Raw genomic sequence first — 41528 nt, 5'->3', positions numbered from 1 at the left:
TTCATTCGTTTTTGTATTCCGTAGAATACGATTTTTGCCTCATCGTTCAGTTTTCAAAGTTCGTCGTGTCGTTTTCAGCGACTTTAATATCTTAACAAGTTATCAACCCGATTGTCAACAACTTTTTTGATATTTATTTTTGTGTGTCACGACCATTCGCGGCACAAGAAGTAATATACCATGGCTTTTCGAATCGTACAAGCATTTTATTAGAAAAACATTTAAAAACTTTTATTTACCCGTTTTTTGACTCGTTTATCCCTACATTGACTTCAAAAAGAACGCTCCGTTTCTTCTATAGCTTATAGAAGAAACGGAGCTCTACTCATTAATTTTGTTGGTGACGCATCGTTGGGAAGAGTAATACATCACGAATCGATGGCGCATTCGTCAACAACATGACGAGACGATCGATCCCGATGCCAAGACCACCCGTTGGCGGCATACCGTACTCGAGTGCTTCAATGAAGTCTGTATCCATTTCATGTGCTTCGTCGTTTCCTGCTTCTTTTTCGACGAGTTGTGCTTCGAAACGTTCACGTTGATCGATTGGATCGTTCAATTCCGTGAAGGCATTCGCATGTTCACGACGGACGATGAATAATTCAAAGCGATCCGTAAAGCGTGGATCCTCTGGATTTTTCTTCGCAAGTGGCGATACTTCAACAGGATGACCATAGACGAATGTTGGTTGAACGAGTGTCTCTTCTACTTTTTGTTCGAAGAACTCATTCAAGATATGTCCCGTCGTCATGTGCGACTGGACTTCAACACCGTGTTCATGCGCTAGTTCGAGAGCACGTTCGTTTGAAATCTGTTCAAAGAAGTCGACACCTGTCGCTTCTTTAACGAGATCGACCATGTGTGCTCGTTTCCAACCGACAGATAGGTCGATGACGTCTTCTCCGTAAGTGACTTGTGTCGTACCGAGTACTTCTTGTGCGACGTGAGCGATCAGGTTCTCTGTTAAGTTCATGATGTCTTTATAATCCGCATACGCTTCATAGAGTTCGATCATCGTAAACTCTGGGTTATGGCGTGTTGAGATTCCTTCATTACGGAACACACGACCGATTTCGTAGACTTTCTCAAGTCCACCGACGATCAAACGTTTCAAATGGAGCTCGATCGCAATCCGCATGTAAAGCGTCATGTCGAGTGCATTATGATGCGTGATGAACGGACGAGCCGATGCTCCACCCGCAATCGTATGCAACATTGGTGTTTCGACTTCCAAGTATCCGAGGTTATCGAGATATTGACGAATTCCACGAATGACTTTACTCCGCGCGATGAATGTCTCACGTGATTCTTGGTTCGTAATGAGGTCGAGGTAACGCTGACGGTAGCGTTGTTCGATATCTTTTAATCCGTGATATTTATCCGGAAGCGGACGTAACGATTTTGTTAATAACGTAAATGCTGTAACGTGAACAGACAGTTCACCAACATTCGTTTTGAACACATATCCTTGAATTCCAACGATGTCACCTAAGTCACATGTCTTATAAATCTCGTACGCCTCTTCACCGACATCATCTTTACGGACATACAACTGAATTTGACCTTGTACATCCTGAACATTCGTAAAGCCAACCTTCCCTTTACGACGTGTCGTCATGACACGACCCGCGATCGCAACTTCCGGTTTTAGTTCAGCCAACTCTTCTTTTGTATGTTCACCAAATGATGCACGAATGCTCGCAGTATCCGTCGAACGTTCAAAACGTGCGCCGAATGGATCGAGACCTTGTTCACGCATGGCGTTCATCTTACCGAGACGCACCTGCATTTGATCGTTCATTTCCATATCCTGACTCACTGTCTTCACTCCTTTTAATAATGGTTCACGACGATTCTCTCGAATAAAAAGCTGTCGGAATGACCGACAGCCCTTTTAGAAAACCGATACGCTCATCTTCAATGCAACTAGCGTACCACAAAACGACGCTGTCCGACTATACTTTACCTGTTAGGCATATGCTACGTCTTCTTCGAGTGTCTGCAAGTACTGCTGTAACAGTTCGACGAGTCCTGCGTGTGTGTCGATATTGAATAACGCATTGCGAACGCGACCGTTCCCCTTCATTCCTTTCAAATACCAGGCGACATGTGTCCGCATTTCGCGTACGGCGAGTTCTTCTCCCTTTAGCGCGACTAGTCGTGTGGCGTGTAAGAGACAGATATCAATCTTCTCACGCGCCGTCGGTTCTGCCGGAAGCGTTCCTGATTCGAGATACTGGATCGTCTGATACAACATCCACGGGTTCCCGAGAGCTGCCCGTCCGATCATGACACCGTCGACGCCGATCTCATCAATCATCCGTTTTGCATCTTGCGGCGTCTGAACATCTCCATTTCCGATGATTGGGATGTTGACCGCTTTTTTCGCTTCGCCAATGATGTTCCAGTCTGCGACCCCTTCATACTTTTGCGAACGTGTCCGCCCGTGGATGGCAACGGCTTTCGCACCACCCGCTTCTGCCGCTTTGACATTATCGACACAATAGATGTGATGACTGTCCCAGCCGGTCCGCATCTTAACAGTAACGGGTTTATCGATCGCTTGCGTCACCGCATGGACCATCTCATATACCTTATCCGGATCAAGCAACCATTTCGCTCCAGCATCACTTTTCGTGACTTTCGGGACGGGACAGCCCATGTTGATGTCAATGATGTCGGCATTCGTGTTCGCTTCGACATATCGTGCCGCTTGAACGAGTGTCTCTTTTGAACCGCCATAGATTTGAAGACTGAGCGGTTTTTCCCGCTCATCCACGTACAGCATCTGAAGCGTCCGTTCGTTTTCGTACAAGATCCCTTTATCGCTGACCATCTCCGCACAGACGAGTCCTGCACCAAACTCCTTTGCGATTAACCGAAACGCCGGATTACAGACGCCTGCCATCGGTGCCAAGATGACTTGATTCTTCAGTTTGACATCACCAATGTTAAATTCCATTATTGTTCCTCCGCTTCTAAAAGCCCACCTAACCGTCGTACACCGTTTCGTTCTGTCTCTGGTAACTGCTGATACAACTGCTCGACACTTTGCTCAAGACCGGGTATGACGCATGTTGCTGCGAGTTCACGTAATGGTGCGAGGACGAATGCCCGCTCTTGCATCCGCGGATGCGGAACGGTTAATCCTTCGAGGTCAATGCGTTCTTCCTCATATAGCAAAATATCTAAGTCAAGCGTTCGTGGTCCATTTTTGAACAAACGCTCGCGTCCTTCTAGCTGTTCAATTTCCTGCAGTCGCCCAAGTAAGACAGATGCCTCATCCGTCGTTTGAATCGCGACGACCATATTATAGAATAAATCCTGCTCGAGATACCCGACAGGTACCGTCTCATAAATGGAAGAGGTCTTTACGTCATGAACGGACGGTAATGCTCTCAGGCGAGCAATCGCTGCTCTTAAGTGAGCCGCTTTATCGCCGATGTTCGAGCCGAGTGCAATGTAAGCTTCCTTCATGCATAGTCCTCCCGAAGGCGATTGATCTCGACCGCCACATGTTCATAATGACCGGCAATCGGCGGATCCGGTTTGATGACCTTGATCGACGCTTCTTGAATTCGTTCGTCTAACGCAAATACTGCTTTTGCAATACGGTCCGCCAAGGCTTCGACGAGTTGGAGCGGTTCTCCTTCGACGACACGTTTCGCCGCTTCATACAATTCGGCGTAATTGACACTTTTCGTCAAATCATCCGTCCGACCGGCTTCTGCCAATGCAAGTCCGATCGATAAGTCGACATTGAAGCGTTGACCGAGTTTCGTCTCTTCTGCGAATACACCGTGGTACCCATAAAAACGCATTCCTGTTACATGAATTCGATCCACCGTTATTCCCCCTTCGTCGCAGCCAACATGATGTCCATCATCTGCGCTGCCCGTTTGACTTCTTTGACGTCATGCACACGCATCCAGTCACATCCTTGTTGAATTCCGTAACACACCGTCGCAATCGTTCCTTCGAGTCGTTCTTCTGTCGGTAATCCGAGCGCAAGTCCGATCATCGATTTACGGGACGTTCCGAGTAAAACCGGATACCCGAAGTCCGTTACGATCGATAGATGACGCATCAGGTACAAGTTCTCTTCATGCGTCTTCATGAATCCAATCCCAGGGTCGAGCCAAATATGCTCTTCCGCTACGCCTGCCTGTTTTGCTAACCGAATCGATTCCTCAAGGTCAGCCCGGACTTCTGCCAGCATATCTGTCCCATGCGCCGTCTCCCGGTTATGCATCAAAATGATGGGTACTTTATACTGCGCAGCAACGTTGACCATCGAACGGTCGCCCCACTTCGAGCCCCAAACATCGTTGATGATATCTGCTCCTGCTTCAATAGCAGCCTCTGCGACGACCGGTTTGTACGTATCGATCGACACGAGGACGTTCAGCTCTCGTTTGATGCGCTTGATGATCGGTAAAACACGGGTGAGTTCTTCTTCGACTGATACGAATGCTGCACCCGGTCGTGTCGATTCTCCACCGACATCGATCGCATCTGCTCCATCCGCGACGAGCTGACGCGCTTGCCGCATCGCTTGCTCGACATTGACATATTGTCCACCGTCCGAAAAGGAGTCCGGTGTCACGTTCAAGATACCCATGATGTAGGTCATCGTTGTTCTCTCCTTGTCGTCACCTGTTCGACGGATTGATCGAACAGCGTCATGATTTGTGCATATCCTGTTCCGTTGATTCCAGGGAAAGGGCGTCCGTCAAGTGACGAAATGGCGACCGCTTCCTGAACGGAATTCGTATAGATGATCTCATCTGCTTCTTCAAGTTGCGGTAAATACGCCAGGCGTTCTTCGACCGGTACATGTTGCATGAGGAACTGACGGGTAATCCCGTTCAGTGCACCGGTTTCAAGCGGTGACGTATACCATGTACTTCCGTAACGCCAAAAGATGTTTGACGTAATGCCCTCACAGACATGACCTTCCTTCGTCAAAAACAACCCTTCTGCTTCCGGATTGAACAATTGGCGTTTCGCCACTAGATTGTTCATGTAATGATGTGACTTCAAGCGGTAAGTCGTCTCCGGTGTACTGCGCGGTAAACGAATCGTCTCGAGTGCACGTTCCGCCCGTTTTCGCGGAGCGATTGGTTTCGCATAGATCAACACGGTCGGCGTGTCGTAAGGATCGATTGATAAACCGATCTCACGTGGACCGGCAGAGACGTTCAACCGAATGTATAAATCGTTCGCCCCATATGCTGCATATAAATCTTGGATCGCTTGCCGTAAGGCTTCCCGATCATATGCTAGCTGGATTCCGAGTGCGACACAACTCATCCGTAAGCGTTCAATATGATCATCGAACAAAAACGGATGTCCGTTATAGGTCCGAAACGTCTCGAATACACCCATCCCGTAGACGAATCCGTGATCGAGCGGGGAGATGCGTACTTCTTCTTCTCGTTTAATGGTTCCGTCATGCCAGAGATACATAATGCGTCAACTCCAAGAAATTTTTTAACATCTGCTTCCCGTCTCGCGTCAAAATCGCTTCCGGATGGAACTGGACACCGAGAATCGGCAACGTCCGGTGACGGAGTGCCATGATCTCTCCACCGGCTTCCGCCGTCACTTCGAGCACTTCCGGGAATGTCTCGCGTTCAACGACGAGCGAGTGATAACGTGTCACCGGCGTCGCTTGTGGGATTCGTTCAAAGATGCCTTGTCCGTCATGCGTCAGTGGCGAGACTTTTCCGTGCATCAATTCCTTCGCGCGGACGACTTTACCACCGAATACTTGTCCAATCGCTTGATGACCTAAGCAGACCCCTAGTATCGGCACCTTCCCAGCAAAATAAGCAATCGCTTCTAGACTGATCCCCGCTTCATTCGGTGTACAGGGGCCCGGTGAGATGACCAGATGATCCGGTTGCAACGCTTCGATTTCCGCAAGCGTGATCGCGTCGTTGCGAAATACCCGGATGTCTTGCCCAAGTTCGCCGAAATACTGGACTAAGTTGTACGTAAAGGAATCATAGTTATCAATCAATACAATCATTGCGTTCCCTCCGCTGTTTCTTTTGTCACCCATAACGCTTTGGCTTTACTGAGTGACTCTTCGTATTCACGTGCTGCGTCCGAATCTGTGACGACTCCAGCACCTGCTTGGACATATGCCATCCCGTCTTTTGCGACGAGTGTCCGGATCAAGATGTTGAAAATGACATCATCCGCCCAACTGATGAAGCCAAGCGACCCAGTATAGATACCGCGCCGGACCGGTTCCAGTTCTTCAATGATTTCCATCGTCCGGATTTTTGGTGCGCCAGTGATCGTACCACCTGGGAACATCGCAGCGAGCACCTGACTCCCAGAGTGTTCCGGAGTTACTTCCCCTCTGACGTTTGAGACGATGTGTTGTACGTGCGAGTATTTCTCGATCACCATCAGCTCATCGACATGAACCGTACCATAACGACTGACGCGTCCTAAATCATTCCGCTCTAAATCAACAAGCATCACATGCTCTGCCCGTTCTTTTTCATTATCGAGTAAGGTTTTCGCAAGTCGTAAATCCTCCGCTTCATCCTTCCCGCGCGGCCGTGTTCCGGCAATCGGACGTGTCGCTAACGCATCACCGATTTTTTCGACGAGCAACTCGGGTGAGGCGGACACGAGTGTTAAATCTTCATCCGCAAAGTAACCCATGTATGGAGAAGGATTGACTTGTCGTAATACATCATACAAATGTTCCGCTGTCGTCCCAAGCAGTTCCTGTTGACGGACGGACAAATTAACTTGGAAAACGTCACCGTCCTCAATATAGGATTTAATCCGGTGTGCCGCTGTCATGAACGCCTCCTGTCCGAAGGCTCGTTCCCGCTCACCGGATGAACCGGTCGCTGTAAACTGAGGTGCGGTCGTCTCGATGCACCAGCGCGCGACTTCTTCTTCAAGGATCCGCTCCGCTTCCTCTGCCGTGTCTCGCGTCACGGCAATGAACAACTGCTTCGTCTCCTCATCAAACACGGCGACTTCATCGTACCAGTAAAATGACAGATCGGGTGTTTGCAAATCATCCATCGCTCGCTCCGGTAACTTTTCTAAATAACGGACGGCATCATAACTGACGTAACCGGCAAATCCACCAAAGAACGGTGGCATTCCATCCGGTCGGATCGATTCACGTTCGACGCGGAGCTGTTCGAGTACATCAAATGGATTCGCCGTCGACGTCTCGACTTTTCCCTCTGTCTCGATCGTCGTCATTCCGTCCTTTGTCCGGACGTATCCGACAGGACGAGTCGCCGCCATCGTATACCGGCCGATTCGACCGCTTTCGAGCCAGACGTGTCCCGTTGTGCCATTCGTCTGTTCAACATATCGATTGTAGAATTGTTCTTTCGTCCATGGTACTGCTTTGTATTTCGTCTGTCGCATACGCGTCCCCCACTTCACACTATTCTGCTCTCATTATACGCAAAAAAGTACACGGAAGCCGAATGACTTCCGTGTACGTCCAGTTGATTACTTCGATTGGTCTGCTTCTTCCTCGATTTGATACAGCGGTGTACTTAAGTACCGCTCCCCATTCGAAGGAATGATTGCGAGAACGTTTTTCCCTTTGCCGAGACGTTTCGCTGTCTTGAGCGCCGCTGCAATCGCAGCACCTGACGAGATACCACCTAAGACACCATTCGTCTTCGCTGCTCGGCGTGCGTGATCGAATGCTTCTTCCGTCGTGATTTGCTCAACACCATCATAAATCTCTGTATCGAGAATCGACGGCACGAACCCAGCACCGATTCCTTGCAGTTTGTGTGGTCCCGGTTTACCACCTGATAAGACCGGTGAATCCGTTGGTTCGACGGCAATGATTTCAATACCTTGGAAAGCATCGCGTAACACTTTACCAGCACCGGTGATCGTTCCGCCCGTTCCAATTCCCGCGATGAACGCATCGAGTTGCATGCCTTCGAACGCTTCGACGATTTCAGGACCTGTCGTTTTTTCATGGACGACTGGATTAGCACCGTTATTGAATTGTTGCGGCATGAAGTAACCGTGTTCTTCCGCTTCCGCTGTCGCGCGAGCGATCGCACCCTTCATCCCTTCAGGACCCGGAGTCAGAATCAATTCCGCACCATAGGCGCGAAGCAACGTCCGGCGCTCCATGCTCATCGTTTCCGGCATGACGAGGATGGCACGGTATCCTTTCGCCGAAGCGACCATCGCGAGTCCGATCCCTGTGTTTCCACTCGTCGGCTCGATGATTGTGTCTCCTTCTTTGAGTTGACCCGCTTCTTCTGCGGCCTCAATCATAGATAGCGCGATCCGGTCTTTTACGCTTGATCCAGGGTTCATGTACTCCAATTTTAGATACACATCTGCATCCTCAGGACCCGTTAGATGATGTAACTTGACGATCGGGGTGCGACCGACTAAATCTAATACTGAATTCGCAATACGCATGACCATTCCTCCTCATTAGTGAACCGCTTGAATTCCAAGTAATCCGATAAACTAATTATCAGCGGACTGGATGAAATCTGTCAATCAAAGCGTTTGACTTCCGGCTTTTTTCCATCCTTCGTCTGGCGTTCGACCGCTTCTTGAATCAAACGATCAATCGTCTGTTTTTCCTGTTCCGTTCGCATCGTCTGATAGACCATCGCGCGCGTGATTTTCTCATCACCGACTTCGGCGACGACATCCTCGAGCGGACCACCGATGCTGTCTTGAACGATTTTAGGAGAATCGACCTTTGGGAGCTCACCCATGAAGGCGTAAGCACCGGTCATGAAATTCGTCAACATTAAGATGAAGATCAACATCCACAAGTACTTAGGTTGTACATTCCCCATATTCGATCCCTCTTATGCTCTTTCGAGTGATTTTTCGCGAAGTTCCTCTAATTCTGGAACATCATAGTGATAATGCTCTGAACAGAAGTGACAAACAGCTTCCGCACCACCATCTTCATCAATCATCGCTTGAATCTCATCTGGTCCAAGGGCAATGATCGCTGTCGCTAATTTGTCACGGTCACACGTACATTCGAATGATACTGGAATCGTATCAAGATGTTCGTAGTCACCGAGAACGAGTTCTAACATTTCTTCTGGTGTTTTTTCCTCACCGACGAGAATCGAGATCGGTTTAAGGGCTCCAACACGTTTTTCGAGTGCTGCAATCGTCTCTTCCGATGCACCTGGCATCAATTGAACGATCAAGCCACCTGCTGCGATGACTGATTCGTCTTCTGGATAAACGAGAACGCCAGCCCCAACGACCGATGGGCTTTGTTCCGATACAGCGAAGTAATACGTGAAGTCTTCGCTGATCTCACCTGTTTGAATCGGCGATTGACCACCGACGAAGTCACGCAACCCGAGGTCTTTGATGACAGAGATGTTTCCGCGACCGACCGCTTCACCGACTTTTAGTTTCGTCAGACCATCTGCATTGACATACGTATCCATCTCGACGCGGGGACGACTCACATATCCACGTACGACACCTTTTGCATCGGCATCGACGATGATTTTCCCAATCGGTCCATCGCCTTCGACTTTTAATGTGACACGTGTATCGCCTTTTTGCATCGTACCCATCATTGCACCGATCGTCAGTGTCCGACCGAGCGCTGCTGTGACGACAGGTGTCGTCTGGTGGCGAAGTTGTGCTTCATAGACCGTCTTCGTCGAACGGATTGCAAACGCACGGACTTCTCCATTGAAGCCTAACGCCCGTACTAAATAGTCATCTTTTAATTGTGCTAATAATTCTTCACGTTTCATCTTGATTCCCTCACTTATTTCGTTCGTAGATAATCCGTAATCCATCTAACGTCAAGAATGGATCGACGATCTCAATCATCGTGGATTCCTCGCTGATTAATCGGGCTAAGCCGCCGGTCGCAATGACCTTCGCTTCTCCCATTTCTTCTTTCATCCGGTGAACGAGTCCGTCCACCTGTGCCACATATCCGAAATAGGTCCCCGACTGCATCGCATGGATCGTATTCCGTCCGATGGCTGACTGCGGTTTCGCGATTTCGATTCGTGGCAATTTTGCTGCCTTATTATAGAGTGCCTCGGTTGCAACCATCACACCGGGTGAGATGATGCCGCCGTAATACCGTTTTTGTGCATCGATGTAACAATACGTCGTCGCTGTTCCGAAATCGACGATGATCATCGGTCCCTCGTATTTCGCCGTCGCCGCTACTGCGTTGACGATTCGATCGGCTCCCACTTCCCGTGGATTATCGACTTTTAAATCCAGTCCTGTCTTAATTCCTGGTCCAATCAAGAACGGACGGCGTTTAAAGTAACGCACACACATATTTTCTAGCGGAAACACGACGGGGGGTACGACAGATGATAACACGATTCCCTCGATTTCTTCCACGTTTAGCTCTGCGTCACGGAACAACGCTTTGACGAGCATACCGTATTCGTCCGTCGTCCGTGTTCGGTCTGTCGCAATCCGCCAATGCTCAATCAACTCTTGTCCTTGATAGACACCTAAGACGATATTCGTATTTCCGACATCGATGACTAAAATCATTTGCTTATTTCCCCGCTTCTTCTCAATTTTCATGCTTCGATTGTATTCCGTTGTTTTACGATCGGAACTATATACGTTGTGATTATACCATGCTCGTATAGTCACACCTACCGATGTGTATTCGCTAGGTCTGCCACAAAAAAGAACGGATTCGATATCAATCGAATCCGTTCCATCCGTTTACACTTGATCATCGCGACGCGGCGTATCTGGTGTATCCGTATCTACATTTTTCCCTTCGTCAACGACTGAACCCATTTGCGTTGGAGACTCTGTCGGTTGATCAACAGTTGCATCTGTCGATTCCGGTGCTTTCTCTTCTGCTTTTGGAGTCGTTGCTTCTGGTTCATGTTTTTTGTATTCGCCCGTCTCTAGGAGATGGTGAATTTGTTTTTGATCGAGTGTTTCGACTTCAAGCAATGTCGTTGCAATCAAGTCGAGCTGATCGCGCTTCTCAGTCAGGATATCTTTCGCTTTTTGGTAACAGCGGTTGATGATCGCTTGGATTTCCGTATCGATCTCGTGTGCGATTGCATCCGAGTAGTTCTGTTCGTTTTGGAAATCACGGCCGAGGAAGACGTTACCGCTTTGACCTGATCCGAATTGAAGCGGTCCGAGTTTTTCACTCATCCCGAACTCCATGACCATTTTCCGTGCAAGACCTGTCGCACGCTGGAAGTCATTGCTTGCCCCAGTCGAGACTTCTCCGAAGACGATGTCCTCTGCGACGCGACCACCGAGCAATCCAGTAATCTTATCTTCGAGTTCCGGCTTCGTCATGAAGTAACGATCTTCTTTTGGCAACATGACGACATATCCGCCCGCGTTTCCGCGAGGAACGATCGTTACCTTGTGTACTTCATCCGCATCGTCGAGCGTGACACCGATGATCGTATGTCCAGCTTCGTGCCATGCGACGATCTTTTTCTCTTTCGGCGAGATGATCCGGCTCTTCTTCGCTGGTCCAGCGATGACGCGGTCAATCGCTTCTTCGAGGTCAACGATCGAGACTTTATCACGGTCTGCCCGAGCGGCAACAAGTGCTGCTTCGTTTAGAAGGTTTTCAAGATCCGCACCTGAGAATCCAGGTGTTCGTTGTGCGATCGCTTTTAAATCAACCGTTGAATCGAGCGGTTTGTTCCGTGCGTGAACTTTCAAGACTGCTTCACGACCGATGACATCTGGACGGTCAACCGTGATTTGACGGTCAAAACGACCTGGACGGAGTAAGGCTGGGTCAAGAATATCAGCACGGTTCGTTGCTGCGATCATGATGATGCCTTCGTTTTCACTGAATCCATCCATCTCGACGAGAAGTTGGTTCAATGTCTGCTCACGCTCATCGTGTCCACCACCGAGACCTGCGCCCCGTTGACGACCGACAGCATCGATTTCATCGATGAAGATGATACATGGTGCATTTTTCTTCGCGTTTTCGAACAAGTCACGGACACGTGATGCCCCGACACCGACGAACATCTCAACGAAGTCAGAACCTGAAATCGAGAAGAATGGTACGCCAGCTTCACCAGCTGCGGCACGCGCGAGCAACGTCTTACCTGTACCTGGAGGACCTACGAGGAGGACCCCTTTCGGAATACGGGCACCGAGTTTCGCGAATTTACGCGGATCTTTCAAGAATTCAACGACTTCGACGAGTTCTTGTTTCTCTTCGTCTGCGCCGGCTACATCATCAAACGTAATCTTTTTCTTCTCTGTGTCATAGAGGCGTGCCTTCGATTTCCCGAAGTTCATGACGCGACCGCCACCACCGCCACCTTGTGCTTGATTAATCAAGAAGAAGAAGAGGATGAAGATGATGATGAATGGAACGATCGTCGTCAGTAACGCGATCCAACCACCATTCGTTTCTGCTGCCTTAAAGTCCAATTTGACTCCTTGGCTTTTCAATTGCGTATAAAGATCCGTTAGTTCCGTATCAACAGCCGGTACGACCGTCTCATACGTTGAATCTTTTTCACGCAAATCTCCTGTCACATTATACGTCTGCCCTTCATATTGGAAGGTAGCCGTCTTGATTTCACCTTTTTCAACAGACTCGACAAACTGTGTGTAATTGATTTCTTTGCTTTTGTTCACTGGACTCTGCAAGTATTGCAGAAACAAGATCAAAGCTAGAAAAATGACCCCAAACACGAGGGTATTCTTCACTGCTCGGTTCATCTTATGCCTCCTCTCCGCATCCATCTCGTTTTTCTAGTGGATGAATACGAATCCTGGCGCGACAGGGCGCGCTTTGTAATTGGTTTCATCTTATCATGGGACAGACGAGATTAAAAATAATTAGCCACCGTAGACTGCAGGTTTCAAGACACCTACGTATGGAAGGTTACGATACTTCTCTTCGTAATCCAGACCATAACCGACAACGAATTCGTGTGGAATGACGAAGCCGCTGTAATCTGCGTGCAAGTCATTCTTCCGTCCTGTTGGTTTGTCGAGCAACGTCACGATCTTAACGGACTTCGCTTTCCGGTACTTGAAGAGATCGACAAGGTAACCAAGCGTCAATCCGCTGTCGATGATATCTTCGACAATCAAGATGTCGCGTCCTTCTACCGATGTGTTCAAATCTTTTTCAATCTTGACTTCACCTGTTGATGTTGTCCCACCGTGATACGTTGAAACGTCCATGAAGTCCATTTCAAGATGCATATCCATCTTTTTCACAAGATCAGACATGAACGGCATTGCGCCTTTTAAGACGCACACAAGCAACGGAAAACGATCGTGATAATCCGCTGTCAATTCGCCGGCGAGTTCGCCCACTTTATTTTGGATCTCTTCTTCTGAAATCAGTACTTTTTCCATATCGTTCATCAAGGTCATGCTAGGTATTCCTCCTCCATAATAAACACTACATTACCATTCTATCATTAAATAAGATTTTGCGAGGAGTTCAAATGACCCGAATATTGCAATTCGATGTCCAATGACGGCTAAAATCACTCCATTTGCATCGACGACGACCGGAACCTGTTCCCGAAGATAACGCGGAACCTTAGCATCAATCAGAATTCGACTGACTTTTTTCGAACCCACAGCAAGCTGAATCCGATCTCCTGGACGTGGCGGACGTACCGTCAATGGGAACGCAATCGCGTCCAGCGGGATACCTTGATTTCCGATTAAGAAGCGAACCATTTGTTCACCATAATGATACGTTCCCAAATTCTCCCCTACTTGAAACGATAAATCGTCATTCATTGACCGTATCACACGATCCTGCATCAAAAAGCCATATGCACGTCGCATCCTCCAGTTTCCATAATACACTTCGTCTGAGCCCTTATCCACCCGAAGCCATGTAACAAAGTGACGAATCACATCCGAAGAAAACATTTCTCCCGTTAATGCCGGCAAAACAAGCCGCTGTAAATCCGTCGGTAATTCTAAAATACGTGCGACCGGAATTCCGTTCGCTTCCTTACACCGTTCGAGATAGGTCGCGACGAATGCCGCCTGTTCACGGATGATTTGCTGTCGCGCATGTGCTGCCGCTGCCGTTGCCTGTTCAAACTCAGGACGCATGTCTCGGAGTGATGGAACAATCGTATGCCGGATTTGATTACGCAAATAAGTAGTTTCTGCATTTGACGCATCTTCTCGCCATGGAACTTCATGTTGCAACGCATACTCGCGTAATGTTTGCTTCGATTCATGTAGCAACGGTCGATGCAACCAACCGTTACCAAACGGACGAACGACGGGAATACCATCAACCTGCGCTTCTCCACGAATGAGCTGAATGAGTAGCGTCTCAATTTGATCGTCTTGATGATGGGCGAGAATCAGACGCGAGCGCCCGGTCTCTTCCATGATTCGTTCAAAAAACGCATATCTCTCTTCGCGACAAGCTGCTTGAGAGCTCGTACGTCCTGTCCATTCTAAACGCGTCATGAAAAAAGATATCTTTCGGGCCGTTGCCCACTCCTTAATAAAGCACGCTTCTTCGTCGGACGCCTCTCGTAATCCATGATGCACATGCGCAATCGCGATATCGTAGCCCTCTTTGTACAACCGATCGACGAGTACCATCGAATCACAACCTCCCGAAACACCTACTAAAAGTGGTTCGAACGGCACACCTTCCATAACGATTTCCCCCTTTCCGTTAAAACCTAAAAAAAGCTATCTCTATATAATAGAGATAGCTTTTGAGAATGACCCGTACGGGATTCGAACCCGTGTTACCGCCGTGAAAGGGCGGTGTCTTAACCGCTTGACCAACGGGCCAAAAAAATATGGTAGCGGCGGAGGGAGTCGAACCCACGACCTCACGGGTATGAACCGTACGCTCTAGCCAGCTGAGCTACACCGCCATATTTTTAACTCGTGCGTCTTAAGCACATTTTCTATAATACGGGCAGGTCAAATGAAAGTCAACGCTTTTTCTAAAAATAATTTCAAAAAAATAAGAGATGGAATGAACGGCGTCATTCCATCTCTATTCTTATAAAGAACAGGTCAGCAAGTTATTGACGTTTTGCGCCGCGTCCGCCACGTTTTGAATCCGTTTGACGTTTCAATGTAGCAAGACGATCTTCACTATCTTTCAGGAAACTAGACATCAGCGTATCGAACGATTGTTCTTTGCGCGGTGGTGGTGTACCACGGCCGCCTTTGTTGAAGCCTCCACGGTTACCGCCTCCACGTGGTCCTTTGTTATCGAACGAACGTGGTCCACGATCTTGTCCTGCTGGACGTGGTCCACGGTCGAACTGACGTGCAGGACGAGGACGTTCGCCTTCTGGACGATCGACGGCTTTTTTGATGGAAAGACCGATCTTACCATCGTTTTCAACACTTAAGACTTTGACGGTGATTTCTTGACCAACCGTCAACACATCATTGATGTCTTTAACGTAAGAATCTGCCACTTCACTGATGTGAACAAGACCAGTTTTCCCTGTTGGTAACTCAACGAACGCTCCGAAATTCGTGATGCCTGTTACTTTCCCTTGCACTTTGCTGCCTACTTCAATCGACATAAATTGTATTGCTCCTTTTTAGTTGATTCGTTTCTTATTATACGAGTGATTCATTCTTTTTTCAATCAATCGGCAACCTTCAATTAGTCTTCCGGTGAAAAGTAGAAGATCGTTTCCCCTTTTTTCGAATAGAGCAACTCGCTTCGAGCTAAGTTCGCTACATACTCTTTATCATTGAGACGATTGATTTCTTCCTTCAGACGGGCGGTCTCTTTTTTTGCTTTCGTCTGCTCTTGTTCGGCGACTTGAAACGACTGCTTTTGTTCAGCGATCAATTGCCGTTTCTCCATGTATGACCACCCCATGAGGGAAAAGATGAGTAAAAAGACGGTCAGACACAGGAAAAAGCGATTTTTGAGACGTCGACGGTTTTCGATGGCATTCTGACTCAACTGCTTTTTACGGTCATTGAGCGGCTTGATCTTTGGCGCAGGACGCCCTGATTCGAGCGGTGTTGGCATATCATCCCTCCTCTTTCTGAGTGGTCACCCCTGACACTCTTTAGTATACTTCCTTTTTCCGGTAAATTACATTGATTCTTCGGAATTCACCTTTTCTTCACGGATGATCTCATACATATCAGATGCTTCTTCTTTTTTGGCATGTTCTTTAATGCTCGAAATCGCAACCGTGACGATCTTGTTTCCGAACCGAATCGTCATCTCATCACCTGCTGCTACCGTGCTACTTGCTTTCGCCACATTACCATTGATTGTAATCCGACCTTGATCGGCTACTTCTTTCGCAAGCGTCCGTCGTTTGATCAGACGCGATACTTTTAAAAATTTATCAAGTCTCATGACTGTTCCTCCTGCTTCGCTTGATGCCAGAGTGAATCTTGCTCTTCAAGCGTCATCTCAACGAGCGGTCGATCCGCTAGCTGTTCCATTCGCGTAAAGCGACGGATGAATTTATCGTTCGTCTGTTGTAGCCCCTCTTCTGCCGAGAGACCAAGGTATTTCCCAACGAGTGTTATCGAAAACAGAACGTCTCCGAATTCACCTAGTCGTTCTTCTGGTGCGGCTTCCTTCAATTCACGTAACTCTTCGATTACTTTTTCAAGTGCACCCTCGACGTCACTCCATTCAAAACCGACTTTCGCCACTTTCTTTTGAATGTCTTCTGCGCGCATCAAGGCAGGTGCCCCTTTAGTTACGCCATCGAGCAAGGAAGTCCGCTCCGGTTTCTCTTGTGCTTTGATGTCTTGCCAGTTCGAAACGACGTCTGCCGAAGAATCGACAATCGTTTCTCCGAACACATGTGGATGGCGACGAATCATCTTATCACTGACGCTTCCGATGACATCTCGAATGTCGAAATACCCTTCATCTAGACCAATTTGTGCATGGAGCATGACCTGTAAAAGGACGTCTCCTAGCTCTTCTATCATTAAGTTATCGTCCTGAAGGTCGATTGCTTCCAGTAATTCATAAGATTCTTCGATTAAATGACGTTTTAAGGACTCATGTGTCTGCTCTTGATCCCATGGGCAACCGCCTTCACCACGTAACCGTGCGACAATCTCTTTTAATGTCGCGAAGTCACGGTTCAGCGTCTGCTCATCCGTAACAGGTGGCACGTAGACTGTCGTCAAGTTACTGAGCGTCGTCACATGATCGAGTTCATACAACGGCACGCTTTGGACAGTTTGTTTGCTTGTACCCGCTGCTGTGACCAGAGTGACGAGATGTTCGTCCGGATAACGTTCCATCAGCTGAACCTTTAAATCACCGGCGACGAGCGCATCATAGACTTGTCCAATCAGCAAATGTTGACGGATCTGCGCTTCATCGACGGTAAACGCCGTCGCATCAAGCAACTGAAATCCTTCAATCGGATCCACGCCAAGCGCCGCGAACATCGGATCAAGAAAACTTTGTCCGCCTACAACGTCGACCGCGTCCGTCCGCTCTAATAACTGCTGGACGGTACTCTCAGCGACCAGTGGATGACCTGGGACGGCATAGATGATGTCCGTCGTCTTTGAGAGGCGAAGCAATTCCTCAACGATTTCTGTGTATACGTCTTCAAACCGACTATGTCGTTCGTAAACCGAGTCAAATGATGTAAAGTTCATTCCCTCTGCCGCGAGTTCTGAAACGACTGGATGATCCATTGTCCGTAAATAGACAGGCTGTGTCGTGTTTTTTAATAATCGATAGATGCCAAACGGCAATTGTTCGAGTTCGCCGACGCCAAGGCCGACGATCGTGATTCGGTGTGTCATATACTCCTCCTACGTTGGTACATCTGATATAACTTATCTCCTAAAGGCAATAGCGCCCACTCTTGTGCTGTTAATGCACGAACGCGTAATGCCATACTGCCATAAATGATGGCACCACCGACGACAAGGACGCCGACTTCGAGTGCCGCACCGATTCGTGTCTCAAGCTCAAACAGCCGGAAGAACGTTTCGATCAGGTACAGAAACACACTCATGGCGAGCACAGGTAAGACCAGTCGTCGGTAGAACGCGTTTCCTGCCGATACGCGACCGAATTTCCGGTTCAATAAAATCCATTGTGCTGTCGCCATGACGGCAAAACCGCCAAATGTCGCCATACCCGCCCCGATCATACCATATCGGGGAATGAAATAGAGATTCAGAACGAGCTTCGCCCCTAATCCGACAAGAACACCAACGAGCGCATATTTTTCAGCATCGACCGACTGGAGACAAGAGATGATCATCATCGCAATCGAAGCGGCAAATGCCGTCGCCGCGAGCCAAATCAACCCTGCTGTTCCCTGGTCATCTTGATACAACGCAATATTGAGCGGACGCATCACACCCATTAGTCCGATTGTCGCTGCAGCGGCAATCAATAGACCGGAACGGAGTAATGTCTCGAGTTGTTGACGCATCATCTGCGGATCATGCTTTCGATATGCGGTTGATAAGGATGGAACACTCGCAAGACTCATCGATGTCGCAAAGAGAATCGCGAATTGCAGTAACGGATACCCACGGTCGAGCACCCCTTTTTCAATTTTCGTCTCCGTCGTATTGCCAAGTAGATTGACGAACGTCAATCCATCGATCAATTGCATCAGTAACAAGGCAAGTGAGGCGATACTGACCGCCACCCCGCTTGTCACGAGCACTTTCCCGACCCGACGTACGTGAATACCTGAAAACACAGGACGACCGATCTTCCCTTTCGCAAAACGTAACAGGACGAATAACGAAACGATGCTGCCACCGATCGCTGTCAGATGGGCACTGGCACCAATCCAGTAAGGGTCCGCCTGCATCGAGACGCCGATATAGGTCACGAGCAACAAGAGTCCGACACGGACGGCATTTTCAGAGACTTGGGATACAGCCGTCGGTCGCATCTCGAGATCTGCTTGAAACATGCCTCTAAGAACGGCAATCACAGGTAGTAAATAAAACGTACACGTGACGGCTCGCAACGGAACAACGAGTTTATCGTCTCCAAACCAACCCGCCAGTGTCGGGGCAATCCACCATCCGAACAGACCAAAGAAGACCGTCATCGCAAGTAAGACGTACAAAATCGACCATAAAACTTCTCGTTTTTCATCTGGATGATGGAGCGTCAACTTCGCCACGATGACGGGCAGCGCATAAATACCTAGCGCTGCCGCTATCGCGAATAAGGGATAGACCGTCTGATAGACGTACAGTCCGAAGTCACCTGCAAGGTTCTGATACGGAATCCGGTAAAAGAAGCTGAGCAGTTTCGAGATATAACTAGAGATCGCAAGCAGTGCTGCGCCTTGCGCAATCGTTCGTCTATTCATCGTGCGACGAGCCGACGATCAAGCTCTGCTAGCAACTGTTCTGCTTGCATCGTCATCTGTTGCGTCGACTGCTTGTTGCGGTTGAGCGTCAAGACGAGTTTCTGTTCTTGTTGCCCCATCCCTAGACCACGTCCAAGCGGAACGGTCCATTTGACGAAATCCGCCACATCCAACTGCTGTGTTGATTGAAGTGACAAGACGATCTCGATTTTCGGATCGGTTTGTTTGACGCGCTCGACACGCGCTCGTTCAGCAAAAATCCGCATCCGCGTCAGTTGGATCAAACGAGCAACCTCATCCGGGAACTCACCGAATCGTTCGAGCATCTCTGTTTCAAGTTGTTCGAGACTATCGACGGTATCGACATATTTCAAACGTTTATAAAATTCGATTTTCAGCTCGGAGTCCGTCATGTAGTGCGATGGAATATACGCATCAAGACTGAACGTGAACTCAGGTACGAATTTCTGGACGCGTTTTTTGCCCTTCATCCGTTCTTTCCGTTCTTCAACCGCTTCTGCCAGCATCTGCGAATAAAGATCGAAACCAACAGAGTCGATGAAGCCCGATTGTTGGGAACCGAGTAAGTTCCCGGCGCCACGAATCGATAAGTCACGCATCGCAATTTTAAAGCCGCTACCGAGCTCCGTGAATTCCTTGATCGCTTGCAGTCGACTTTCTGCGACTTCCGTCAATCGTTTTTGCGGACGGTACGTAAAGTACGAATAGGCGACGCGACTTGATCGACCGACACGACCGCGCAATTGATACAGTTGGGATAGTCCCATTTGATCCGCGTCATGAACGATCAACGTATTGACGTTCGGAATATCGATTCCTGTCTCGATGATCGTCGTACTGACAAGAACATCTGCATCCCCTTCGAAGAACGCGATCAACTGACTTTCGAGTTCGGTTTCCGTCATCCGACCGTGCGCCGTGACGATCCTCGCTTCCGGTACGAGCGCGCGAATCTCTTCTGCCTTTCGCTCGATGCCTTCGACCCGGTTATACAAGAAGAACGCTTGTCCACCCCGGCCGAGTTCTCGTTCGAGCGCTTCTCGCATGACGATTCCGTCGTATTCCATGACGTATGTCTGAACCGGATACCGGTTTTCCGGCGGTGTCTCAAGGACCGAGAGATCACGGATCCCGATCATCGACATGTGCAATGTCCGCGGAATCGGTGTCGCTGTCAACGTCAAGACGTCAACGTTCGTCTTCAACTGTTTCAGACGTTCTTTGTGTTTTACACCGAATCGTTGCTCTTCATCAATGATCAATAATCCGATATCAGCAAACTGGACGTCTTTCGACAGCACACGGTGTGTCCCGACGACGACATCGATCGTTCCCTCTTTTAGACCTTGTTTCGTCGCCTTTAATTCTGCTGGCGAACGGAACCGGCTCATGACCGACACACGAATCGGCCATTCACTGAATCGCTCAAGCATCGTTTCGTAGTGTTGTTGTGCAAGGACAGTTGTTGGTACGAGTAACGCGACTTGTTTTCCAGACATGACCGCTTTGAACGCTGCTCGAATCGCAACTTCCGTTTTCCCGTATCCAACGTCGCCACATAATAGACGATCCATCGGACGCGGACGTTCCATATCCTTCTTGATCTCGGCAATCGATCGTAATTGATCGACCGTTTCCTCATACGGGAACGAAGCCTCGAATGCTTGCATGTTATCGTCGTCCTCTGGGAACGCAAAACCGACGGCAGCCTCGCGAGCCGCATAGAGCTTGATTAACTCATCAGCAATATCCTCGACCGATTTCTGGACTTTCGCTTTGACCTTTTTCCATTCCGTCCCGCCGAGTTTATAGATCTTCGGCTCTTTCCCTTCAGCCCCGACATACTTTTGAATCAAGTCGATCTGATCGACAGGAACATACAACGAGTCCTCTCCCGCGTAAACGAGATGGAGATAGTCCTGATGATTACCGGCTACATCAATCGTCTTGATGCCGTGGTACCGACCAATCCCATGATGAATATGAACGACGTAATCGCCTGTCTTCAATTCTTGGTAGCTCTTAATCCGTTCAGCGTTCGTCAGCTTCGTCGTTTGCTTCCGGCGACGCGCTGGTTGCTTGAAGACTTCTTCTTCCGTGATGACGACGAGACGCGCATTCGTCATCTCGAATCCACCATGAATTCCCCCAATCAGGATTGCTGGTTGACCACGAGTGATGCCTTCTTTCGTTACGATCGAGGCTTCGACCCCATAATCGGATAACGTCTGACGCATCCGCTCGGCACGTTCTCGGTTACTCGCTAAGAAAACCATCCACATGTCAGCGCGACGATATCGCTCGACTTCTTGCTTCAGGCGTTCCATCTGACCATGGAACGGTGCAATCGGTTTGATGCTGAAATGGATTGCCGCACTTTCCGGTACCCCGCTCCGACGAGTCGGTAGGAGCGAGAGATACAACAATGGTTGTCCTTCAAAGACATGTGCCATCGGAACGGACAGGACGTAATCACTGACGCTTTGTCCGCGTTCAATGAGAGACGCCATCCATTCTGCTTCCTCTGCATCCTGGACTTCCGCCGCTTCTTCGACCCGTGCGACTTCATCGACGATCAAGACGCTTCCCGTCACGTCTTGACGTAACGTCGACGTGTAGAGGATCGGTGCATACTTCGCGAACTGTTTCGGACGATCGCCGTTTTCTAGCAACTCGACGTCATAAGCAATTCCCTCTTCAAGTGCCGCGAGGACTTCCGTACTTTGGACGCGCTCTTTCGTCGCCTCATAAAGACGACGGACTTTTTCACCCGCGTCCTTCAACTGATCCTTCGTCGCGAAATGTTCCGCCGCTGGCATCAAACATGCTTCTGCGACGACACCGAGTGAGCGTTGTGTCTCCGCATCGAATGTATAGATCGAGTCGACTTCCTCGTCGAATAGATCCAGCCGGTATGGACGTTCGACCGTGAGCGGATAAATATCGATGATACTTCCGCGAACAGCAAACTCACCAGGTGTCGTCACGGTCGCTGTCCGTTCGTACCCCGCATCGACTAAATCTTGGACGAAGTCCGGAATCGATAAGATGTCGCCCGGCTTCACTTGTTTGACGTGTGACAGGAACGTCTGTGCATCCGGAACATATCGGCGTAAACCGACGAGCGGAATGATCAAAATTCCGTCGTCCGTCGTCAGTAAACGATGACGGGTCTCGATCCGCGTCGCCCGCAGTTCTGGACTTGCGCCATAAGAAAGTTCTGCTGCTAACGTCTCATCGACCGGATAGAGCATGACGTCTTCTTCCGGTACAAGTTCAATCAAATCATCGTACAGTTTTTGTGCTTGGAACATATTATGTGTCACGAGTACGAATCGACGTTTCGTCTCCTGATAAATCCCGGCGACGAACAATGCTTTCCCACTGTTCATCAGACCGGTGATCAACTGAGCGTTAACACCGTCCCGGAAGCGTTCCCGAACCGTCTTGATTTCAGGAATCGCTAGTAAGAGTTCTTGTAATTGTTTCATCTTCTTCCTCCTAAAACACGACAGCAAAAACGCTTTGGAACCCCAAAGCGTTGCGTTCAGTTATACCGATTCATCAAAGCGAGAAACGGTGTGTCTATGAAGTCTGTCGCTACATCGACAGACGCATTGAGTACGTGTTGCAAACTTCCTTGTTCTGCCTTCGAAAAATTCATTAATACCCAGTCAATGACTTGGATGGGTGTCGGTGGTCGACCGACGCCGAGCTTAAGACGCTTGATCTCCTGCGTACCGAGGTGCTGGATCAACGACTTGACGCCGTTATGACCGCCTGCACTGCCTTTTGAACGCAACCGTAGTTTCTCAAGCGGCAAGTCCAGATCGTCATAGATGACGAGCACATCTTCGACCGCAATTTTATAGAAATCAAGTAACGGTCGCACCGCTTCACCTGATAAGTTCATATACGTCAATGGCTTGACGAGCACGACACGTTCTCCGTTTATCATTCCCGTTCCGAAGAGGGCTTTAAACTTCGATTCTGAAAGCTTGATCCCGTGCTTCTCCGCTAAGGCATCAATCGCAAGAAAACCGATGTTGTGGCGCGTATTCGCATACTTCGCTCCAGGATTCCCTAATCCGACGATACATTTCATATCGATTCCTCATTTCTATTTAAAAAAGTAAACGAACAAGGGTCCGATTTCAATAAACCGGACCACGTCGTTCGTATGCATCAAGCAATCAGCTGAAGAGCGGGCTGATTGATTTCTGTTCGTGTACACGGATGATTGCTTCTGCAAGCAAGCGTGCTACAGAGATTTGTTTGATTTTGCTTGCACATTCGCGTTGTGTCAAGTCGATCGTGTTCAAGACGACGAGTTCTTCGATCGCTGAGTTCTCGATCCGTTCCATTGCTGGACCCGAAAGAACAGGGTGTGTACAACATGCATAGACTTGTTTCGCTCCGTTTTCGATCAAAGCGTTCGCTGCAAGTGTGATCGTACCCGCTGTATCGATGATGTCATCGATGATGATGGCAATCTTGCCATCGACTTGACCGACGATGTTCATGACTTCTGCGACGTTCGGTTTCGGACGGCGTTTGTCGATGATCGCGATCGGTGCTTTTAATTGTTCTGCTAATTTACGTGCCCGTGTGACACCGCCATGGTCTGGAGAAACGATGACGAGTTCGTTTGGATCGATGTTCTTTTTCTCGAAGTATGAAGCGAGAAGCGGTACACCCATCAATTGATCTACTGGAATATCGAAGAACCCTTGGATTTGTGCTGCATGGAGATCCATCGTCACGACGCGTGTCGCCCCTGCTACTTCAAGCAAGTTCGCAACGAGTTTCGCCGTGATTGGCTCACGTGAACGTGCTTTGCGGTCTTGACGCGCATAACCGTAATACGGAATGACGACGTTGATTGTCCGTGCAGACGCCCGTTTCAGTGCATCGATCATGATGAGAAGTTCCATCAGGTTTTCGTTGACTGGTTGGCTTGTCGATTGAATGATGTAAATATCATCCCCTCGGACACTTTCTTCGATGTTCATCGAAATTTCGCCATCACTGAAGTGTTTGACTGAACTTTCGCTGACTGGGATTCCGATGACTTTAGCGATTTCCTCTGCCAGTGGTTTGTTCGAGTTGAGTGCGAAAATACGAATTTCATGTTCTAAGACAGTAGACATGTGTAGGTGGCCTCCATTTGTTTGGGTTTAGACGAGTAGAGCGACAAGTAATGAATTAACGATAATCGGGTTTCGTCGTTTGACGTTCCCGTGCGATCGCGAGACCGTTTTCCGGCACATCATCCGTGACGGTTGATCCGGCAGCAACAAGGGCGTTCTTTCCGACCGTGACCGGTGCGATCAAGTTGACGTTACAGCCGATGAAGGCATCGTCCTCAATGATCGTCTGGAATTTATTTTTTCCATCGTAGTTGACCGTGATCGATCCACAACCGAGATTGACGTTCTCTCCGATCGTCGCATCTCCGACATAGCTCAGGTGGGCTGATTTGCTACCTTCACCGAATGTTGATTTCTTGATCTCAACGAAGTTTCCGACGCGTGTGTTCGCCCCGAGAACTGCTTGTTGACGTAAATGCGCGAATGGACCGACTTGCGCTGCTGGACCAATTTTGCTGTCCGTGACGACGGATTGACGAACAATGGCACCATCTGCCACTTCACTGTTACGGATATCCGAGTTCGGACCAATCGTACATTCTGAACCAATGACCGTCTGACCGAGTAATTGCGTTCCCGGATAAAGAACAGTATCTGAACCAATCGTGACATCCGGTCCGATATACGTCGAAGACGGATCAACGAACGTGACACCTTGACGCATCCAGTACTCGTTCGTCCGCTTGCGCATCGATGTTTCCGCTTGCGCAAGTGCGACGCGATCGTTGACACCAATTGTCTCTTCGAACGTAGGTGCCGCATACGCTGCGATTGTTTCGCCTGCTGCCTTTGCAATCTCAATCACGTCTGGTAAGTAATACTCACCTTGCGCGTTATCGTTCTTGACCTGCTTCAGCGTCGCGAACAACATCTCATTATCAAAGACATACGTACCAGTATTGATTTCACGAATCGCGAGTTCTTCTGCATTCGCATCCTTATGCTCGACGATTTTCGAGACGTTTCCGTCTTCACTGCGTACGATTCGTCCGTAACCAGTCGGATCGTCAGCGAGTGCCGTCAAGACAGTCACTTTTGCGTTCGTCTCCGTATGATGTTGTAACAATGAAGCTAATGTCTCGCTCGTCAAGAGCGGTGTATCGCCGCAGACGACGAGTGTCGCTCCCTGTTCGTTCCCAAGTACGGGTTCTGCCATTTGAACAGCATGTCCTGTGCCAAGCTGCTCACTTTGAAGTGCGTATTCCACCGATGTGCCAAGCACTTCTTTGACGGATTCCGCACCGTGACCGACGATGACGACCTGTCGCTTGACGCCGAGCGTCGCTAATTGATCGACGACGTGCTGTACCATAGGTTTCCCAGCGACTGGGTGAAGTACTTTGTAAAGCTTCGATTTCATCCGAGTTCCTTTACCCGCTGCTAGAATTACCGCGAAATGATTCATCCTTGTCGCTCCTCCACGTAAATTAGTGTTGATTTCGTTCTGAAATAGTACACTCGTTCCAACTATAACGAAAACGGCACCGTTATTCAATGATGGGACGAAGCGGAATCGAGGAAAAAACGAGAAAAAAGACAGCTTTTCCCAAGAAGAGAAAAGCTGTCTTTTTCCTTATACTTGATCTGTCGTTTGAACAGAAGCGACTTCGTAACCGATGCCTTCTTCTTGTTCCTCACGTGCCGCATAAGCTTCGAGTACTGAATCTTCGACCTTTTTTCGCATTAATGCATTGATTGGATGAGCGACATCCCGGAAGATACCTTCTTGCGTTCGTTTGCTTGGCATGGCGACGAAGAGACCACTATTCCCTTCGATGACACGCAAATCATGTACCACGAATTCGTGGTCGAGCGTAATAGAGGCAAGTGCTTTCATTCGACCCTCTGCCACGACGCGACGAATTTTAACGTCCGTAACGTTCATTTTGTCCGCACCCCTTTAACCGTTGTCACAACTCTTCGTTGTCTACTTCTACTTACGGCTTAAAACAAATAAAGGTTTAGTCTTTCCCAATCTTTTTACGCATAATTTCCAAAAGTTTGATAATTACAGTATAGTTACAATCCATGCGGCTGTCAATTTCAGGTAGTCTCGGCTTCCGAGAAATAGTGATCGACGTTTCCACGCTTGACTTGGATTTGACCGAGATCGACGTCGACGTCCGCTAATTTCATTAAGCTGACGTATTCGTTGACCATCTTCTTCTCAGCACCCTCTGCCTCGATCAAGACCCCAACACCTGCAACCTTTGCTTCGAACTCGCTCAAGAGACTCATCATTCCACGAATCGTTCCGCCAGCTTTCATGAAGTCATCGATCAATAAGACGTTCGCTCCACGTGGCAAGCTCCGACGCGCAAGTGCCATCGTCCGGATCGCTTTTGAAGACCCTGAAACATAGTTGATGCTGACCGTAGATCCTTCCGTGACACGACTATCTGAACGCACGATGACGAACGGCACACCCAGTTGCTCAGCGACCGCATAAGCAAGCGGAATCCCTTTCGTCGCGATCGTCATGACGACATCAACTTTCTTTTGGCTAAAGACAGATGCAAACACTTGCCCCATTTGTTTGACCATCTTCGGATCCCCGAGTAAGTCCGTCAAATAGAGATATCCCCCCGGTAACAGTCGATCTGGACGTGCGACACGTTCACATAGATCATCGATGAACGGTAACGCCTTCTTACTGCTCCACGTCGGGATGAACATGACGCCACCCGCAGCACCTGGTACCGTGACGAGACGACCCGTTCCCTCATGTTCTAACATCTCGCTGACGATATCTAAATCTTCACTGATCGACGATTTCGCCGATTTGTAGCGTTCTGCAAAAATCGTCAATGAGACGAGATGATGGGGATGGTCAAGCAAGTACCGCGTCATGTCGACCAATCGACCACTTCTCCGAATTTTCATTTGTTTTGTTCCACCTCTCCGTAATTCCGAATATTCAATAGTGAATATATCATTTTCATACGGATATTATCAATGGTTTTCGCCTAAAAGACGAACGACGTAGACTTCGTTACAAAAGCCACGTAATCCATTATAGAGACGTTGTGCCCGATTCTCGTGTTCCGTCAACGCAAAGACTGTCGGACCACTTCCGCTCATCAAGACGCCTTCTGCGCCACAACTCGCCATGAATTCCTTGATCTGCTCGACTTCCGGGTGCATCGGCAACGTGACCGATTCGAGAACGTTCCCGAGTGACTGGCAAATGCCTTGGAAATCTTGCGCCTTCACCGCATCGATCATCGCTTCGACGTTCGGACGTTTTGCCGTGTTCAAGTCGAGGGCACCATAGACGTCAGCCGTCGAGACACCAATCGTCGGTTTGGCAAGAACGACCCAGCATGGTGGTGGTGAGACAAGTTTTTCTAGCTTCTCTCCGCGACCTGTTGCAATCGCTGTTCCACCCATGACACAAAACGGAACATCAGATCCAACCGCTGCGCCAACTTCCGCCAACTCTTCAAGCGTCAAGTCGAGTTGCCATAACTCATTCAAACCGCGTAACGTCGCTGCCGCGTCACTGGAACCACCAGCAAGTCCCGCTGCGACCGGGATGTGTTTCTCTAAAAAGATTTCGACCCCCGTCTTGACGTCGTATTTTTCTTTTAAGATCGCTGCTGCTTTATACGCAAGATTACGTTCGTCGTTTGGAACGTAAGCATGCTGGGCATTCATGCGAATTTCTCCTGACGGCAGCTCCGTCAATTCTAGACGGTCTGCCAAATCGACTGTCGTCATCACCATATGTACATCGTGATAGCCGTCCGGGCGCTTTGCCGTCGCATCCAGGACTAGGTTGATCTTGGCCGGAGCCTTTACAATAATCGTCATCGTGCCGTTCCTCCTCTAGTTCGTTTCCTGTAGGAATTGTATCAACCTTTCCACAAAAAAAGAAGCGAACATTTTGTCCGCTTCGGAAGGTAAGTTTACGAATTCGCAAATTCGATTTGTACGGAGTCTGTTAGCACGTCGGCGTAGCTATAAGAAACTCGCTCGACATTGTGGCGCTCTGCGTCTAGCTTGACTACAAACACCGAAGGATACGTCTCAACGAGCGTTCCGATTCGGGTTACGACCTTTTTACGACCGCCGCTTGCTTTTAGCGTCAGTCTTTCACCAACATGTGTTTCGAAAACATGTCTGATTTCGTTCAACGTCTTTGGCATACGCTTCACCTCACTAATATTTATTATAGCATATTAAATAAATATTAGAAAGGGGAAATATTATATCTGTTCTAATCGTATCCGTCAACGTTTTTTAATTGGCAAAAGTGCATCCGCTAACTGTGCGAATTCCTGCAGGCTGAGCGTTTCTCCGCGACGACGTGGTTCGATTCCAGCTTCCAACAATGCCGCTTCGACCGCCGCCTTTTCCGTCTTCCCGAAGTGTGTCGTCAAGTTGTTCAAAATCGTTTTCCGGCGTTGTGCAAAACTTGCTCGGACGATTTCGAAGAATAATGCCTCATCCTGTGTCTGTACCGCCGGCTCTTTTCGAATGTTCAAACGGATGACTGCTGAATCGACATTTGGTGCCGGAATGAAGACTTGTTTTGGAACCGTGAAGCAGACTTCAGCTTCCGCATAATACTGAATTGCGATCGATAGAGAACCGTATGCTTTCGTGCCCGGTTTTGCACCGATTCGTTCAGCGACTTCCTTTTGAATCATCATGACGAGCGTCCGAAACGGTGCTTTCGCTTCGAGAATCCGCATGATGATCGGTGTCGTGACGTAATACGGGAGGTTCGCGACGACGGCAATGTCAGTGATGCCTTCTTGCGTGAACTCTTCTGCGACGATCGTCGAAAGATCAAGTTCAAGAGCATCGCCGTGAATGACCTTCGTATGAGGATACGGTGAAAGTGTATCGTCAAGAATCGGTAGCAACCGCTGATCGATTTCAAGAGCGACGACTTTTTTCGCCTGTTTCGCCGATTGTTCCGTCAATGAGCCGATTCCTGGTCCGATCTCGAGTACGCCGCTCTCAGGCGTTAATCCAGCTGCCCCGACGATGTTTCCTAATACGTTTAAATCGATTAAAAAGTTTTGTCCCAACGATTTTTTAAACGAAAAGCCATGTTTCGCTAAAATTTCTTTCGTCCGATGCAATGTAGCAATGTCTTTCAAACTTCTTCCTCCTCTAATTGTTTCAATGCCGCTTCCCATTCCGCCCGCGTGATTCGGATCGATGCGACGCGTTTGACGAGTTGTTTTGCATTCGGTTCACCAATCGCAAGAATCTGACCGAGACGACGACGGCGGATCGAGGCTGCTGGTCCACCAATCAAATCAGCTGCCAGAATCATCTCACGTGTCACTTCAGCAACCGGTGCTTCTTCCGTCTCATAGACAGCAGCGAGCGCTTCTTCGATTGCGGCAGGTGAGGCATGCTCCACACCGATTTTGCCTCGCTTGTCTTTTGCTTGAGCACGCGGAAGATAAGCATGTTTACAGCCTGGTACGCGTTCATTGATTCGAGCACGGATACGATCTCCTGGAAAATCAGGATCCGTGAAAATGATGACACCGCGCCGTTCCAGCGCCTTCTCGATGCGTTGCATCGTTTGTTCGTTGACGGCTGAGCCGTTCGTTTCAATTGTATCGACATCAAAGACTTCTTGTAATCGTGTCGTATCATCCCGTCCTTCGACGACGATGACTTCTTTTAAGCGTTTCCGCATGATCTCTCCACCTTCTTCAAACACTCTCGTAATTGTACCTGTTTCCACGAAAAAAACAAGGAAGCGTCACGTGTCCGCTTCCGTTGCACTAGGAATGACCCAGACTTGCAGTTGTTTTCGACCGAACGTCTTCGCTTTTTGTTCTCCGTCGACCAAGACATCAATCTTATTGCCTTTGATGGCGCCACCGGTATCGAGGGCGATCGCAAGCCCCACTCCTTCGACGTAGACCTTCGTACCAAGCGGAATGACCTTCGGATCAACCGCGATAATCGGCATCCCTTGATAGGTGATCGTATCCGTCACGTCATACCCGGTCGCGGTCAAGGCACGACCGTTATACAAACGACTGCCGTTTGAAGCTGGATCGTTCGTATACGCCGTCGCTTCGACCATCAAGCTCTTCGCACTTGCAAAATCAAGATCCGTATCGGCCTTCGGTGTTTCAGCTAACGGATTCGTCGCCTGTTCTTCGTTGAAGACAGGCGCTTCGACGGGTGTCTCGACCGGTTTGGTTCCGACTTTGACGACTTGTTTGACGGGTGTCTGCGTCACTTGATCACCAATCAGTTTTTTCTCTTTGCTCAAACCGTTAGTAAGCGTCAATTGATACTTTTTCGTTCGGACACCTGGACGACCAGATGCCGTCACGAGTTGTTCGCCTTCCGGTAAAGTTGGGTCCTCGACTTCTTCGATCTCAAACGGGACGAGCTGTTCCTGCGTCAACGTTGCACGACGTGTCGTGTTGACCGTAATCAACGTCCCTTCCGTCACGCGAGTGTCGGGATCTGGAGCGACCCGATCTTCTTTTTGCAAGCGAATCCCTTCTCGCGCTAACAATTCCCGGACCGACGTCTCATATGTGTAGAGTTGTCGGGCTTTTCCACCGACGACAAGATCAACAGGAAAAGCTTCTCGGTATCGCACCGTCATGCCACTCTTCAGAACAGCGTCAGAGGACGGATAGATATCATCCGTCTCCGCTTTTTTGATACCACGTTCTGCCAGCAAATCCTTCACTTGGCGCGCCTGCGTCCGAACACGACGGGATTCACCATAGCCCATGATCAGTGTGATCTCTTTCGCACGCTGAATGACGATCAACCGTTTTTCTGGTAAATCAGCACTGAGCGCTGGTTCGATGATGTCATTCGTTCGCGTCGTGATGCCTGCTTCTTTAAGTACGCCATAAACGGAATCGGCTGTCGTTTCAATTTGCTGCTCTTGTCCATCAATCAAGACGGTCACGGTTTGTGGATGATCCATCATTCCATAGATGAGTGCAGCAACAAGTAAGAGGCTGAATCCAATCGTAGTAAACGTCAACGAACGCATCATGGCAAGCGGAAGACCCGTTTGGCATTTTCGGTCGTTGCTGCTTCGACGTCGGCATACATCATGCCACGGAGCTGCGCAATCTCTTCAGCGACGAACCGGACATAAGCGGGTTCGTTGCGTTTCCCGCGGTGTGGCGTCGGTGTCAGATACGGACAATCCGTCTCGACGAGTAGACGATCGAGCGGGACTTCCTGCGCAACACGCTTCGGCATCTTCGCATTCTTGAACGTGACGGGACCTCCGAGTGAAATATAGAAGTTCATCGCCAGGCAGCGTGGTAATAATTCCGCACTCATGCTGTAGCTATGCAGAATCCCACCGACTTCTTTCGCATCTTCTTCTTCAAGAATCCGTAATGTATCTTCTGTCGCTTCCCGATTATGGATGACGATCGGCTTCTTTTTCTGCTTCGCAAGCCGGATTTGTTTACGAAAAGCTTCCTGCTGCACATCTTTCGGTGACGTATCCCAGTGATAGTCGAGCCCAATTTCTCCAAGCGCAACGACTTTTTCGTGATCCATCAACCGTTCGACCTTTTGGTACGCCTCCTCATCAAAATCAATCGAGTCGACGGGATGCCACCCGATGACCGCATAAAGATCATCGTACGCTTCGACGAGTTCCATCGCACGATCAATCGTCTTATGATCAAATCCGACGACGATCATCGGTGAGACACCGTTCGCGCGTGCCCGCTCAATCGTCTCGTGGACGTCGTCCGCGAATTGGTCTGCATTTAAGTGAGTGTGTGTATCGATTAACATAGCTGTTCGACTCCTTCTTTAAAAAAATGCCTGTGACATGGAGTCCACAGGCATCGGTTTTATTTTACGCTTGCGCCGTTCGCCATCGTTGACGGAACCGTCGCCAGTTCAAGTTTTCCTGCTTTTTCAGCAGCAAGGACCATTCCTTGTGAGAGTTCGCCACGTAACGTGACCGGTTTTAAGTTCGCCACGACGATGACTTTTCGTCCGACTAAATCTTCCGGCTCATACCACTGAGCGATACCAGAGACGATTTGGCGTGTTTCTTTGCCCATATCGACTTGTAACTTCAATAGTTTTTTCGCCTTTTTGATCTTTTCAGCCGTCACGACTTCACCGACACGGAGTTCGATTTGGTCAAAGACATCGATTGTCGTTTCTGGACGAATATCTTCGTCTTCTTCAACTTCCTCTTCCTCAACACGTGCTGCAGAAGCTTGGCGCATCATGTCGACGATTGCTTCGACTTCTTCTTTGACGTCGAGACGTGGGAAGATTGGTGTCGCTGTACCGACTTTCGTTCCTGGTGCGATGTCTGCGAATTTCTCGAGCGCTGCCCAGTCCATCGCTTGTCCAGAGAGACCCAGTTGCGCGAAGATCTCTTTTGGTGAACGCGTCATGAACGGTTGCAACATGATCGCCACGTGACGCAAGACGCCAACGAGATGCACCATGACAGAACCGAGTTCCGCCGTTTTGGATTCGTCTTTTGCAAGCACCCACGGTTGTGTCTCATCGATGTATTTATTGGCACGGCTGATCAATTGCCAAATGTTCGACAGTACGACAGAGAATTCCATGTGTTCCATCGATGCTTCGACTTTCGTGACCGTTTCTTTTGCAAGATCCGACAGTGTCGCATCAAACGGTGTCACGTTACCTGTATAGGCTGGGATCTCACCATCAAAGTATTTCGTGACCATCGCGATCGTCCGGTTGAGTAAGTTCCCGAGATCGTTCGCCAAATCATAGTTCATCCGCTCAACGAATGCTTCAGGTGTGAACATACCGTCCGAACCGAATGGCACTTCCCGTAAGAGGTAGTAACGAAGGGCGTCGAGACCGTAGCGATCCGTCAACGGAATCGGATCGACGACGTTTCCTTTTGATTTCGACATTTTTCCGTCTTTCATCAACAACCAACCATGTGCGAAGACTTTCTTCGGTAATGGGAGGTCAAGCGCCATCAAGAGTGCCGGCCAAATGATCGTGTGGAAACGAACGATTTCTTTTCCGACGAGATGGACATCTGCTGGCCAGTACTTATCGAAGTTACCGTGATCGTCCGTACCATAACCAAGTGACGAGATGTAGTTCGTCAACGCATCGATCCAGACGTAGACGACGTGTTTTGGATTCGACGGGACTTGTACACCCCAGTTGAATGTCGTCCGTGAGACCGCTAAGTCTTGAAGACCTGGTTTAATGAAGTTATTGATCATTTCGTGTTTACGTGATTCTGGCAAGATGAATGACGGATTCGCTTCAAAGTACTCAAGCAGACGGTCCGCGTACTTACTGATCCGGAAGAAGTAACATTCTTCGCGAACGAGTTCGACCGGGTGTCCACTGTCAGGGCTCTTCCCGTCGACGAGTTGTGATTCCGTATAGTACGTCTCATCCGGAATCGAATACCAACCTTCGTATTCACCTAAATAGATATCGCCTGATTCAAGAAGTGTCTCGAACACTTTTTCGACGACTTTCTTGTGACGTGGTTCCGTCGTCCGGATATAATCATCGTACGAGATGTCGAGACGATCCCATAAGACTTTAATCTGTTCGACGACACCGTCGACGAATGCCTGTTCCGAAATCCCTGCTTCTGCTGCTTTTTCCTGGATCTTTTGACCGTGCTCATCGCTACCTGTCAAATACCGGACGTCGAATCCTTGAAGTCTTTTGTACCGTGCCATCGCATCTCCAGCCACCGTCGTGTACGCGTGACCGATATGTAGTTTTGCACTTGGATAATAAATCGGGGTCGTGATATAAAATGTCTTTGCCATGTTATTCCTCCGTTCTCTGATTTCCATCTTCATTATAGGCTATTATACGCTGTTACGGGACTGATGTCGAAATTCACTTTTTGTCGAATCGAAACATTTTTTGACATCAGACATCAAATTACAAAAAAACACACTCTATAGTTTCATTTCCTTTAAAAAGGGAAAATATATTAATAAATCGTTTCAAATATGGGTTTTTTGAGAAATAAATGACATTTTGATTTCAAGCTATTCAGATTGGTTGACTACTTTTGGAAAGTCTAGTATTCTACATTCTATAGAAACGATGTCGAATTTTGACGATTTTTCAAAAGAAAAAGAGATCCATGACATCAAAGGAGGAACAACAAAATGAAATCAACAGGTATTGTACGTAAAGTAGACGAGCTCGGTCGTGTCGTAATTCCAATCGAATTACGCCGTACACTTCAAATCGCAGAAAAGGATGCCCTCGAGATCTATGTCGACAACGAACAGATCATCCTTAAAAAATATAAACCAAACATGACTTGCCAAGTGACAGGTGAAGTATCAGAAGATAACTTCAAATTGGCTGATGGTAAATTGATTCTTTCACCAGATGGCGCACAACGCGTTCTCGTTGAATTAAAAGATTTCCTCGATCGTCATTACGCAAGCAACGAATAAACAAAAAAGGAAGCTCCTTAACGGGGCTTCTTTTTTTAATCTGCTTCGTGAAACGCAAGGTATAGTTCCTGACGATCCAGTCCCCGTTCCTTGGCGACACGCTTCAATGCCGCGTTCGGCTTTTCGCCTTCTTCGATATACCGACGGATTTGCTCGAGCGGATCACTGTCTTGGATGACCGCTTCCGGTCGTTCTTCGTTTGATCCTTCAACGAGGACGACAAACTCGCCCCGAACGTCTTCTGCTGCCCAAGCACGTAATTCACTCACGCTCCCCCGAATGTATTCCTCATACCGTTTCGTTAGTTCCCGGGCTAACGTCACCTGACGATCACCGAGTACTTCCTCGATCCCTTGCAACATCTCTTTCAAACGATGTGGTGCTTCATAAAAGACGAGCGTTCCGGTTTCGTATTTCAATTGCTCCAACGCTTCGCGACGTTCTTTTTTCTTCCGTGGCAAAAAGCCGTAATATAAAAAGCGTTCCGTCGATAATCCGGACGCGACAAGAGCGGTCAACGCAGCGTTCGCACCCGGAAGAACGATGACAGGGATGTCTGCTGCAATCGCTTGGCGGATCAAGTCGCTTCCCGGGTCCGAGATGCCAGGCATACCGGCGTCGGAGACGAGGGCAATTTGTTTTCCTGCCTCTAAATCAGCGAGGAGTCGTTCGCCGCTTGTTTGTTTATTGTGTTCATGGTAACTGACAAGCTTCGACTCAATCGAAAAGTGTCGAAACAGTTTCATCGTCTGCCGCGTATCTTCTGCTGCGACGATATCGGATTCCTGTAAAATCCGTACGGCCCGATACGTCATGTCTTCTAAATTGCCGATTGGTGTCGGGACGATATAGAGACCGGCTCCTTGCTGTTGATAGCTACTCGTCGCTTTCATGAGGTTCCTCCTTGAATCAACCGTTCTTTTTGTGAACGGGTTAATTGTTTAATCGCATATTCCCGCTTCATTGCCTCTGACTTCGTCGCGAAAACTTCCTGATGAACGAGGACGACCGGCAGACGGGCACGTGTATACTTCGCACCCTTACCTGCGTTATGTGTCGTAATGCGTTGTGTGACGTCTACGGCGTAACCCGTATAATACGTATCATCTTGGCACCGAACGATATAGACTGCATGCTCAGACATCGAACAGTTCTTTCATCTGAGCCGCATACGAGTTGTCCGCTTCATAGACGATGAATGGGGGAAGCACCTTTAGTCCAGGTTTTGCATCCTTGATCCCCTCGATCAAGAGCATGTTTGCTTCCTTCTCTGCTTTCGGATAAATCAGCTGCATCCGTTTCGGTTCCAAGCGATACGTCCGCATCAAGGTGACGATATCGAGCAGTCGTTCCGGTCGATGAACGAACGCTGCTTTTCCGCCTTGTTTCAACAAATCAGATGCACCTCGAATACAGTCTTCAAGGGTACAGAGGACTTCGTGCCTTGCAATCGTATAATGTTCACTTTGGTTTTGGTTCGATGTCTCATTTGCTAAAAAATATGGCGGATTGCAGGTGACAGCATCATAGATGCCGTATCCAAGACGCGCTCCCGCCTCTTTGACGTCCCCTTCAATCATCTCAATCCGGTCGTTCAGTTCATTCAAGGTGACGCTCCGTCGTGCCATCTCCGCTAGTCGTGGCTGGATTTCAAGACCCGTGATCTGCCCTTTCGTCCGGTAGGATAAAAAGAGTGGAATTGCACCGTTTCCTGAACAGAGATCGGCAATCCGTCCCTGTTGAATTGGGACCCACGCAAATCGTGCGAGCAGTGCCGCGTCAAGTGAATACGAGAAGACGGATGGACTTTGAATGATTTTCCCTTCCTGTCCTAAGAGATAATCAAGTCGTTCGTCTGGTAATAGTTCAAACATGTCGTGCCTTCCTTTCCGAAAAAAAGACTGACTCATGTAGAAGTCAGCCTCTCAATGTTTCGTTAACATGGATAAGCAAAAGAGACAATCGCCGTCTTTTCGTACTTGTCCATAATGCAAGTTACAGATGTGGAACCCTTCCTGGTACAATCGCCCGAGATTATCGTAGCCCGCACCGACGCCTGCTTCCGCTTCTTCCGCTTCCGTGACCGGCTGTTGTTCATCGCGTTCGACTTTTTCTCGAAGATGATGATTCTCCAGGTACAGATGTTGGTTCTCTTCCATCATGTAAGCCAGCTGATCCTTTAACACGCTCAGATGCTCAGTCAGCAAATGAATCTGTTGCTCAATCGCATCGACACGCGTAATGATTTCTTTTTTATCGACTCTCTCCACGCGTATGCACCCCGTTATTCTTTTGGTCGTTTTGGTTTTACGGCACCAACGGATAATAGTTCTTCCATTGAATACGTCAAGACGCGGGAACGATCCTTCAGTTCGATTTGAACGACTTGATCGAGGATGTTCAAACCAACGACGCGTCCTTCGCCTTCAGGTACTGTCAAACGTTTTCCGTAGTCCGGCAAATCACGGCGCATTTCTTCATACGTATCGTTCTCGTATTTCAGGCAGCACATCAAACGACCACATACTCCTGAAATCTTCGTCGGATTCAACGACAGGTTTTGATCTTTTGCCATCTTGATCGAAACCGGTTCGAACTCACCGAGGAAAGATGAACAACATAAGACACGACCACACGGACCGATGCCTCCTAGTAACTTCGCTTCATCCCGAACACCGATTTGACGGAGTTCGATACGCGTCCGGAAGACCGCCGCTAAATCTTTGACGAGCTCACGGAAGTCAACACGTCCTTCTGCCGTGAAGTAGAAGATGACCTTATTGCGATCAAACGTGTACTCGACATCGACCAATTTCATATCGAGTTTATGTTCACGGATTTTTTCGACACATACCGCATGCGCATCAAGCGCTGCGACTTTATTTTCGCGGACGATCATTGCATCCTTATCGTCAGCAATCCGAAGAATGGATTTCAGTGGCAACACCACATCTTCTTCGTCCATTTGTTTATCGGCGATGACCACTTCGCCATATTCAATGCCCCGTACCGTCTCAACGATGACTGCTTGTCCTCGTGATAATGACTCTTGTCCAGGTGCAAAATAATAAATTTTGCCCGCTTCTTTAAAGCGAACGCCTACTACTTCTAGCATGTCGCTCTACCCTTTCTGTAAGTCAAACATGAGACGCTCAACTGTTAATTGGGGATTAACATTCGCTTCGACCCGTCTTACTGCGGCAAGCACAGCTTGCAACCAGCGGGTGATCGTCGTCTGGCTCTTGGACCCCATCTGTTCAAGTTGGGGTTTACTATTCGTATAGGTCATACCTTCCCACGCCGGATTCAGTTTCAGACGTAAGACATCCTCGAAGAAACAAGTGACGAGTTCAAGACCGATTCGGACATCCTGACGGTTTTTGAATTGTCCCATCCATTTCTCTTGTACGAACAGTGGTAAATCAGCCGGACGATTCGCTAATTCCTCCATCAATTGTAACACTGACGCTCGCGCATTTACAAACCAGTCTTCGAGTAATGCTTCTTCTGCATCCTCGACTTTTGGATAGACACGCGCTGCCAATTGCGTCAACTCGTGGTCCCGTCCCGTTTTTTCAGATAAAACCTCGCCAATCATTTGACGATCCGCCGGACGAAAACTTAATAACTGTCCCCGCGATCGAATCGTCGGTAAAAGGAGCTGGGGTTGATTCGTCAACAATAAAGCCACTTTTCCTTCTCCTGGTTCCTCAAAGAACTTCAGCAAACTGTTTGCTGCCTGGGGAGTCATCTTATGGGACTGGGTAATGACATAAATCTGACGATCGCCTTCAAGTCCTCGGAGTGAGAGATCATGCATCAATTGTTGAATCTGTTCTTTTTTGATGGTCGCGCCATCTGGTTCGATTTCATAATAATCGACCAAGTTGCCACTTTCCATCCGCCGACAGCTACGACAGACACCACACGGTTCTACATCGACCGGGTCCTCACAAAAAAGGCTTTTCGCGAACAAGTGAGCCGCTTCAAGTAGAAGCGGCTCATAGTCTCCGGTGAAGATATAAGCGTGATTGATTCGATCGTTTCGTAACGAATTTTGAAGAATCGTCGAAATGACCGATTGTGTCTGTTCCAGTTCATGAAACGTCTGCATCAGAATTGATGAAACCCTTCGATTGGCAAGACGAAGACCGTTGCCCCGCCTACCTGGACTTCAACAGGGTAAGGGATATAAGAATCGGCATGACCACCCATTGGTGAGATTGGAGAAACCATCTGTTCGCGGCTTGAACAGTTCTTTTTGATCAATCGCAACAAATCATCGAGACGCTCACTCTGTACACCAATCATGAACGTCGTGTTCCCTTCTTTAAGAAAACCACCTGTCGTTGCCAGTTTCGTTGCTCGGAAATCATGCTCGACAAGTGCTTCCGCCAAACGTAAGCTATCTTTATCTTGAACGATCGTAATGACCATTTTCATGAAAATCTCTCCTTTTCTTCTAAATAGGTAATGACATCTTCCACTAAGTCCTGATGAATCGCTTCAATCGATCGATTGGCTTGTACGATCTTCACCCGTTCCGGATCCGATGCTGCAATCTGTTGGAAACCTTCATAGACGCGGGCACGAAACGCATCATCTCGCTGCTCGATTCGATCAAGTGCTCCCCGGTCCATCATTCGTTTTTTAGAATCCGTTACTGTTAAATCAAATAAATACGTTCGGTCTGGCGCTAACCCACCTGTTGCAGAATCATTGATTTGACGCACGAAATCAATCGGATGTCCGAGACCATACCCTTGATACGCAAGTGACGCATCAACGAATCGGTCACATAAAACTATTGTGCCTGCCTCTAACGCCGGTCGAATCAATTCCTCGACATGCTGGGCACGAGACGCTGCATACAGCAGAATTTCCGTCATCTCTTTCATCTCTTCAAAATCAGGATTCAAAATCAACGAACGAATTTCGTTTCCAACGCGTGTGCCACCTGGCTCGCGGGTCGTCATGACGTTATAGCCCTTTTCTTTTAACACATCGCCAAGCAATTGTAGTTGTGTCGTTTTACCGGCACCATCTGGTCCTTCGACAGTAATGAACGTACCTTTCATTCTTCAAACCCTTCCTCTATGACGCGTAACGCTCCTCGTTGCAATTGTTCGCCCCCTTGCAAATGAACGGCTACGGTTTGATAATATCGTAAACGTAGTACCTGTTCCGCCGTAATGCGTTCGCCTCTGACGATCAACGGAATGCCTGGCGGGTATGGAACAATCGTTTCGAGTGAAACATGACCGATACACTCATCCAGCTGACGGAACATACCTGTTGCTTGTTCTAACTGTTCATAAGAACAAGCTAAAGCAGATACCTGTATTTTACCCATAATTGGTTGCTCGATATACCTTTTCAAAGGAATTCCTTCTGATTTCATCATTTGAATGGCTCGTTCGACACGGTGGACCCAGTCATTCTGCTCAGACTTTGTTAGCGGACGAAGTGGCAAAATACAGACGACGTGATCTCCTAGAGCAAATTCCGCATCGAGTTGAACAGCTCGTAACGCGTGCAACAACGCATCTCCTGGATATCCCTCATACGTTAATGTCATCCGCGACCAATCATCGAATCGCAGAACCGTCATATGATCGAACCGTTGAAGTGCCTCGATGAATGCATCATGACTAGCTTGAACATCTGACATCCCTTTAACTGTCCATTGTTCACGATAGGAACGGGCGTAATCTAATGAAGCCAAGAGTAAATATGAAGGACTCGAAGTCTGAAACGCTTGAAGCGCTCGCTGTAACTTCCTTCTCATCTTTTCTGAAAATCGCTCATGCATCCATGCTCCCATCGTCAGTGCTGGAAGTGTTTTATGGGCAGACTGGACAACAGCAGTTGCTCCTAATTCAAATGCAGAGCGTACACCAAATGCTTCACCGAAGTGTGCGCCATGTGCTTCATCCACTAATAAAGGGAGCCCGTGCGACGCTGTGAGCTGAACGAGTGACGTGATATCAGCTGCTTCCCCGTAATAGGTCGGTGAAGTGATAAACACGCCGACTCCTCCTGGATATTTCGTAAACGCTTCCTTTAATGTTTCACGTGAAACATGTCCACTGATTCCCGTTTCCTTATGGATGTCTGGTTCAAGAAAGATCGGTTCGATTCCTAACCATTCTAGTGCATTAAACACGGATTTATGCGAATTACGCTGTACATAAACACGCTCTCCTCTTGCTGCTGTAGCGGCAAGCATCGCCCAGTTTCCAACGGTCGAACCATTCACAAGGAAATGACTCGCTTTTGCACCGTAGACTTTTTGCAACAAAGCTATCGCGTCAGCAATAGCCTCTTCCGGATGATGAAAATCATCTAGACCAGGTAATTCTGTGACGTCCCATTTAAAGAAGTCAGGAAGAGGCGTCAATGTCCCATTCTTATGACCAGGAACATGCCATGAGATGGGCGATCGATCTAAATGACGTTGAAGTGCATGTACAATAGGAAGTTCGTGTTTCATGAAAAAGCTCCTTTTCCTCTAAAATGATTACACAAAAAGACCGACCTGCAATCTGCAGATCGGTCAAGTGCCTGGCAACGTCCTATCCTCACAGGGGGAAGCCCCC

At 48.5% G+C, this 41528-nt stretch carries 43 protein-coding genes and 2 tRNA genes; 1 reads left to right on the top strand and 44 read right to left on the bottom strand.

Annotated features, from left to right (window positions below; genetic code table 11):
• Positions 1–328 precede the first annotated feature (328 nt).
• The 35 genes from lysS to metG all read right to left on the bottom strand — a co-directional run bounded on the left by lysS (position 329) and on the right by metG (position 34308).
• Positions 329–1810 (bottom strand): lysine--tRNA ligase, encoded by a 1482-nt coding sequence (lysS, locus tag KNQ14_RS16335; protein ID WP_214861820.1) that lies wholly within the window; start codon positions 1808–1810, stop codon positions 329–331.
• Positions 1811–1972: 162 nt separating this feature from the next.
• A complete protein-coding gene (gene dusB, locus KNQ14_RS16330) occupies positions 1973–2965 on the bottom strand; it encodes a tRNA dihydrouridine synthase DusB (protein ID WP_023466575.1) in 993 nt (330 codons plus the stop codon).
• Positions 2965–3480 carry a 2-amino-4-hydroxy-6-hydroxymethyldihydropteridine diphosphokinase gene (folK, locus tag KNQ14_RS16325; RefSeq protein ID WP_023466573.1) on the bottom strand — a complete coding sequence of 172 codons (516 nt, stop codon included), beginning with the start codon at positions 3478–3480 and terminating at the stop codon, positions 2965–2967. Before folK ends, dusB begins: the two co-directional genes overlap by 1 nt.
• Positions 3477–3848: a dihydroneopterin aldolase gene (folB, locus tag KNQ14_RS16320; protein ID WP_214861819.1), complete on the bottom strand. Its 372-nt coding sequence runs from the start codon at positions 3846–3848 to the stop codon at positions 3477–3479. The genes folK and folB overlap by 4 nt, the downstream gene beginning before the upstream one ends.
• Before the next feature lie 2 nt (positions 3849–3850).
• Complete coding sequence (gene folP / locus KNQ14_RS16315) at positions 3851–4636, bottom strand: dihydropteroate synthase (protein WP_214861818.1); 786 nt, start codon at positions 4634–4636, stop codon at positions 3851–3853.
• The gene (locus KNQ14_RS16310; RefSeq protein ID WP_214861816.1) at positions 4633–5472 is read right to left on the bottom strand and encodes an aminotransferase class IV; all 840 of its coding nucleotides are present in this window, start codon (positions 5470–5472) and stop codon (positions 4633–4635) included. The genes folP and KNQ14_RS16310 overlap by 4 nt, the downstream gene beginning before the upstream one ends.
• On the bottom strand, positions 5456–6037 hold the full coding sequence (locus KNQ14_RS16305; protein WP_029343065.1) for an anthranilate synthase component II: 582 nt from the start codon (positions 6035–6037) through the stop codon (positions 5456–5458). Before KNQ14_RS16305 ends, KNQ14_RS16310 begins: the two co-directional genes overlap by 17 nt.
• Positions 6034–7419: an anthranilate synthase component I family protein gene (locus tag KNQ14_RS16300; protein WP_214861814.1), complete on the bottom strand. Its 1386-nt coding sequence runs from the start codon at positions 7417–7419 to the stop codon at positions 6034–6036. The genes KNQ14_RS16305 and KNQ14_RS16300 overlap by 4 nt, the downstream gene beginning before the upstream one ends.
• An 87-nt stretch (positions 7420–7506) precedes the next feature.
• Positions 7507–8451, bottom strand: a complete 945-nt coding sequence (gene cysK, locus KNQ14_RS16295) for a cysteine synthase A (protein WP_023466565.1) — start codon at positions 8449–8451, stop codon at positions 7507–7509.
• Between the two features lie 80 nt (positions 8452–8531).
• Positions 8532–8843, bottom strand: coding sequence for a SurA N-terminal domain-containing protein (locus tag KNQ14_RS16290; RefSeq protein WP_023466564.1), 312 nt, complete (start codon positions 8841–8843; stop codon positions 8532–8534).
• 12 nt (positions 8844–8855) lie between these two features.
• Entirely contained in the window at positions 8856–9779 is a 924-nt protein-coding gene (hslO, locus tag KNQ14_RS16285; RefSeq protein WP_023466563.1) for an Hsp33 family molecular chaperone HslO, read from the bottom strand.
• Between the two features lie 10 nt (positions 9780–9789).
• A complete protein-coding gene (locus tag KNQ14_RS16280; protein ID WP_035399500.1) occupies positions 9790–10551 on the bottom strand; it encodes a type III pantothenate kinase in 762 nt (253 codons plus the stop codon).
• Between the two features lie 180 nt (positions 10552–10731).
• Positions 10732–12735 (bottom strand): ATP-dependent zinc metalloprotease FtsH, encoded by a 2004-nt coding sequence (gene ftsH, locus KNQ14_RS16275; RefSeq protein ID WP_035399498.1) that lies wholly within the window; start codon positions 12733–12735, stop codon positions 10732–10734.
• Positions 12736–12855: 120 nt separating this feature from the next.
• The gene (gene hpt, locus KNQ14_RS16270) at positions 12856–13401 is read right to left on the bottom strand and encodes a hypoxanthine phosphoribosyltransferase (protein WP_023466560.1); all 546 of its coding nucleotides are present in this window, start codon (positions 13399–13401) and stop codon (positions 12856–12858) included.
• Between the two features lie 33 nt (positions 13402–13434).
• Positions 13435–14667 carry a tRNA lysidine(34) synthetase TilS gene (gene tilS / locus KNQ14_RS16265; RefSeq protein WP_214861813.1) on the bottom strand — a complete coding sequence of 411 codons (1233 nt, stop codon included), beginning with the start codon at positions 14665–14667 and terminating at the stop codon, positions 13435–13437.
• 69 nt (positions 14668–14736) lie between these two features.
• Positions 14737–14808, bottom strand: a tRNA-Glu gene (locus KNQ14_RS16260).
• 9 nt (positions 14809–14817) lie between these two features.
• A tRNA-Met gene (locus KNQ14_RS16255) sits at positions 14818–14894 on the bottom strand.
• A 153-nt stretch (positions 14895–15047) separates the two neighbouring features.
• Positions 15048–15563, bottom strand: a complete 516-nt coding sequence (locus tag KNQ14_RS16250) for a S1 domain-containing RNA-binding protein (protein ID WP_023466558.1) — start codon at positions 15561–15563, stop codon at positions 15048–15050.
• 83 nt (positions 15564–15646) lie between these two features.
• Positions 15647–16024 carry an FtsB family cell division protein gene (locus KNQ14_RS16245; RefSeq protein ID WP_023466557.1) on the bottom strand — a complete coding sequence of 126 codons (378 nt, stop codon included), beginning with the start codon at positions 16022–16024 and terminating at the stop codon, positions 15647–15649.
• 66 nt (positions 16025–16090) lie between these two features.
• Complete coding sequence (locus KNQ14_RS16240) at positions 16091–16363, bottom strand: RNA-binding S4 domain-containing protein (protein ID WP_023466556.1); 273 nt, start codon at positions 16361–16363, stop codon at positions 16091–16093.
• The gene (gene yabN / locus KNQ14_RS16235; RefSeq protein ID WP_023466554.1) at positions 16360–17790 is read right to left on the bottom strand and encodes a bifunctional methyltransferase/pyrophosphohydrolase YabN; all 1431 of its coding nucleotides are present in this window, start codon (positions 17788–17790) and stop codon (positions 16360–16362) included. Before yabN ends, KNQ14_RS16240 begins: the two co-directional genes overlap by 4 nt.
• Complete coding sequence (locus KNQ14_RS16230) at positions 17787–19334, bottom strand: putative polysaccharide biosynthesis protein (protein ID WP_023466552.1); 1548 nt, start codon at positions 19332–19334, stop codon at positions 17787–17789. The genes yabN and KNQ14_RS16230 overlap by 4 nt, the downstream gene beginning before the upstream one ends.
• Positions 19331–22846 carry a transcription-repair coupling factor gene (gene mfd / locus KNQ14_RS16225; RefSeq protein WP_023466550.1) on the bottom strand — a complete coding sequence of 1172 codons (3516 nt, stop codon included), beginning with the start codon at positions 22844–22846 and terminating at the stop codon, positions 19331–19333. The genes KNQ14_RS16230 and mfd overlap by 4 nt, the downstream gene beginning before the upstream one ends.
• Before the next feature lie 56 nt (positions 22847–22902).
• On the bottom strand, positions 22903–23460 hold the full coding sequence (pth, locus tag KNQ14_RS16220; RefSeq protein ID WP_214861812.1) for an aminoacyl-tRNA hydrolase: 558 nt from the start codon (positions 23458–23460) through the stop codon (positions 22903–22905).
• A gap of 88 nt (positions 23461–23548) precedes the next feature.
• Positions 23549–24505, bottom strand: coding sequence for a ribose-phosphate diphosphokinase (locus tag KNQ14_RS16215; protein ID WP_012368955.1), 957 nt, complete (start codon positions 24503–24505; stop codon positions 23549–23551).
• A 55-nt stretch (positions 24506–24560) separates the two neighbouring features.
• The gene (gene glmU, locus KNQ14_RS16210; RefSeq protein ID WP_214861811.1) at positions 24561–25910 is read right to left on the bottom strand and encodes a bifunctional UDP-N-acetylglucosamine diphosphorylase/glucosamine-1-phosphate N-acetyltransferase GlmU; all 1350 of its coding nucleotides are present in this window, start codon (positions 25908–25910) and stop codon (positions 24561–24563) included.
• A gap of 168 nt (positions 25911–26078) precedes the next feature.
• Positions 26079–26390, bottom strand: a complete 312-nt coding sequence (gene spoVG, locus KNQ14_RS16205; RefSeq protein ID WP_023466546.1) for a septation regulator SpoVG — start codon at positions 26388–26390, stop codon at positions 26079–26081.
• A gap of 158 nt (positions 26391–26548) precedes the next feature.
• Positions 26549–27388: a pur operon repressor gene (purR, locus tag KNQ14_RS16200; protein WP_023466544.1), complete on the bottom strand. Its 840-nt coding sequence runs from the start codon at positions 27386–27388 to the stop codon at positions 26549–26551.
• Positions 27389–27457: 69 nt separating this feature from the next.
• Positions 27458–28318, bottom strand: coding sequence for a 4-(cytidine 5'-diphospho)-2-C-methyl-D-erythritol kinase (gene ispE, locus KNQ14_RS16195; RefSeq protein WP_214749850.1), 861 nt, complete (start codon positions 28316–28318; stop codon positions 27458–27460).
• 95 nt (positions 28319–28413) lie between these two features.
• Positions 28414–28653, bottom strand: a complete 240-nt coding sequence (locus KNQ14_RS16190; RefSeq protein WP_012368950.1) for a Veg family protein — start codon at positions 28651–28653, stop codon at positions 28414–28416.
• Positions 28654–28737: 84 nt separating this feature from the next.
• A complete protein-coding gene (gene rsmA, locus KNQ14_RS16185; protein WP_023466540.1) occupies positions 28738–29616 on the bottom strand; it encodes a 16S rRNA (adenine(1518)-N(6)/adenine(1519)-N(6))-dimethyltransferase RsmA in 879 nt (292 codons plus the stop codon).
• Positions 29613–30170 carry a ribonuclease M5 gene (gene rnmV / locus KNQ14_RS16180; protein WP_023466539.1) on the bottom strand — a complete coding sequence of 186 codons (558 nt, stop codon included), beginning with the start codon at positions 30168–30170 and terminating at the stop codon, positions 29613–29615. Before rnmV ends, rsmA begins: the two co-directional genes overlap by 4 nt.
• A 66-nt stretch (positions 30171–30236) precedes the next feature.
• Positions 30237–31508 carry a 3D domain-containing protein gene (locus tag KNQ14_RS16900; RefSeq protein WP_214861810.1) on the bottom strand — a complete coding sequence of 424 codons (1272 nt, stop codon included), beginning with the start codon at positions 31506–31508 and terminating at the stop codon, positions 30237–30239.
• Entirely contained in the window at positions 31505–32272 is a 768-nt protein-coding gene (locus KNQ14_RS16170) for a TatD family hydrolase (protein WP_023466535.1), read from the bottom strand. Before KNQ14_RS16170 ends, KNQ14_RS16900 begins: the two co-directional genes overlap by 4 nt.
• A 59-nt stretch (positions 32273–32331) precedes the next feature.
• Positions 32332–34308: a methionine--tRNA ligase gene (metG, locus tag KNQ14_RS16165; protein ID WP_256442261.1), complete on the bottom strand. Its 1977-nt coding sequence runs from the start codon at positions 34306–34308 to the stop codon at positions 32332–32334.
• 324 nt (positions 34309–34632) lie between these two features.
• Between metG and KNQ14_RS16160 the strand changes: the two genes are divergently transcribed.
• Positions 34633–34929 carry a transition state genes transcriptional regulator AbrB gene (locus KNQ14_RS16160; RefSeq protein ID WP_023466531.1) on the top strand — a complete coding sequence of 99 codons (297 nt, stop codon included), beginning with the start codon at positions 34633–34635 and terminating at the stop codon, positions 34927–34929.
• Between the two features lie 35 nt (positions 34930–34964).
• Here KNQ14_RS16160 and rsmI read toward each other — a convergent pair whose 3' ends face one another.
• The 9 genes from rsmI to KNQ14_RS16115 are packed head-to-tail and all read right to left on the bottom strand — an operon-like array spanning position 34965 to position 41422.
• The gene (gene rsmI, locus KNQ14_RS16155) at positions 34965–35822 is read right to left on the bottom strand and encodes a 16S rRNA (cytidine(1402)-2'-O)-methyltransferase (RefSeq protein WP_214861806.1); all 858 of its coding nucleotides are present in this window, start codon (positions 35820–35822) and stop codon (positions 34965–34967) included.
• Positions 35819–36073, bottom strand: coding sequence for a GIY-YIG nuclease family protein (locus KNQ14_RS16150; RefSeq protein ID WP_214861804.1), 255 nt, complete (start codon positions 36071–36073; stop codon positions 35819–35821). Before KNQ14_RS16150 ends, rsmI begins: the two co-directional genes overlap by 4 nt.
• Positions 36066–36803, bottom strand: a complete 738-nt coding sequence (locus KNQ14_RS16145; protein ID WP_214861802.1) for a tRNA1(Val) (adenine(37)-N6)-methyltransferase — start codon at positions 36801–36803, stop codon at positions 36066–36068. Before KNQ14_RS16145 ends, KNQ14_RS16150 begins: the two co-directional genes overlap by 8 nt.
• A gap of 51 nt (positions 36804–36854) precedes the next feature.
• Complete coding sequence (gene yabA, locus KNQ14_RS16140; protein ID WP_119182633.1) at positions 36855–37205, bottom strand: DNA replication initiation control protein YabA; 351 nt, start codon at positions 37203–37205, stop codon at positions 36855–36857.
• A gap of 8 nt (positions 37206–37213) precedes the next feature.
• Entirely contained in the window at positions 37214–38044 is an 831-nt protein-coding gene (locus KNQ14_RS16135) for a PSP1 domain-containing protein (RefSeq protein WP_029343044.1), read from the bottom strand.
• Positions 38045–38050: 6 nt separating this feature from the next.
• Complete coding sequence (locus KNQ14_RS16130; protein ID WP_023466521.1) at positions 38051–39043, bottom strand: DNA-directed DNA polymerase; 993 nt, start codon at positions 39041–39043, stop codon at positions 38051–38053.
• Positions 39043–39372 carry a cyclic-di-AMP receptor gene (locus tag KNQ14_RS16125; protein ID WP_023466519.1) on the bottom strand — a complete coding sequence of 110 codons (330 nt, stop codon included), beginning with the start codon at positions 39370–39372 and terminating at the stop codon, positions 39043–39045. The genes KNQ14_RS16130 and KNQ14_RS16125 overlap by 1 nt, the downstream gene beginning before the upstream one ends.
• Positions 39369–40007, bottom strand: coding sequence for a dTMP kinase (gene tmk / locus KNQ14_RS16120; RefSeq protein WP_214861800.1), 639 nt, complete (start codon positions 40005–40007; stop codon positions 39369–39371). Before tmk ends, KNQ14_RS16125 begins: the two co-directional genes overlap by 4 nt.
• Entirely contained in the window at positions 40004–41422 is a 1419-nt protein-coding gene (locus KNQ14_RS16115) for an aminotransferase class I/II-fold pyridoxal phosphate-dependent enzyme (protein WP_214861799.1), read from the bottom strand. Before KNQ14_RS16115 ends, tmk begins: the two co-directional genes overlap by 4 nt.
• Between the last annotated feature and the right edge of the window lie 106 nt (positions 41423–41528).

It is taken from the genome of Exiguobacterium sp. s161 (assembly GCF_018619045.1).
Lineage (GTDB): Bacteria > Bacillota > Bacilli > Exiguobacteriales > Exiguobacteriaceae > Exiguobacterium_A > Exiguobacterium_A indicum.
This window is presented reverse-complemented; position numbering and strand designations above follow the sequence as displayed.

Coding starts and splice junctions, on each gene's coding strand:
- lysS (WP_214861820.1), bottom strand. CDS start 1,810: ATGGAAATGAACGATCAAATGCAGGTGCGTCTCGGTAAGATGAACGCC.
- dusB (WP_023466575.1), bottom strand. CDS start 2,965: ATGGAATTTAACATTGGTGATGTCAAACTGAAGAATCAAGTCATCTTG.
- folK (WP_023466573.1), bottom strand. CDS start 3,480: ATGAAGGAAGCTTACATTGCACTCGGCTCGAACATCGGCGATAAAGCG.
- folP (WP_214861818.1), bottom strand. CDS start 4,636: ATGACCTACATCATGGGTATCTTGAACGTGACACCGGACTCCTTTTCG.
- KNQ14_RS16310 (WP_214861816.1), bottom strand. CDS start 5,472: ATGTATCTCTGGCATGACGGAACCATTAAACGAGAAGAAGAAGTACGC.
- KNQ14_RS16305 (WP_029343065.1), bottom strand. CDS start 6,037: ATGATTGTATTGATTGATAACTATGATTCCTTTACGTACAACTTAGTC.
- KNQ14_RS16300 (WP_214861814.1), bottom strand. CDS start 7,419: ATGCGACAGACGAAATACAAAGCAGTACCATGGACGAAAGAACAATTC.
- cysK (WP_023466565.1), bottom strand. CDS start 8,451: ATGCGTATTGCGAATTCAGTATTAGATTTAGTCGGTCGCACCCCGATC.
- KNQ14_RS16290 (WP_023466564.1), bottom strand. CDS start 8,843: ATGGGGAATGTACAACCTAAGTACTTGTGGATGTTGATCTTCATCTTA.
- hslO (WP_023466563.1), bottom strand. CDS start 9,779: ATGAAACGTGAAGAATTATTAGCACAATTAAAAGATGACTATTTAGTA.
- KNQ14_RS16280 (WP_035399500.1), bottom strand. CDS start 10,551: ATGATTTTAGTCATCGATGTCGGAAATACGAATATCGTCTTAGGTGTC.
- ftsH (WP_035399498.1), bottom strand. CDS start 12,735: ATGAACCGAGCAGTGAAGAATACCCTCGTGTTTGGGGTCATTTTTCTA.
- hpt (WP_023466560.1), bottom strand. CDS start 13,401: ATGACCTTGATGAACGATATGGAAAAAGTACTGATTTCAGAAGAAGAG.
- tilS (WP_214861813.1), bottom strand. CDS start 14,667: ATGGAAGGTGTGCCGTTCGAACCACTTTTAGTAGGTGTTTCGGGAGGT.
- KNQ14_RS16250 (WP_023466558.1), bottom strand. CDS start 15,563: ATGTCGATTGAAGTAGGCAGCAAAGTGCAAGGGAAAGTAACAGGCATC.
- KNQ14_RS16245 (WP_023466557.1), bottom strand. CDS start 16,024: ATGCCAACACCGCTCGAATCAGGGCGTCCTGCGCCAAAGATCAAGCCG.
- KNQ14_RS16240 (WP_023466556.1), bottom strand. CDS start 16,363: ATGAGACTTGATAAATTTTTAAAAGTATCGCGTCTGATCAAACGACGG.
- yabN (WP_023466554.1), bottom strand. CDS start 17,790: ATGACACACCGAATCACGATCGTCGGCCTTGGCGTCGGCGAACTCGAA.
- KNQ14_RS16230 (WP_023466552.1), bottom strand. CDS start 19,334: ATGAATAGACGAACGATTGCGCAAGGCGCAGCACTGCTTGCGATCTCT.
- mfd (WP_023466550.1), bottom strand. CDS start 22,846: ATGAAACAATTACAAGAACTCTTACTAGCGATTCCTGAAATCAAGACG.
- pth (WP_214861812.1), bottom strand. CDS start 23,460: ATGAAATGTATCGTCGGATTAGGGAATCCTGGAGCGAAGTATGCGAAT.
- KNQ14_RS16215 (WP_012368955.1), bottom strand. CDS start 24,505: ATGTCTACTGTCTTAGAACATGAAATTCGTATTTTCGCACTCAACTCG.
- glmU (WP_214861811.1), bottom strand. CDS start 25,910: ATGAATCATTTCGCGGTAATTCTAGCAGCGGGTAAAGGAACTCGGATG.
- spoVG (WP_023466546.1), bottom strand. CDS start 26,390: ATGAACGTTACGGACGTTAAAATTCGTCGCGTCGTGGCAGAGGGTCGA.
- purR (WP_023466544.1), bottom strand. CDS start 27,388: ATGAAAATTCGGAGAAGTGGTCGATTGGTCGACATGACGCGGTACTTG.
- ispE (WP_214749850.1), bottom strand. CDS start 28,318: ATGACGATTATTGTAAAGGCTCCGGCCAAGATCAACCTAGTCCTGGAT.
- KNQ14_RS16190 (WP_012368950.1), bottom strand. CDS start 28,653: ATGCCAAAGACGTTGAACGAAATCAGACATGTTTTCGAAACACATGTT.
- rnmV (WP_023466539.1), bottom strand. CDS start 30,170: ATGCGGAAACGCTTAAAAGAAGTCATCGTCGTCGAAGGACGGGATGAT.
- KNQ14_RS16900 (WP_214861810.1), bottom strand. CDS start 31,508: ATGATGCGTTCGTTGACGTTTACTACGATTGGATTCAGCCTCTTACTT.
- KNQ14_RS16170 (WP_023466535.1), bottom strand. CDS start 32,272: ATGTTAATCGATACACACACTCACTTAAATGCAGACCAATTCGCGGAC.
- metG (WP_256442261.1), bottom strand. CDS start 34,308: ATGGAAATCAGAGAACGGAGGAATAACATGGCAAAGACATTTTATATC.
- KNQ14_RS16160 (WP_023466531.1), top strand. CDS start 34,633: ATGAAATCAACAGGTATTGTACGTAAAGTAGACGAGCTCGGTCGTGTC.
- rsmI (WP_214861806.1), bottom strand. CDS start 35,822: ATGAAAGCGACGAGTAGCTATCAACAGCAAGGAGCCGGTCTCTATATC.
- KNQ14_RS16150 (WP_214861804.1), bottom strand. CDS start 36,073: ATGTCTGAGCATGCAGTCTATATCGTTCGGTGCCAAGATGATACGTAT.
- KNQ14_RS16145 (WP_214861802.1), bottom strand. CDS start 36,803: ATGTTTGAACTATTACCAGACGAACGACTTGATTATCTCTTAGGACAG.
- KNQ14_RS16135 (WP_029343044.1), bottom strand. CDS start 38,044: ATGCTAGAAGTAGTAGGCGTTCGCTTTAAAGAAGCGGGCAAAATTTAT.
- KNQ14_RS16130 (WP_023466521.1), bottom strand. CDS start 39,043: ATGCAGACGTTTCATGAACTGGAACAGACACAATCGGTCATTTCGACG.
- KNQ14_RS16125 (WP_023466519.1), bottom strand. CDS start 39,372: ATGAAAATGGTCATTACGATCGTTCAAGATAAAGATAGCTTACGTTTG.
- tmk (WP_214861800.1), bottom strand. CDS start 40,007: ATGAAAGGTACGTTCATTACTGTCGAAGGACCAGATGGTGCCGGTAAA.
- KNQ14_RS16115 (WP_214861799.1), bottom strand. CDS start 41,422: ATGAAACACGAACTTCCTATTGTACATGCACTTCAACGTCATTTAGAT.